The sequence below is a fragment of the Amycolatopsis sp. genome (assembly GCF_036008905.1).
In the GTDB taxonomy this organism is placed as follows: domain Bacteria; phylum Actinomycetota; class Actinomycetes; order Mycobacteriales; family Pseudonocardiaceae; genus Amycolatopsis.
This window is the reverse complement of sequence record NZ_DASYMU010000217.1, coordinates 1-52678: the sequence shown is the minus strand read 5'-3', so window position 1 is coordinate 52678 and position 52678 is coordinate 1. Positions and strand designations below refer to the sequence as shown.

At 67.2% G+C, this 52678-nt stretch carries 50 protein-coding genes; 26 read left to right on the top strand and 24 right to left on the bottom strand.

The features are described 5' to 3' along the window. Positions 1-27: 27 nt before the first annotated feature. Positions 28-972, bottom strand: coding sequence for a ferulic acid esterase (locus VGP60_RS35000; RefSeq protein WP_327552472.1), 945 nt, complete (start codon positions 970-972; stop codon positions 28-30). A gap of 268 nt (positions 973-1240) precedes the next feature. Further along, the gene (locus tag VGP60_RS34995) at positions 1241-1669 is read right to left on the bottom strand and encodes a MarR family transcriptional regulator (protein WP_327552471.1); all 429 of its coding nucleotides are present in this window, start codon (positions 1667-1669) and stop codon (positions 1241-1243) included. A 97-nt stretch (positions 1670-1766) separates the two neighbouring features. Between VGP60_RS34995 and VGP60_RS34990 the strand changes: the two genes are divergently transcribed. From VGP60_RS34990 to VGP60_RS34980, 3 genes are all read left to right on the top strand, one after another. Continuing rightward, on the top strand, positions 1767-2591 hold the full coding sequence (locus tag VGP60_RS34990; RefSeq protein WP_327552470.1) for an SDR family oxidoreductase: 825 nt from the start codon (positions 1767-1769) through the stop codon (positions 2589-2591). A 101-nt stretch (positions 2592-2692) separates the two neighbouring features. Continuing rightward, the gene (locus VGP60_RS34985; protein ID WP_327552469.1) at positions 2693-2875 is read left to right on the top strand and encodes a hypothetical protein; all 183 of its coding nucleotides are present in this window, start codon (positions 2693-2695) and stop codon (positions 2873-2875) included. A 100-nt stretch (positions 2876-2975) separates the two neighbouring features. Further along, the gene (locus tag VGP60_RS34980; protein ID WP_327552468.1) at positions 2976-3545 is read left to right on the top strand and encodes a hypothetical protein; all 570 of its coding nucleotides are present in this window, start codon (positions 2976-2978) and stop codon (positions 3543-3545) included. A gap of 3 nt (positions 3546-3548) precedes the next feature. On the opposite strand, the gene VGP60_RS34975 is transcribed toward VGP60_RS34980, so the two are convergent. Continuing rightward, positions 3549-4595 carry a zinc-binding dehydrogenase gene (locus tag VGP60_RS34975; protein WP_327552467.1) on the bottom strand — a complete coding sequence of 349 codons (1047 nt, stop codon included), beginning with the start codon at positions 4593-4595 and terminating at the stop codon, positions 3549-3551. 145 nt (positions 4596-4740) lie between these two features. On the opposite strand from VGP60_RS34975, the gene VGP60_RS34970 reads away from it, so the two are divergent. Beyond that, positions 4741-5307 (top strand): histidine phosphatase family protein, encoded by a 567-nt coding sequence (locus VGP60_RS34970; protein WP_327552466.1) that lies wholly within the window; start codon positions 4741-4743, stop codon positions 5305-5307. 261 nt (positions 5308-5568) lie between these two features. After that, positions 5569-6411, top strand: a complete 843-nt coding sequence (locus tag VGP60_RS34965; protein ID WP_414640453.1) for a glycoside hydrolase family 16 protein — start codon at positions 5569-5571, stop codon at positions 6409-6411. 38 nt (positions 6412-6449) lie between these two features. Here VGP60_RS34965 and VGP60_RS34960 read toward each other — a convergent pair whose 3' ends face one another. Further along, complete coding sequence (locus VGP60_RS34960; RefSeq protein WP_327552465.1) at positions 6450-7595, bottom strand: ROK family transcriptional regulator; 1146 nt, start codon at positions 7593-7595, stop codon at positions 6450-6452. An 89-nt stretch (positions 7596-7684) separates the two neighbouring features. On the opposite strand from VGP60_RS34960, the gene VGP60_RS34955 reads away from it, so the two are divergent. After that, positions 7685-8950 carry a YbiU family protein gene (locus tag VGP60_RS34955; RefSeq protein ID WP_327552464.1) on the top strand — a complete coding sequence of 422 codons (1266 nt, stop codon included), beginning with the start codon at positions 7685-7687 and terminating at the stop codon, positions 8948-8950. On the opposite strand, the gene VGP60_RS34950 is transcribed toward VGP60_RS34955, so the two are convergent. Beyond that, on the bottom strand, positions 8925-9578 hold the full coding sequence (locus VGP60_RS34950; RefSeq protein ID WP_327552463.1) for an HNH endonuclease family protein: 654 nt from the start codon (positions 9576-9578) through the stop codon (positions 8925-8927). The genes VGP60_RS34955 and VGP60_RS34950 overlap by 26 nt on opposite strands. Positions 9579-9672: 94 nt before the next feature. Then, positions 9673-10263 carry a TetR/AcrR family transcriptional regulator gene (locus VGP60_RS34945; RefSeq protein ID WP_327552462.1) on the bottom strand — a complete coding sequence of 197 codons (591 nt, stop codon included), beginning with the start codon at positions 10261-10263 and terminating at the stop codon, positions 9673-9675. 356 nt (positions 10264-10619) lie between these two features. On the opposite strand from VGP60_RS34945, the gene VGP60_RS34940 reads away from it, so the two are divergent. After that, positions 10620-12677 carry a DUF6351 family protein gene (locus VGP60_RS34940; RefSeq protein ID WP_327552461.1) on the top strand — a complete coding sequence of 686 codons (2058 nt, stop codon included), beginning with the start codon at positions 10620-10622 and terminating at the stop codon, positions 12675-12677. Between the two features lie 36 nt (positions 12678-12713). On the opposite strand, the gene VGP60_RS34935 is transcribed toward VGP60_RS34940, so the two are convergent. Continuing rightward, a complete protein-coding gene (locus tag VGP60_RS34935) occupies positions 12714-14228 on the bottom strand; it encodes an alpha/beta hydrolase domain-containing protein (protein WP_327552460.1) in 1515 nt (504 codons plus the stop codon). Between the two features lie 285 nt (positions 14229-14513). On the opposite strand from VGP60_RS34935, the gene VGP60_RS34930 reads away from it, so the two are divergent. From VGP60_RS34930 to VGP60_RS34915, 4 genes are all read left to right on the top strand, one after another. After that, on the top strand, positions 14514-16034 hold the full coding sequence (locus VGP60_RS34930) for a flavin monoamine oxidase family protein (protein WP_327552459.1): 1521 nt from the start codon (positions 14514-14516) through the stop codon (positions 16032-16034). Between the two features lie 159 nt (positions 16035-16193). Next, positions 16194-18281 (top strand): AMP-binding protein, encoded by a 2088-nt coding sequence (locus tag VGP60_RS34925; RefSeq protein ID WP_327552458.1) that lies wholly within the window; start codon positions 16194-16196, stop codon positions 18279-18281. A gap of 85 nt (positions 18282-18366) precedes the next feature. Beyond that, positions 18367-19128 (top strand): cyclase family protein, encoded by a 762-nt coding sequence (locus tag VGP60_RS34920; RefSeq protein ID WP_327552457.1) that lies wholly within the window; start codon positions 18367-18369, stop codon positions 19126-19128. After that, positions 19125-20741 (top strand): thiamine pyrophosphate-binding protein, encoded by a 1617-nt coding sequence (locus VGP60_RS34915; protein WP_327552456.1) that lies wholly within the window; start codon positions 19125-19127, stop codon positions 20739-20741. Before VGP60_RS34920 ends, VGP60_RS34915 begins: the two co-directional genes overlap by 4 nt. A 154-nt stretch (positions 20742-20895) precedes the next feature. Here the strand turns inward: VGP60_RS34915 and VGP60_RS34910 are convergent, their stop codons facing one another. Next, a complete protein-coding gene (locus VGP60_RS34910; RefSeq protein ID WP_327552455.1) occupies positions 20896-22713 on the bottom strand; it encodes a sigma-54-dependent Fis family transcriptional regulator in 1818 nt (605 codons plus the stop codon). Between the two features lie 133 nt (positions 22714-22846). Between VGP60_RS34910 and VGP60_RS34905 the strand changes: the two genes are divergently transcribed. The 9 genes from VGP60_RS34905 (at position 22847) to groL (ending at position 32208) form a co-directional block, all read left to right on the top strand. After that, complete coding sequence (locus VGP60_RS34905; protein WP_327552454.1) at positions 22847-23092, top strand: hypothetical protein; 246 nt, start codon at positions 22847-22849, stop codon at positions 23090-23092. A 166-nt stretch (positions 23093-23258) separates the two neighbouring features. Next, positions 23259-24911: a methane monooxygenase gene (locus VGP60_RS34900; RefSeq protein ID WP_327552453.1), complete on the top strand. Its 1653-nt coding sequence runs from the start codon at positions 23259-23261 to the stop codon at positions 24909-24911. A 90-nt stretch (positions 24912-25001) separates the two neighbouring features. Continuing rightward, positions 25002-26051 (top strand): 2Fe-2S iron-sulfur cluster binding domain-containing protein, encoded by a 1050-nt coding sequence (locus tag VGP60_RS34895; RefSeq protein WP_327552452.1) that lies wholly within the window; start codon positions 25002-25004, stop codon positions 26049-26051. A 66-nt stretch (positions 26052-26117) separates the two neighbouring features. Then, complete coding sequence (locus tag VGP60_RS34890; RefSeq protein ID WP_327552451.1) at positions 26118-27287, top strand: toluene hydroxylase; 1170 nt, start codon at positions 26118-26120, stop codon at positions 27285-27287. Next, on the top strand, positions 27284-27655 hold the full coding sequence (gene mimD / locus VGP60_RS34885) for a propane 2-monooxygenase effector subunit MimD (RefSeq protein WP_327552450.1): 372 nt from the start codon (positions 27284-27286) through the stop codon (positions 27653-27655). Before VGP60_RS34890 ends, mimD begins: the two co-directional genes overlap by 4 nt. Before the next feature lie 35 nt (positions 27656-27690). Beyond that, on the top strand, positions 27691-28728 hold the full coding sequence (locus VGP60_RS34880; protein WP_327552449.1) for an amidohydrolase family protein: 1038 nt from the start codon (positions 27691-27693) through the stop codon (positions 28726-28728). Next, entirely contained in the window at positions 28725-29456 is a 732-nt protein-coding gene (locus VGP60_RS34875) for an iron-sulfur cluster assembly protein (protein ID WP_327552448.1), read from the top strand. The genes VGP60_RS34880 and VGP60_RS34875 overlap by 4 nt, the downstream gene beginning before the upstream one ends. Then, complete coding sequence (locus VGP60_RS34870; RefSeq protein ID WP_327552447.1) at positions 29453-30478, top strand: NAD(P)-dependent alcohol dehydrogenase; 1026 nt, start codon at positions 29453-29455, stop codon at positions 30476-30478. The genes VGP60_RS34875 and VGP60_RS34870 overlap by 4 nt, the downstream gene beginning before the upstream one ends. Before the next feature lie 38 nt (positions 30479-30516). Beyond that, complete coding sequence (groL, locus tag VGP60_RS34865; RefSeq protein WP_327552446.1) at positions 30517-32208, top strand: chaperonin GroEL; 1692 nt, start codon at positions 30517-30519, stop codon at positions 32206-32208. 54 nt (positions 32209-32262) lie between these two features. On the opposite strand, the gene VGP60_RS34860 is transcribed toward groL, so the two are convergent. Then, the gene (locus VGP60_RS34860; RefSeq protein ID WP_327552445.1) at positions 32263-33471 is read right to left on the bottom strand and encodes a helix-turn-helix transcriptional regulator; all 1209 of its coding nucleotides are present in this window, start codon (positions 33469-33471) and stop codon (positions 32263-32265) included. A gap of 166 nt (positions 33472-33637) precedes the next feature. On the opposite strand from VGP60_RS34860, the gene VGP60_RS34855 reads away from it, so the two are divergent. After that, positions 33638-34483: a helix-turn-helix transcriptional regulator gene (locus tag VGP60_RS34855; protein ID WP_327552444.1), complete on the top strand. Its 846-nt coding sequence runs from the start codon at positions 33638-33640 to the stop codon at positions 34481-34483. A 166-nt stretch (positions 34484-34649) separates the two neighbouring features. Continuing rightward, positions 34650-35792, top strand: coding sequence for a methyltransferase domain-containing protein (locus tag VGP60_RS34850; protein ID WP_327552443.1), 1143 nt, complete (start codon positions 34650-34652; stop codon positions 35790-35792). Between the two features lie 4 nt (positions 35793-35796). On the opposite strand, the gene VGP60_RS34845 is transcribed toward VGP60_RS34850, so the two are convergent. The 3 genes from VGP60_RS34845 to VGP60_RS34835 form a co-directional block, all read right to left on the bottom strand. Continuing rightward, positions 35797-36078 carry a phosphodiester glycosidase family protein gene (locus VGP60_RS34845; RefSeq protein ID WP_327552442.1) on the bottom strand — a complete coding sequence of 94 codons (282 nt, stop codon included), beginning with the start codon at positions 36076-36078 and terminating at the stop codon, positions 35797-35799. Between the two features lie 71 nt (positions 36079-36149). Beyond that, positions 36150-37697: a hypothetical protein gene (locus tag VGP60_RS34840; RefSeq protein WP_327552441.1), complete on the bottom strand. Its 1548-nt coding sequence runs from the start codon at positions 37695-37697 to the stop codon at positions 36150-36152. Further along, positions 37694-38011 carry a type VII secretion target gene (locus VGP60_RS34835; protein WP_327552440.1) on the bottom strand — a complete coding sequence of 106 codons (318 nt, stop codon included), beginning with the start codon at positions 38009-38011 and terminating at the stop codon, positions 37694-37696. The genes VGP60_RS34840 and VGP60_RS34835 overlap by 4 nt, the downstream gene beginning before the upstream one ends. A gap of 254 nt (positions 38012-38265) precedes the next feature. Here VGP60_RS34835 and VGP60_RS34830 point away from each other — a divergent pair, with 254 nt between their 5' ends. After that, positions 38266-38784: a YbaB/EbfC family nucleoid-associated protein gene (locus tag VGP60_RS34830; protein WP_327552439.1), complete on the top strand. Its 519-nt coding sequence runs from the start codon at positions 38266-38268 to the stop codon at positions 38782-38784. 42 nt (positions 38785-38826) lie between these two features. Here VGP60_RS34830 and VGP60_RS34825 read toward each other — a convergent pair whose 3' ends face one another. Then, a complete protein-coding gene (locus tag VGP60_RS34825; protein ID WP_327552438.1) occupies positions 38827-41973 on the bottom strand; it encodes an NACHT domain-containing protein in 3147 nt (1048 codons plus the stop codon). Between the two features lie 155 nt (positions 41974-42128). On the opposite strand from VGP60_RS34825, the gene VGP60_RS34820 reads away from it, so the two are divergent. Next, positions 42129-42347 (top strand): three-helix bundle dimerization domain-containing protein, encoded by a 219-nt coding sequence (locus VGP60_RS34820; protein WP_327552437.1) that lies wholly within the window; start codon positions 42129-42131, stop codon positions 42345-42347. Here VGP60_RS34820 and VGP60_RS34815 read toward each other — a convergent pair. Beyond that, positions 42328-42759: a hypothetical protein gene (locus VGP60_RS34815; protein ID WP_327552436.1), complete on the bottom strand. Its 432-nt coding sequence runs from the start codon at positions 42757-42759 to the stop codon at positions 42328-42330. The genes VGP60_RS34820 and VGP60_RS34815 overlap by 20 nt on opposite strands. Positions 42760-42924: 165 nt before the next feature. Here VGP60_RS34815 and VGP60_RS34810 point away from each other — a divergent pair, with 165 nt between their 5' ends. Beyond that, positions 42925-43782, top strand: a complete 858-nt coding sequence (locus VGP60_RS34810; protein ID WP_327552435.1) for a MerR family transcriptional regulator — start codon at positions 42925-42927, stop codon at positions 43780-43782. Between the two features lie 49 nt (positions 43783-43831). Here VGP60_RS34810 and VGP60_RS34805 read toward each other — a convergent pair whose 3' ends face one another. The 6 genes from VGP60_RS34805 to VGP60_RS34780 form a co-directional block, all read right to left on the bottom strand. Then, positions 43832-44098 (bottom strand): DUF4235 domain-containing protein, encoded by a 267-nt coding sequence (locus tag VGP60_RS34805; RefSeq protein WP_327552434.1) that lies wholly within the window; start codon positions 44096-44098, stop codon positions 43832-43834. Continuing rightward, on the bottom strand, positions 44095-44412 hold the full coding sequence (locus VGP60_RS34800; RefSeq protein ID WP_327552433.1) for a DUF3618 domain-containing protein: 318 nt from the start codon (positions 44410-44412) through the stop codon (positions 44095-44097). The genes VGP60_RS34805 and VGP60_RS34800 overlap by 4 nt, the downstream gene beginning before the upstream one ends. Next, a complete protein-coding gene (locus tag VGP60_RS34795) occupies positions 44409-44822 on the bottom strand; it encodes a phage holin family protein (RefSeq protein ID WP_327552432.1) in 414 nt (137 codons plus the stop codon). The genes VGP60_RS34800 and VGP60_RS34795 overlap by 4 nt, the downstream gene beginning before the upstream one ends. 116 nt (positions 44823-44938) lie before the next feature. Continuing rightward, on the bottom strand, positions 44939-46462 hold the full coding sequence (locus VGP60_RS34790; protein ID WP_327552431.1) for a catalase: 1524 nt from the start codon (positions 46460-46462) through the stop codon (positions 44939-44941). Then, the gene (locus tag VGP60_RS34785) at positions 46459-46941 is read right to left on the bottom strand and encodes a Fur family transcriptional regulator (protein ID WP_327552430.1); all 483 of its coding nucleotides are present in this window, start codon (positions 46939-46941) and stop codon (positions 46459-46461) included. Before VGP60_RS34785 ends, VGP60_RS34790 begins: the two co-directional genes overlap by 4 nt. 160 nt (positions 46942-47101) lie before the next feature. Further along, positions 47102-47461 (bottom strand): VOC family protein, encoded by a 360-nt coding sequence (locus VGP60_RS34780; protein ID WP_327552429.1) that lies wholly within the window; start codon positions 47459-47461, stop codon positions 47102-47104. Between the two features lie 95 nt (positions 47462-47556). Between VGP60_RS34780 and VGP60_RS34775 the strand changes: the two genes are divergently transcribed. Beyond that, positions 47557-48747, top strand: a complete 1191-nt coding sequence (locus tag VGP60_RS34775) for a zinc-dependent alcohol dehydrogenase (RefSeq protein WP_327552428.1) — start codon at positions 47557-47559, stop codon at positions 48745-48747. 70 nt (positions 48748-48817) lie between these two features. Here VGP60_RS34775 and VGP60_RS34770 read toward each other — a convergent pair whose 3' ends face one another. The 4 genes from VGP60_RS34770 to VGP60_RS34755 are packed head-to-tail and all read right to left on the bottom strand — an operon-like array spanning position 48818 to position 52432. Beyond that, on the bottom strand, positions 48818-49297 hold the full coding sequence (locus VGP60_RS34770) for a helix-turn-helix domain-containing protein (RefSeq protein ID WP_327552427.1): 480 nt from the start codon (positions 49295-49297) through the stop codon (positions 48818-48820). Beyond that, the gene (locus tag VGP60_RS34765) at positions 49297-50301 is read right to left on the bottom strand and encodes an NADP-dependent oxidoreductase (protein WP_327552426.1); all 1005 of its coding nucleotides are present in this window, start codon (positions 50299-50301) and stop codon (positions 49297-49299) included. The genes VGP60_RS34770 and VGP60_RS34765 overlap by 1 nt, the downstream gene beginning before the upstream one ends. Continuing rightward, positions 50298-51263 carry an LLM class F420-dependent oxidoreductase gene (locus VGP60_RS34760; RefSeq protein ID WP_327552425.1) on the bottom strand — a complete coding sequence of 322 codons (966 nt, stop codon included), beginning with the start codon at positions 51261-51263 and terminating at the stop codon, positions 50298-50300. The genes VGP60_RS34765 and VGP60_RS34760 overlap by 4 nt, the downstream gene beginning before the upstream one ends. Positions 51264-51277: 14 nt before the next feature. After that, positions 51278-52432 carry an acyl-CoA dehydrogenase family protein gene (locus tag VGP60_RS34755; protein ID WP_327552424.1) on the bottom strand — a complete coding sequence of 385 codons (1155 nt, stop codon included), beginning with the start codon at positions 52430-52432 and terminating at the stop codon, positions 51278-51280. Positions 52433-52678: the final 246 nt, after the last annotated feature.

The window sequence follows — 52678 nt, the reverse complement described above, 5'->3', positions numbered from 1 at the left end:
GACAGATGGCGGCACGCCCTTATGTGCTCAGAGTCGGTGGTGGCGGAAGAAGTCCCAGATCACCGGGGTGGCGTCGATGACACTCGGCGTCGCGGTGTCGTTGTTCGGCTTGGTACTGGGCCAGACGTGCCCCGCGCCTTCGACGCGGTAGTGCCGCACGGTGCTGCCGTGGTCACAGCCGAGCCACTTCTGGACCGTCACGCCTTTCTGGGGCGTGTACGTCACCGGACGCGATTTGCAGCCGTCCAATGTGGACCATCCGGCCAGCCAGTCCGGAATGGACGGAAGTCCCTTGGCGGGGTTGCCCGTGTACGGGATCGTGGTGTCGGCGGTGCCGTGGAAGTCCAGGATCGGGACGTCGCGGGACGGGTGGCACGCGCCGCCCTCGGGGTAGAACGCACCGGAAACCGGGGCGAACGCGGCGAAGCGGCCGGCCATCCGGCAGGCGAGGACACCGACGAACCCGCCGCCGTTCGACTTGCCCGTCGCGAAGATCCGGTCCGGGTCGACACAAAGCTGACGCTGCAACGAAGTCAGCAGGTCGCTGGTGAACAGCACGTCGTCCGCGGCGGCCGAGTACGGCGCGCCCGTCCAGGCCGATTCGCCGTCGGTGCCGATGAGACCCTGGGGATATACCGCGATTGTGTCCACCTCGGAGAAGCCGGACAGCTCCTCCTGGTACTGGCTGGTGCGCTTGTGCCCGTGGAACGACAAGACCAGCGGGTACTTCTTGGCCGGGTTGTAGCGTTCGGGCAGGTGGACGGTGAATTCCCGGGTGATACCACCGGAAACCAGTTCGAGGCCGGTCGTCGTGCCGGGCGTCACCGGTGGGGCCTGCCGGCAGCCGGTGGTGCGGACCGGCTGATCCACCACCCCGGCCGTGGTCGCGGACGCGGTCGTGACGGAGACGGAGCTCAAGCCGACGGCGAGTGCGGCCACCAGCACCCAGCGGGGCAGCGATTTTCCAGGCACGCGATCCTCCTTGATCGAGTAAAAGCTGCCGTGACGATAGCTTCGGAGGACCGGCGGTTCGGATTGAGTTCATTGAGTTCGTGAAAACCCCGCCAACGGCTCACCCGACGGTCGGAGAGCGCGTTTTCAACCCTGTCGGCAGGGGAAATCGCCCGTTCAGGTCAAGTTCGCGACATGGGCGCGCACATCGGCGTCGCGCTGGTGAAGATTGCCCTGTGCAGGTGGCCACCGTGCCTCGGGGGGCGCGGTGGCCACCTGGTCCTCGAAGTCAGTGGGCCGTCGGCTCGGCCGTGGTGGCGTGCCGGACGAGGGTTTCCGAGACGTCCGACGCCGTGCGCTTGTCGGCGGGCTGGAGTTCGGCGGCGAGTTCTTCCAGCCGTGCTGTCACCGCTTGGCGGGACTCGGTGCCGATCCGGGTGCCCTCGGGGGTCAGCGCGATCGCACTGTCCGGCGTCCGGGTGACCAGACCGGCCTGCTCGGCTTGATCGACCAGCGCGGTGAATTCCGGTTCCTCGAGGCTCAGCAGACCGCTCAGCTCGGCCGGTTCGACCGGTCCGGCGACGAGCATGCCGAGGAGTTGGGTCTGTCCTGCGGTGAGGCCGTGTTCCCGGCTGACGTCGGCCAGCACCCGCTGGACGACTTGGGACAACCGCACCAAGGCCGAGGCGAACTCTGTCTCCTCGAGTGTTTCGGTCATGACATCCCTCCTCGATCGACTATACGGCGGTACCGGTACCGCCGGGGGTCAGGGGCTCTGCCTGGCGCACCCAAGATCGCTGCAACAGACTGGCACGATGAACTTTCTGGACGACAGGGCAGTGGTCGTCACCGGCGCGGGCCGCGGCCTGGGTGCCGCGTTCGCCCGGCACGCGGCGGCGGCCGGCGCGGCGGTCGTGGTCAACGACATCGACGGCGAACTGGCCGAGGAGGTGGCTCGCGGCATCCGCGAGTCGGCGGGCAACGCGGTGGCCAGCGCTCATTCGGTCGCGGACGCCGAACAGGCCGACGCGCTGATCGAGCAGTGTGTCGCCGAGTTCGGCGGGATCGACGGCCTGGTCAACAACGCGGGCCTGAACTACAAGTCGGTGCCGTGGGAGGACGATCCCGCTCGCATCCGCGCGCTGATCGAGGTCAACGTGCTCGGCTCGCTGTACTGCGGAGTCGCCGCGGCCAAGGCGATGCGGCGTGGCTCGATCTTGAACATCGCGTCCGGCTCACTGCTCGGGCAGCGCAACGCGGCCGCCTACTCGGCGTCGAAAGGCGCCATCGCTTCGATGACCTTCTCGTGGGCGGTCGATCTCGCGCCGCGCGGCATCCGCGTCAACGCGCTGTGCCCGATCGCGTGGACGCGGATGGTGTGGGACGACCCGAAGGGCACCACCGCCGACCAGACCCCGGAACGGATCGCGCCGGCGGTGACGTACCTGCTCAGCGACCTCGCGGCCGGGGTCACCGGCCAGCTCGTGCGGTTCCACGGCGACCGGCTGCAGATCGTGCGCCAGCCCGCGGTCAAGGAACCGTTGCTGACCAAGGAAAGCTGGGGCGTCGAGGACATCGCCGATGCCTTCGGGAACGAACTCGCCGACGCGCTGGAGCCGCCGCCCTCCGCGCGCTGGTGAGGTTGCTTCCCTGTGCGCCATGTCACCCGTGAGCATCCCCGGGCGCCCACCGGACATCTCTTCCCACAGAAGCGACACGACCGGCATACGGGAGGACGACCATGGGAACCAAGGTCTGGACCAGGTCGGGCCTCGGCGCCGCTGTGGTCGTCACCGGCGCGCCGGCGGCCAAGGCGACGTTCACGCTGCCCTCGGGCCGACCCGGCGCCACCGTGACCGTGGCTTGGCCGAGCGACGTGAACGGGCCGGTCAGGCTGGGCAACGTCGGCGACGGGGTCAGCTGACATCCCGGCCCCGGGCGGTCCGATCGGGACCTGCGATTCGCCCCCGATCGGACCGTGTGCAAGCGTGGGGGGACCGCGACGAGCTGGAGGGCAGAGGGCCGTGACCGCCAAGAACAAGATCGTCTACGGTGCCGTCGTACTGGCGCTCGTCGTCACCGGCGCGGCTGTGACCACCGCGGCGGTGGTCGGGAAGTCCGACCGGGACACCGCCGCGCCCGCCACGGACACGCCCATGATCGGCGACGCCACCCAGACCGGGCCGGGGACGACCCCGTGCGCCGCCGGGCAGTTGCGGATGGACGTCGCCGAAGCCCGGTCGCCGAACGACACCGGCCGGATGTTCCAGATCGACTTCGCCGCGCACCCGGCGGTGAGCTGCACGCTGAGCGGATCGCTCGGCGACATCCGGTTCCTCGACGCCGAGGGACAGACCGTCGCGCTCGCTGTCGGGGCGTCGGCGGGCGCCGCCGAGGAACTCCAGGACGTCACGGTGGCGGGCGACCGCACGGCGGTGGTCTACATCGTGACGCCGAAGGCGAGTGGCGAGCCCAATTCCGTCACCAGTATCGGGTTCAGCCTGCCGGCGTCCCGGGAGCGGGTGAAGCTGGCCTGGCCGTCGCCGGTGGACGGCCCGGTCAACGTCACGCCGATCATGGCGCCGGTGGGCTAGCCCTCAGGCCGGCGTGATGATCACCTTCAACGCCGAGTTGGCCGCCGCGTTCTTGAAGACGTCGTAGGCTTCGTCCATCTGGTCGAAGGTGAACCGGTGGGTGCCCATCTTCTCCGCCGGGATCCGGCCACTGGCCACCATCTTGAGCAGCGTGGGGATCGAAACCGTGTCCACCAGGCCCATCGTGAGCGTCACGTTCTGGATCCACATGTCCTGCATGGGCAGTTCGACCGGCGTGCCGTGCACGCCGATGTTGGCGATCGTGCCCCCTGGCCTGACCAGTGCGGCCGCGGTGCGCAGGGTTTCCGGATAGCCGACGGCCTCGATCGAGACGTCGACGCCGAGCCCGTCGGTGAGCGCGAGGACGTCGGAAACGGTGTCGGCACCGGCTTCCACGACGTCGGTGGCGCCGAACTCGAGTGCCTTCTCGAGGCGGAACTTGTTGGAGTCCACGGCGATGACCTTCGCCGCTCCCCAGAGCCCGGTGGTCAGGATGGCCGCCAGCCCCACCGCGCCCGCGCCGACGACGGCGACGGTGTCACCAGGGCGCACCTTTCCGGCGAGCACACCGACTTCGTAGCCGGTGGGCAGCGAGTCGGCGAGGAAGATCGCCTGCTCGTTGGTGACGCTTTCCGGTACCGCGTAAAGGGAAGTGTCGGCATAGGGCACGCGCACGAACTCGGCCTGGGTGCCGTCGATGAGATGACCGAAGATCCAGCCGATGCCGCCGACGGTCTGGCAGTGCGACGGAATCCCGCGCTGGCAGTACTCACACCGCCCGCATTTCGTGATCGCCGGGACGAGCACCCTGTCCCCGGTCTTGAACCCCTTGATCGCCGAGCCGACTTCGGTGATCGTGCCGACGGCTTCGTGGCCGAGGATGCGGCCGTCGGTCACCGCGGCGACGTCGCCCTGCAGGATGTGCAGGTCCGTGCCGCAGATCGTGGTGGTGTCGACGCGGACGACCACGTCGGTCGGGTCCTGGACCCGGGCGTCGGGAACCTCTTCCCAGCTCTTGTTGGCGGGTCCGTGGTACACCAGTGCCTTCATCGCTACCTCCGACGCTTCGCTGCCCGAAACCCCGACGGTAGCCACGCCGCGCGGACCCGGCGGTCTCGATATGCGACACCCGCCACATAGGGATTTCGCGCCGATGCCGGTAACTTGATCATGCCCCGCACCGGAAAGGTAATTCGTGACCGTTCGGCTGACCCTGATTTCGCACGCGCCGACCCTTGCCACGCACTCGGCCCGTTTCGCCGCCGATGAAGGCTTGAGCCGCTCCGGTCCGTTCGACGTCGCGCCGGGGGTGTTCAAGCGCGTCGACGAAACCTACTGCGGCCCCGAACGCCGGTGCGCCGAGACGGCCGACGCGCTCGGGCTCCCGGCCGTGGTCGACCCCGCCCTGCGGGACCTGGACATCGGCGGCTGGCACGGGCGCACGCTGGACGACGTCGAGCAGGCGGACGCGGACGGCCTCAACGCCTGGTTGACGAACCCGGCCGCGGTGCCCCACGGCGGCGAGTCGCTCGTCGGACTGCTGGACCGGGTCGGTGACTGGCTTTCCTTGCCCCGCACCGAAAACGCGCGGATCGTCGCGATCACGCATCCGTCGATCGTGCGCGCGGTGCTCGTGCGGATCCTGCGCGCGCCGGCGGAGTCGTTCTGGCTGATGGACGTCACGCCGTTGTCGCAGACCAGGCTCACCGGCGCCGGTGGCCGGTGGACGCTACGGGAGACCGGGCACCCGATCACGTCGTGACTCACCGGGCCCGGCCGATCCGCCACCACCTCTTCGTCGACCTCACCTCGTCGATTCAACTTTTCTGTCGCGATTGTGCCCGAACTTCCACGAGGTCTTCCCGAAAGACTCGAAAGTAAACATTGTTTCCTCCCCGGTTTGACAGTGCGGGGTCTCCGGTCGATGGTGAAAAAGCCAACCGGACTAGACCAATACATGTGTATAAATCACCGGACCGGTCGGCAGGCACAGCTCTCCCCGTAACACCTGTGAGAGGTGACAATGAAGTCTCCCAAGCTTTCCGCTCGATGGTCCCGGCTCACCCGGTTGCTCGTCCCGGTGGTCGTGCTGGCGGCCACCGCGATGGTGGTGGCGCCGGCGAGTGGCGCCAATGCCGCCGCGGCCGTGTTCACCGACGACTTCAACGGCGCCGCGGGCAGTGGCGTCGACGGGTCCAAGTGGCAGCTCGAAACCGGCGACAACGTCAACAACCATGAACGGCAGTACTACACCAACGGCACGAACAACGCCGCTCTCGACGGCAACGGCAACCTGGTGATCACCGCGAAGCGGGAGAACCCGGCCGGCTACAACTGCTGGTACGGCCCGTGTGAGTACACCTCGGCGCGGCTCAACACCGCCGGGAAGTTCACCCAGACCTACGGACACTACGAAGCGCGCATGAAGCTGCCGCGCGGACAGGGGATCTGGCCCGCGTTCTGGATGCTGGGCGAGGACATCGGCAGCAACGGCTGGCCCAACTGCGGTGAGCTCGACATCATGGAAAACGTCGGTTTCGAGCCGAACACCGTGCACGGCACCCTCCACGGCCCGGGTTACTCCGGATCCGGGGGCATCGGCGCGGGCTACAACGGCCCGAACTTCTCCGACGACTTCCACACCTACGCCGTGGACTGGTCGCCCAACAAGATCACCTGGTCCGTGGACGGGAACCTCTACCAGACCAGGACCCCCGCGGACCTGAACGGCAACCGCTGGGTCTTCGATCACCCGTTCTTCCTGATCCTGAACCTGGCTGTCGGTGGCTACTGGCCCGGTGACCCGGACGGCAGCACCCAGTTCCCGCAACAGCTCGTGATCGACTACGTGCACGTCACCGCTTGAGATTTGCGTGGAGGGGCGTCCGAATTTCGGGCGCCCCTTTATCGTGCGCCGAGCATCTCGGCCCGCGCTTGGTCTGTCGCGAGGTGTAGCGCGCCTCGTAGCGGCGCGTTCGTCGTGATGCTGCCCGCCTCGATCCTGACCGGGCCGGGGAAAATCCCTTCGACGACCGTTCGCACCGGTGCCAGAAGCGCGGCGTGGCTCCCAATCGGTCCGCCCAACAGGACAAGCTCGGGGTCGACGACCGCGCAGATCGCCGCGATCGCCTGCCCGACGGCGGCACCGATACGGCGCAGCGCCTCGGCGTTCTTCCCGCTGCTCAACAGGTTCGTCAGCGCGTCGACGTCGTTGGACGGCGCGTCGGACCGCCCGAACCCTTGTGCGGTCAGGAATTCGGCCAACGTCGTGGTGGCGCCCGAGTCCATGGTGACCGGCAGGTACCCGATCTCACCGGCGAGCCCGTGCGCGCCGCGGACGAGCTGGTCGCCGAGCAGGAAGCTGACGCCGAGTCCCGCGCCGACGTAGACGTACGCGCAGCTCGCCGCTTCCGTCGCCGAGCCGGATCGCCGCTCGGCGAGCGCCGCGAGGTTGACGTCGTTGTCGATCAGGATCGGCGCTTCGGTGAGGTCGGACAGGATTTCCGCCGGGCGGAGCAGGCCTTCGGGGAACGGTGAGTGCCGCAGCGCGATGATCTCCCGCGTGGCCGGGTGGACCGGATTGGCCACCGACACGCTCACCGCCCGCAGTGGTCCTCGTCCGGTCCCGCACCGGTCCAGCGCCTCGCGGACGGTCCCGCGCACCGCTTCGACCAGTGCTTCGACGTCGCCGGGCGGCCCGGGTGGCTGGTGTTGTTCGTCGAACGGGCGTCCCGCGAGATCCGCCGCGCTCGTGTCCAGCCCGCTCTGGTTCACCTCGAGCGCCAGGACCCAGCCCGCTTTGCCGTCCAGCTCGTAGAAGGTCGCGACGCGTCCGCGTCCGCCGCTCTGGTTTCCGGTGGCTTCGAGCAGGCCCGCGGTTTCCAGGCGCCGCACCGATTCGGAGATCGTCGGCTTGGAGATCCCCGTGCTGGTCGCGAGTTCCGCGCGGGTGACACGGCCGAGCCGGAACACCTCGTCGAGCACCGTGCGGTCGGTGAGGTCCCGCAGCATGGCCAGCCGGGGGAGCGGCCTGCCGGAAAGCTCGGTCACGGGCACCTCTTGTGTTGATCTCGGGGGCGGGGCTATCTTGATCCTAGTCTAGTTAGGACTCCTAACCAAAACGACGAGGCAGGTGCCCGATGACGTTCACCGAACAGGCCCCGGAGAACCTCCCGGAGCTGATCAAGACCACAAAAGACCGGCTCCGAGCACAGATCGGCGACGTCGCCGCGGCACTCGCCGAGGTCGAAGAGACGTTGCGGCCGAAGATCGCCGAGATCGTGGCGCTGCGCGAGCGTGGCGAGGAGGTGTGGCCGGTCGTCGACTTCCGCGATGTCGCCGCGGGCACGGTGCCTCGCGAGACTGCCGACGCGATCCGGCGTCGCGGCTGCGCGGTCGTCAAGGGCACGTTCAGCCGCTCACGGGCGGAAGCCTGGGATCGTCAGCTCGTGTCGTACCTGGAGGACAACAGCTTCGGCGAGACCTACCAGTACCTCGACGACGGGGTCTTCGGTTCACTCGCGGCGGGCAAGCCGTCGATCTTCCCGATCTACTGGTCCAAGCCGCAGATGGAAGCCCGCCAGGACGACAACATGGTCGCGGTCCGCGGGTTCCTCAACGGGTTCTGGAAGCACGAGTCGCAGGGGCGCGTGTGGTTCGATCCCCGTAGCGACACCGCCTATCCCGACCGGGTGCGGCGCCGTGAGCCCGGCACCAGCTCGTCCGGGCTGTCCCCGCACACCGACTCCGGTTCGATCGAACGCTGGCTTTCCCCGGCGTACCAACAGGTTTTCCGGCACGTCTTCGCCGGCGAGCCGAACCGGTACGACCCGTGGGACGGCGCCTACCGCACGGAGGTCAACGAGTTCGCCTCGACCGTGATGTGCTCGGCGTTCCGCACTTTCCAGGGCTGGACCGCGTTGTCGGACATGGCACCGGACCAAGGGGTGCTGCACACCGTGCCCATTCCGGAGGCGATGGCATACCTCTTGCTGCGCGCGCTGCAGGACGACGTCGCCGAAGACGACCTGTGCGGTGCCGCGAACGGCGCTGCCCTCGCTGTCGACGAGAAGTACCACTCGCTGCTGCTCCCGGCGCTCAGCCCGATCCCCGCGGTGGAACCGGGCGACACCGTCTGGTGGCACGGCGATGTCATCCACTCCGTGGGCGCGGTCACCGGGCAACAGGGCTGGGGCAACGTCATGTACATCCCGGCGAGCCCGCGGTGCGAGAAGAACGCGGCCTACGCCAAGGCCTGCGGGCGGGCGTTCACCGAAGGCGTCAGCCCGGGCGACTTCGCCGCCGAGGACTACGAAACCGGCTGGACCGGGCGCGCCACCGCCGCGGATCTCAACGAGACCGGGCGGCGGCAGCTGGGCTTCAGCAAGTCGCCAGCATCTGTGTGAGGGCGTCGCGTTCCTTGCCCGAAATCGTCAGCTTGAAGGTGTGCTTCACCTTCACCCAGCCGGTCGCGTAGTTGCACCACTGTTCTTGGACCGGCAGATAGTCCGGGGGCGGGTCGTCGCCCTTGGAACGGTTGGAATGCGCGGAGACGGCGACGAGCTCGCCGTCGGAGTAGTCGTTGGCGAAGCGCTCGCGCTCCTCCTGCGACCAGCTCGCCGCGCCGGTGCGCCACGCCTCGGCCTCGGGCACCAGGTGGTCGATGTCGAGCTCGCCGGGTTCGGTCACCGTTTTGCCGTCGTAGAGCGACACCCAGGTGCCCGACGTCGGCTTGCAGTCCTTGCCGGACTTGACGTCCTTGCCCTGCTGCTGCAACACGATCTCGCGGGTGTCGCAGCTGTTGCCCTGGCTCTTCCAGCCGTCGCCGAACTTATCCCGCGAGTACCCGGCCATCGAACCCGCTTTGCCGATGGTCAACGCCGCCAGCTTCTGCGAGGCCTCCACGGAACCGCCCGATCCGGTCGCCGGAGCCGGGGTCGTGGAGGCGGCCGTCCCACCAGGCGGCACACAACCGGCGGCGGCGACCAGCACGACCGCGGCGAGCAACACCCTTGCCGACACGCGGATACTCATACCGAAGACGCCCTCATCCGTTTCGTGGCAAGAAGAATTCCGTGATCTTGCCACCTCCGGACACCCCGGGACAAGCGCCCCCCCTAGCGAATTTTCACTCCGCTGGATACAGCCGTCCCATCAGTTCCAGCACCTCGTCGATCATCCGGTGCGCCTTGGCCTTCGAAGACGCGGCGGCAACCTCACGCCCGGCTTCGGTGGAGATCGCCGTCAGCACCATCACCAGCATGTCGCTCAGCGGCCGCGGATACCCTTCCACCAGAACGGAATTCGCCCGCAGCCACTCCCGGCGGCTCTCCCGTGTCGCCAGATCGAACCCCGGCGGCCCGCCGCCCGACAAGAACAACCGAGCCAGCCGCCGCTCCTGCCAGCACCCTTCCAGATACGCCCGCGCCCCGGCGATGAACAACTCCAGCGCGTTGTCCTCGCCCGCGGCCATCGCCGTCTTGAACGCCTTGGCGGACCGATGCTGCTGCCGTTTCTGGTAATCGTTGTACAACGTGAGAAACAGGTCGGACTTCGCCGAAAAATGGTGGTACAGACTGCCGACGCTCGCCCCCGCGAGATCAGCGATGTCCACGATGTTCGCGTCGGCGTACCCCGCCGCGCAAAACACCTCACGCGCCGCGTCGAGCAACCCGACCCGCGTAGCCCGCGCCTTGCTACTACCCGCAACCCCAGTCATGGGGTCCACCCTAACGCTGTGCGGGTCGTGAGTGTTTACGAGTGTTAGAACACCTTTTGCCCCTCACGACCCCGGCTGACCAGCGGAAACCCCGCGTCCGCAACTACCGCCATCTGTCGACAGATGGCGAAGGTCGTTGAACACCCACGGCACGCCATATTTGCCTTGCCCGTCAATAAGAGTTGACCGGGTTTGTGGTTGGCCACGCAGGTCTTGACTCGAGGAGACCGAACGTTGTTCTGGGGTGATCTTCGTGCTATACCGGCAGCTGCCCCGGCTTCGCAACGACGCGATGCCCAGAGCGAGCGGAGTTCTTGGTGGCAAACCGTGCTGTGCGCTCAGTGATCGTCGCTGTCTTGGCGGTTCCTGTTCTTGTCGTCGGCTCGACCCCGGCGACCGCCCATACGATCACTCGGCAGCTGACGATCGAGTCGGTGTCCAATCCCAGACCGGAGCTCGTGAGCGGAGGACAGGTCCTCCTCAAGATCGACCCGCCGGACAGATCCCCGGTCACGGTCACGGTCAACGGCAGGAACGTCACCTCCGAGTTCCACACCCAGCCGGACGGAACCCTCCTGGGCCTGGCGACCAACCTGCGCAACGGGTCCAACGACGTCACGGCCAAGACCCGGGGTGACCGGACCAACCTGCGTGTCACCAACCATCCCGGTACCGGGCCGGTGTTCTCCGGGTCGCAGCAGCGGCCGTTCTACTGTGAGACGACGGCCTTCGGCCTGCCGCCCGCGACGCAGCCGCTGTGCTCCGCGCCGACGCAGGTCAGCTATCAGTACCGGACCACGGCGGGCACCTTCGCCCCGCTCGCGGATCCCGCGACCCGTCCGGCGGATCTGGCCACGGCCAGGGTGAACAACACGCCGGTGCCCTACATCGTCCGCGTCGAGCGCGGGACGATCGACAGGGCGGTCTACGAAACGGCGGCGCTCTTCGACGGGCAGCCGTCGCCGGTCACCGCGAACAAGTCGTGGAACCAGAAGCTCGTCTACACCTTCGGAGGCGGCTGCAACGCCGGTTACCACCAGGGCAATTCCACCGGCGGCGTGCTCAACGACCTCTTCCTGGCCCAGGGCTACGGGGTCGCCTCGTCGACGCTGAACGTCCTCGACAACAACTGCAGCCCGATCATCTCGGCCGAAGCGGCGATGATGGTCAAGGAACACTTCGTCGAGACCTACGGCCCGGTCCGCCACACGATCGGCTGGGGCGGCTCCGGCGGGGCGATCCAGCAGTACGACATCGCCGAGAACCACCCCGGCATCGTCGACGGCATCATCCCCGGCGTCTCCTTCCCCGACCCGTTGACCACCGGCGCCCCGGTCTCGGACTGCCGCCTCCTCAACCGTTACTTCGCGGGCCAGGGCGCGTCCTTCACCGCCGAGCAGAAACAAGCCGTCGCGGGATTCAACACCTACAGCACCTGCGTCTCGTGGGAACAGACCTTCGCCAACCGCGCCACCGCCACCGGCAGCTGCAACGCCGCGATCCCGCTCGCCGCGCGCTGGGACCCGGTCACCAACCCCGGCGGCGTCAAGTGCAACTCGCTCGAGCAGCTGGTCAACCAGCTGGGACGGGACCCGAAGACCGGGTTCGTGCACAGTCCGCTGGACAGCGTCGGCGTCCAATACGGCCTGACGGCGCTGAAGGCCGGGAAGATCACCCCGGCCCAGTTCGCCGATCTCAACGCGAACGTCGGCGGGCTCGACTACACCGGCACCCCGATCCCGCAGCGGACCGCGGCCGATCCCAAGGCGCTGAACTCGGTCTACGCCAACGACCTGATCAACTCGGGCTCGCAAGGGCTGCGCACCACCCCGATCATCGACCAGCGGACCGATCTCGACTTCGCGGGCTTCGGCAGCGACATCCACACCTCGGAATGGTCCTTCGTGATGCGCCAGCGGCTGCTGAAGGCCAATGGCACCGCGGGCAACCAGGTCATCATCGAGAACCACCCGACCGCCGGGGAGCAGGCCGCCGCGAGCGTCTACGAGCTCGACGCCATGGACCGCTGGCTGACGGCGATCGACGCCGACGGCTCGCGGCGCAGTCCGCAGCAGAAGGTACTGGCCAACCGCCCGGGCGACCTCGCGGACGGCTGTTACCTCTCGCCGACGCAACGGATCAAGGAGCCGTTGACCTATCCGTCGGGCGGTCAGTGCGGCGCCGCCTACCCGGTCGCCGCGAACACGCGGATGGCGGCTGGACAGAGCCTGGCGATGGACGTCTTGAAGTGCCGCTTGGAGCCGCTCGACTTCCGCGACTACCCGGTCAGCTTCACCGCCGCCGACCGGCAGCGCCTGCGTTCGGCGTTCCCGGACGGCGTCTGCGACTACGGCAAGCCCGGTGTCGGGCACCGAGACCCGGTCGGCACCTGGCTGAACTACGGAGATCGGTGAGGTAGGGGGCACTTTCGCGAGAAAGTGCCCCCTACCTCAGCGCCGAAGTGAGTCGAGCAGTGTCCTGCCGTCCTCAGGGAGCAGGAAGCGCTGCCCTTCGAGCCGTCGCACGACGTCCTCGAACTGCCGCCGGTAGTCGTTCCTGTCGTAGTACAGCGCCGCGAGCTGCTCGGGCGTGAAGTCCCGATGTGTGCCGTACAGGACGCAGAAGGAGTTCAGCGGGTTGTCGAGGTTCGCCGGTGCGTTGACACCGTCGTTGAGACCGACCGGTACCTCGACGTCCGGTAGCCGGATGCCGCCTTCCACGATCCCGTTCGCGTCCCGGACGAAGGTCGCCGGCGGGCCGGGGTTGACGATCGCCAGCGGTTTCGCCGTCCGTGGCGCGACGCCTTTCCGCACCCACTTGTCGAGAGCGTCGTACGCGGCATGGAAAACGGTCCAGGACCGAACCTCGCTCGGGCCGGGGTTGACGCAGTCGAACGGTTCCCTGGCGCCGAACTCCCGCTCCAGGATCGCGCCCAGCGTCGCCCGGAAATCCTTGGGGTCAGCGGAGTTCGAGTACGCGGGCACATGGGACGCCCCGGCGATGTGCCAGGTACGCAGCGTCGACGAGTCCGGCGCGGTCTTGCTCGGGATGGCCGCACCGCGGTAGACGTCGTTCTCGGTGAGCACGCGGATCGCCTTGGTGCCCACCTCGCCCCGCGGAGGCAGTGAGCTGTCCGCGAGCGCGAACAGGAAGCCGTCGTAGACATGCTTCAGCGGCTGGACGGTGTTGTAGTAGACACCGAGATACCGGCCCGACTGTGACGCCCCGCCCGCGTAGACCTTCGAAATATCGAGCTCCGACAACGGGTTCTGCCTGCCGCTGCCCTTGAGCAGCTGCGCGATCTGGGTGAAGACGTCGAACGACTGCGAGTCGTCCAGCAGGGTTCCGCCGCTGGTGAGGTCGAGCGAGCCATAGCGCTGCGGGCTCCACTGCGTGAGACCCAGGCCCGCCGTCGCGCCGGTGGTCGCGCCGTTGACGCCGACGCGCTGGACCGACGCCCCGATCCAGGTCCAGCCGTTGCGCACGAAGTAGTCCGCGCTGGTGCCCCATTCGGTGTCGATGTCATGCCCGGCGGTCACGTTCTGCCAGTCCACCACCGCGATCCCGGCGGACTTGGCCGGTTTCGCCGGGCGCCGCACGACGATCCGGGTGGTGTAGGGCGTCGAACCCAGCGGGGTGGCCGGCCGGGTCTGCTCGTCGGCGGTGGGGTTCGGGTTGTATCGCGTGGCGGTGCCGGAGATGACGAACTCCTGTTCGACGTAACCGGCATTCTTCAGGTCGTACGGCGTCGAGTAGAAAACGTAGCCGTGAGAAGGGTCTCCTGGCCTCGCGGTGGCGGGGACGGGACCGGTGATCGTCGCCGGACCCGTGCCGGGTGAGGTGGTCGGCGGGCTTCCGGTGGCGAACGCCGGGGGAGCGACGACGAAAGCCGCGGCGGCGGTGAAAACGAGGGCGAGGAGCGGGAGCGGGCGACGCAGTCTTCGTTGAACGCGTTGCAGGGCCATGGTTTCCCTTCCTGGTCAGGCGGTTCGAAAACCGAACGGGATTCTAGTGCCGACAGGCTCCGTCAGGACAGTGAAGTCGGTCGCGTTACGCGTATCGCCTTAGTTGCTTAGCATTACTAACGAGTACGACATCTCCGCGTCACACGCCCGCGCGCCCGGTGCGATCAAACTTTTCCGCGCCACCGGGCGAAAAAGCTGGGAGCTCGCATGACATCTGATGTCACTCGTCGGACCCTCTTGAAATCGATCGGCGTCGCAGGCGGAGCGGGGGTGATGTTCGAGTCCATGCGCGCACTCGGACTCGTCGCCTCTCCCGAAGCCCTCGCCGCCCCCGACTACCACCCACCGCACGCCGGAGACCTCGCCGTCACCGGGCGGCGCGGGAAGAGCGTCGTCATCCTCGGTGCCGGGATCGCCGGCCTCGCCTCCGCCTACGAACTCGCCAAAGCCGGTTACCGGTGCACGATCCTGGAAGCCAAGGACCGGGTCGGCGGCCGCAACTGGACCGTCCGCGGCGGCACGACCCTGACCGACCTCGACGGCCGCACGCAGACCGCGCGGTTCGGCCGTGACCAGTACATGAACGCCGGTCCGGCCCGGCTGCCGCAGTCGCACCTCACGCTCGACTACTGCCGCGAACTCGGCGTGCCGATCGAACCGTTCATCAACCAGAACGCGAACGCCTTGATCTACAACGAAAGGACCGGCGCTCCCGTCCAGCAGGCACGCACGGCGAAGGCGGACGTGTACGGCTACGTCTCCGAACTGCTCGCCAAAGCGCTCGATCAGGGCTCGCTGGACAGCCGGTTGTCCGGTGAGGACAAGGATCGGGTGCTGACCTTCCTGAGCGGTTTCGGAGCGATCGGCAGCAAGGCCGACGGTTATGCGTACACCGGCACCGACCGTCGCGGATACACCGTCGAACCCGGCGCGGCGGGCGAAGCCGGGACGGTACTGGGCCCACCGCCATCACTCACCGACGTCTTCGCCGGTCAGGTCGGCCGGTACGTCAGCTTCGAATTCGGCTACGACCAGGCGATGATGATGTTCCAGCCGGTCGGCGGGATGGACGGGGTGCCGATGGCGCTGTACCGAGCCGTCGGCGCGGACAAGGTGCGGCTCGGCGCCGAAATCACCAAGCTCACCAATTTGCCCGGTGGCGTCGAAGTGGCCTACAAGGACAAATACGGCAAATCGCAGCTCGTCAAGGCGGACTACTGCATCGCGACCCTGCCGCCGCACATCATGGCCAGGATCCCGACCAATCTCGATCCCGCCATCGCTTCGGCGTTGGGTTTCCCGACGGTGACACCGGTCGGGAAGATCGGCCTGGAATACTCCCGCCGCTGGTGGGAGGAAGACGACCGGATCTACGGCGGTATCACCGAAACGGACACCGATCTCGCCCACGTCTGGTATCCGTCTTATGGTTTCCACGGTAAACGTGGCGTGGTCATCGGCTATTACAACACCGGTGGCAGCGCGAACACCTACGGCGCGCTGACGCCGGAGTCCCGTTTGGAGCGTGCGCTGGCGCAGGGCGCGAAAATCCACGGCGAGAAGTACAAACAGGGTCTGCTCAGCTCGTTTTCCGTGGCCTGGCAACGCACTCCGTTCATCGAGGGCGGCTGGGTCGGCTGGCCCTCGCGCACCAGTGGTCAGTACGACCTGTTGAACAAACCGGCGGGCCGGGTTTACTTCGCCGGTGACTGGCTCAGTTATTTCATCGCTTGGCAGGCCGGGGCTTTCGACTCGGCGCGATATGCGGTGACCGGCCTTCACCAGCGGGTTTTGGCCGGCGGATAAGGAACGGACACGGCGTGTGCGCGAGGTGATTACCGGGCGCACACGCCGTGTCCACAATCTGGGCATTCGGAGTATCGGCGTACGCCCGTTTGCTGGTACGGTCGCCCGCACTGAAAGCGTCGACGCGCGCCGAACGCGCGCTGCGGTGAGGCTGAACAGATGCGAGACGATGTTGTCGAAGCGCGCTCGGTACTAGAGCACACACCGGACCGGATTTGGGAGGTAATCGGGACACCTGAGCTGTATCCACGGTTCGTACCGGAAATCAGCTGGTGCGAGGTGATCGAGCAAGCCGAGCGCGGACGTGGCCCCCGCTGTCTGCTCCGGCTTTGCCCCCAGCGTGACGTGCTGATCGAGGAAACCATCCACGCGGTGGTGTACCGGGCAGGCGAACACGTGGTGTGGTGCGGGGAAAGTAACCAGAAGAACTGGGTCTCCCTTGAGTTGCACGCACTCGACGCCAAGCGCACCGAGCTCGTGATCCGGCTGATGATGCCCGCTCCGGGCCCGTTGTACGCCGATCTGGTGGCCCACTCCGCGATCAAGCGCACCCTGCGCGAGGTGTCTCGCCGGATCGACCGCTTTCTGTCGGGCCTGCCGTCACCGGCGTCGGATCGTGCGCGGCACCTCGACGAGGCCAAGTCGACGGCGCTGGGCACGGCCGCCATCCTGGTCCGCGCCGGGGTGCTGTCGCCGGGACGGCCGGACAAGCTGATCCGCCAGTTGTCCTCGGTGGCCAAGTGGGGCGCCACGGTGGCCGGTGGTTACGAGGCCGCGGCCGGTCGGGTACCCGACGCGCTCGCGCTGCACGACGAGCGGACGCTGAGAACCTTCGGCCAGGCAAGGGAACGCAGTAACCGGCTCGCCAACGCCCTTGCCGCCAAAGGTGTTCAGGCCGGTCAGCGGATCGCGCTGATGTGCCGCAACCACGCCGCGATGGTCGAGTCGTTCATCGCCTGCGGCAAGCTCGGCGTCGACGTCGTCCTGATCAACACCGGCCTGCCCGCGGTGGCGGTGGCCCAGGTGATCGGCAAGCACCAGCCGGTGGCGGTGTTCACCGACGACGAGTTCGCCGACACGATCGAGCGGGTGCCGGGCGACTTCCTGCGGCTCAGCACCTGGCCGGAGGCCGAGAACGGCTACCAGACGATCGAGGAACTGATCCAGGGCGCATCCTCGGAGACCCCGAAACCGGCGGACACCCCGGGCCGGATCGTGGTGCTGACCTCCGGCACCACCGGTTCGCCGAAGGGCGCTCGACGTCCGACGCCGAAGGGGTTGGGCACGGCGGCGGCGCTGCTGGGCCGGATCCCGCTGCGGGCGGGTGATCGGATCCTCGTCGCCGCGCCGCTGTTCCACACGTGGGGCCTGGCGGCGATGCAGGTCGGGATGGCGCTGCGGGCTTCGCTTTCGCTGGTCCGGCGGTTCGACGCCGAGGAAACGCTGCGCATGATCGCCGAACACAAGTCGCAGGTGCTGTTCGCGGTGCCGATCATGCTGCAGCGCATGCTCGACCTGCCGGCGCGGGTGCGCGGCCGCTACGACCTGTCGTCGCTGCGGATCGTGGCGAGCAGCGGCTCGGCGTTGTCCGGCTCGTTCGTCACCGAGTTCATGGACGCCTTCGGGGACGTCCTCTACAACACCTATGGCTCGACGGAGGTCTCCTGGGCGAGCATCGCCGACCCGATCGACCTGCGGGCCGCGCCGACCACAGCCGGGCATTGCCCGCCGGGGACGCAGGTCGCGATCCTCGACGAGTCGGGCCAGTTCGTGCCGCCGGGGGTCGACGGGCAGATCTTCGTCGGCAACGAGATGCTCTTCGACGGCTACACCGAAGGCGGCACCCTGCCGAAGTCGGCGGAGCTGATGGGCACCGGCGATGTCGGCTACATGGACGCCGACGGCAGGCTGTTCGTCACCGGCAGGGCTGACGAGATGATCGTTTCGGGCAGCGAGAACGTCTTCCCCCGGCCGGTCGAGGAAGCGCTCATCACAATGCCGGAGGTCTACGACGTGGCCGTCGTAGGCGTGCCCGATGACGAGTTCGGCCAGCGGCTGGCGGCGTACCTCGTGCTGCGGCAGGGCGCGTATCTCGAAGCCGACGAGGTGCGCGAGTACATCCACCAGCGGCTCGCGCGGTTCGCCGTGCCGAGGGACGTGTTCTTCGTGCACGAGCTGCCGCGCAACGCCACCGGCAAGGTCGTCAAACGGCTGCTCAACGACGACACCTGGCCGGTCATGACCTGAGCGCCGCCGATGATCTGGTCCGCGGAGCTGTCCTGTGGTGGGATACCGGGCGACGGCGTTTCCGGTGCGTGGGAATGGGGCTCAGATGTCGGTTCTGCAGGATCTGCTGGGTGCGCTTGGCTCGGGACGGGTCGAGGTCGTCGATCTGACGTCCCCGCTGCATTCGGGGACGCCGATCCTCCAGCTTCCCGAGCCGTTCGCGAACACGATCCCGTTCCGGCTCGAGGAGATCAGCCGCTACGACGACCGCGGCCCAGGCTGGTACTGGAATGACATCCACACCGGGGAGCACACCGGGACCCATTTCGACGCGCCCGTGCACTGGGCCACCGGCCAGGACGGCGAGGACATTTCGCAGGTCAGCCCGTCGAAGCTGATCGCGCCCGCGGTGGTGCTGGACTTCGCTTCGGAGGCCGCGAAGGATCCGGACTTCCTGCTGGAGATCGAGCACGTGCGCGCGTGGCAGGAGCGGCACGGCGCACTTCCCGACGGCGGCTGGCTGCTGTATCGGACGGGATGGGACGCCCGGAGCGAGGACCAGGCGCAGTTCCTCAACGAGGGCCACAGCCCCGGGATCTCGGCCGACTGCGCGAAATGGCTGGCCGAGGAGACCCCGATCCTCGGCATCGGCACGGAGACGGTCGGTACCGACGCCGGTGCCGCGCACTCGTTCGAGCCCGCGTTTCCTTGCCACTCCTACTTTCTCGGCGCCGGCAAGTACGGCCTGACGCAGTTGCGGAACCTCGTGTCGCTGCCGCCGGCCGGTTCGGTGGTGGTGGCGTCGCCGTTGCCGATCGTCGGCGGTTCGGGCAGTCCGGCGCGAGTGCTGGCACTGGTCGAACGGTGACGGTCGCCGAGTCGGTCGGGCGGGCGCTGGCCGGGCTCGGCGCGGATCACGTCTTCGGCGTGGTCGGCAGTGGGAACTTCCACGTCACCAACGCCCTCGTCGCCGGGGGAGCGCGGTACGTCGCGGCCCGGCACGAGGGCGGCGCGGCGACGATGGCGGACGCGTACGCCCGCACGAGCGGCAAGCTCGGCGTGCTGTCCGTGCACCAGGGCTGCGGGTTGACGAACGCGATGACCGGGATCGCCGAGGCCGCGAAGAGCCGCACGCCGATGGTTGTGCTCGCTGCGGAAGCCACGTCGCGGAGCTCGAACTTCCATGTCGACCAGGACGCGCTGGCGGTGTCGGTCGGTGCTGTTTCGGAGCGGGTGACTTCCGCCGCATCGGCGCTCGACGACGTCGTGCGCGCGGTCCGGCGGGCCATGCACGAGCGGCGGACTGTGGTGCTCAACCTGCCCTTGGACGTCCAAGCTCAGCCCGCGTCGCCAGGAGCGGTGACGCCGTTGCCGTCGTTCAAGCCGCCCGCGCCGGACTCCGCCGGAGTCGCGGCGCTGGCTGAGGCTTTGGGGCGGGCGCGTCGGCCGGTGTTCGTCGCGGGCCGGGGAGCGCGGCACGCGGGCCCCGCGCTGGAGCGGCTGGCCGAACGGTGTGGCGCGCTGCTGGCGACGTCGGCGGTCGCCAACGGGTTGTTCGCGGGAAACCCTTGGTCGCTCGGCATTTCCGGTGGGTTCGCCAGTCCGCTGACGGCCGAGCTCATCACCGGCGCGGATCTCGTGATCGGCTGGGGCTGCGCGCTGAACATGTGGACCATGCGGCACGGCGCGCTGATCGGACCGGCCGCGACCGTCGTCCAAGTCGACCTCGACGCCGAGGCGCTGGGCGCGCACCGGAAGATCGATCTGGGCGTGGTCGGTGATGTCGGTGCGGTGGCGGCGGCTTTGGACGTCGACGAATCGCCGGGATATCGGTCACCCGAGCTGGCGGCGCGGATCGCGGAGTCGAGCCGGTGGCGTGATGTGTCCTTTGTGGAGGAGTCCGAAAAGGACAGGATCGATCCGAGGACGCTTTCGGTGCGGCTGGACGATCTTCTGCCTGCGGAACGGGTCATCGGGGTCGACTCGGGGAACTTCATGGGGTACCCGAGCGCGTATCTGTCGGTGCCCGATGAGTACGGATTCTGCTTCACTCAGGCGTTCCAGTCGATCGGGCTCGGGTTGGCGACCACTATCGGCGCGGCGTTGGCCCGGCCGGACCGGTTGCCGGTGGCCGCGCTCGGTGACGGTGGCGGCTTGATGAGCGTCGCGGAGCTCGAAACCGTGACGCGGCTGGGGTTGCCGATGGTCGTGGTGGTGTACAACGACAGCGGGTACGGCGCCGAGTTCCACCACTTCGGGCCCGGCGGGCATCCGCTGGACACCGTGCGGTTCCCGGACACCGACCTGGCCGCCATCGGGCGCGGCTTCGGCTTCACCGGCCTGACCGTGCGCGGCCCCGCTGACCTCGGTGGCCTCACCACCTGGCTCGACGGCCCCCGCGACACCCCACTCCTGATCGACGCCAAAGTCACCACCCGCCACCCCTCCTGGTGGCTGGAAGACGCCTTCCGCGGCCACTAACCCCCGTTTCCCGGCGGGGCGCGGATGTCTCGCGCGCAAGACACCGCCACCTGTCGACAGATGGCGACCGAAGGTTCGCGAGATGTCGACAGAACGTGATCTCTTAGTTCCTGAGATATCGCCATCTGTCGACAGGTGGCGATCGAGGGGAGGGTCAGCGGTCGGGGGTGACGATGGAGTATTCGTGGATCTTCCGGTAGATCGTCGCCCGCGAGATGCCGAGCAGCTGCGCGGCGCGCGCCTTGTTCCCGTCGGCGTCCTCGAGGCTTCGCACGATCGCGTCGCGTTCCATCGTCTCGATCCGGTTGAGCGGACGCCGCGCGATCGTCTGGTACTCCGCCGGGAGGTCGCTCGGCCGGATCGCCCCGGCCCGCCGCTGCTGGGCGGCCTTCTTCATCACCTGGTACAGCTGCGCGGTGTTCCCCGGCCAGTTCGCCCGCGTCAGCAGATGCATCGCCGCGGGCGAGCACGAAACCTGCGCGCGCAGGCAGTGCTTGCTGAGGAAGAGCGGCACCAGTTCCTTGAGGTCCTCGATGTGCCGGCGTAGCGGCGGGACCGCGACCGTACGCGGGAAGAACGCCAGCAGATCGCCCAGGGCGGGGTTGGTCTCGGCGTCCTGCGTCATCGTGACCGTCACCCACGGCGGCCTGCCGCTGTCGCGCGCCTGCTGCAGGATCGGCGTCAGCCTGGCGACGGCGTCGCCGTCGAGCAGGTCGACGTGCCGGATCACCAGCGTGTCGACGGGGTCCTCGACCAGATCGCGCCGGGCGTCGGTCTCCCATGCGGAGTCGGCGACGTCGAGCGTGTGCATCCGCCCGGTCGGGTTCCGGCGCTGATGGACGCCCTTGACCAGGGTGAACTTCCCGGCGCCCCGCTCACCGGCCAGCGCCAGCCACTCGCCGCGCGTGTAGCTCGTGTCGGCTTCGTGGCTGCATCGGAGCCACATCGGCGCGGAACCGACCACTCCGGGCAGGATCATCGGCAACATCGGCATCGACACACCGCTGCTGTCGTCGTCGTTCTCGATGAGCTTCACCGACAGCACCCCGCCGGCGACGCTGCCCTCACGTTGTCCCGGCACCCGGCGGCAGTGCACCCGCACCTTGCCGCCGCTCGACAGCGAGACGGTCGTGGTCTTCCGCCTGCCTTCGGCCAGTGCCTGGGTGGCGTGCGCGAGCAGCACCGACTGGTCCGCCGGATCGAGCAGCTGACGTCCGCAGTCGTTCATCATCACGATGTCGTCGTTGAACGCCATGACGATCCCGGTGGTGCGGCGGCAAGCCTGCAGGTACGCCTGGAACAGGATCAGCTCGCGCACGTCGCTGTGGGTCAGCAGCGCCTGGCGGACCTGCTCGGCCGTCGTCCTCGCCAGCGCGATCAGCAGCCCGCCCGCGTCCTTGCGCCAGCACGTCAGGTCGACCGCGCCGATCACGCGTCCGGAGATCGGGTGGTGGATCGGCACCCCCGCGCAGGCGAGGTTCTCGAGGTGCTCGGCGTAGTGCTCGTGCCCGAACACATGCGTCGGTCGGCCGTCCTCCAGTGCCGTGCCGATCCCGTTCGTGCCGACGAACTTCTCGCCGTAGCTGAACCCGGGCACCAGTTCGACGCCTTCGAGATGCCGGTGCAGATCGGTGTCGCCGGTGCGCTGGCTGAGGACGACCCCGCTCTGGTCGGTGAGGATGAGGCTGATCGGCTGCCCGTCGAGCTGGTCCCCGAGCCGCTCGAGCACCAGCTCCGCGCCGTGGATCAGGGGACTGTCGAGGTTCTGGTCGCCAAGGTAGGGCAGGTCGATCCGGTCGGCGGGGACCTGGAACTGCCGTGACCGCCACCAGGACGCGAGGATCGCTTCCCGCACCTGGTCGGGTTCCACGGTTTCCCGGGTGAGGAACCGGATCCGGGTGTTCGCGAGCCCCTCGTCGTCGGGCGGGAGGACAGCCCTTCGCGGGGGAGCATGGGGCGCACTGTTGACCACGGAGCCCTCCTACCGCCGCCCACGTCATTGTGTCGCGTTCATAGGTCGCGTACCTCACCATAAACCAGGGCAGGCGGCTTTCGCGTCTCACTTTGAGACGCGTGGACGTCGGCGGCGGCGGTCTCATGGACTGATGAACCACGATGGACCGGCCGAGGAAACCTACAATCCGTGGACGATCGTGAACGCGGTGTTCCACCACCTCGTCGACCAAGGGCTGCATCCGACGTTCAGCGACGCCGGCGACCCCGGGGTGCCTGCCGCGGAGATGCTCCGCGCCTTCGGCATCACTCCGGCGGCCGAGGGCGACGCGCGGATCCGCCACGAGGTCACCGAGCAGCTGGCGGCGTTGCGAGCGGCGATGCTAGACGACAAATGATCTTTCCCGAAGCCCTGTCTCGAATTGAGACTCGCGTTCGGCGCGGCCCGCCTTGTAATCGGAAAGGCAGGACTTGATGCCCCATGACCAGGCCGTTGAACCGGATAGGCGGCCAGGGCGGGCGACGCGGTCTCCGTTGGTCAGGGCGACGGGTAAGGAGTGATTGATGAGCCGCCAGAGCGTGGCGAAAGCCCACCAGAAGATCCAGGAGCTGTCGTGGGAACCGGTGTACCACCAGCCGGTGTCGCACTACGGAACCGACTACACCTTCAAGAAAGCCAAGAAGAAGGACCCGCTCAAGCAGGTCCTCCGATCGTACTTCCCGATGCAGGAAGAGAAGGACCACCGCGTGTACGGCGCCGAGGACGGCGCGATCCGCGGGAATATGTTCCGCCAGGTACAGGAACGGTGGCTGGAGTGGCAGAAGTTGTTCCTGTCCATCATCCCGCTGCCGGAGATCTCCGCGGCCCGTGCGATGCCGCTGCTGTTCCGCACGGTCCCCAACCCGGAACTCCACAATGGCCAGGCCATCCAGATGATCGACGAGGTCAGGCACTCGACGATCCAGCAGAACCTCAAGCGCCTGTACATGAACAACTACATCGACCCCGCCGGCTTCAACTCGAGCCTGCGCAACTTCCAGAACGACTACTGCGGCACCATCGGCCGCCAGTTCGCCGAAGGGTTCATCACCGGTGACGCGATCACCGCGGCGAGCATCTACCTGACGATCGTGGCCGAAACGGCGTTCACCAACACGCTGTTCGTCGCGATGCCCGCCGAAGCCGCCGCCAACGGTGACTACCTGCTGCCGACGGTGTTCCACTCGGTCCAGTCCGACGAGTCGCGCCACATCAGCAACGGGTACGCGACGCTGCTCATGGCGCTGTCCGACGAGAGCAACCATCAGCTGCTCGAACGCGACCTGAGGTACGCGTGGTGGAACAACCACCGCGTGGTGGACGCCGCCATCGGCACGTTCATCGAGTACGGCACGAAAGACCGCCGTAAGGACCGGGAAAGCTACGCCGAAATGTGGCGCCGGTGGATCTACGACGACTACTACCGCAGCTACCTCGTCCCCTTGGAGAAGTACGGGCTGGTCATCCCGCACGACCTCATCGAGGAGGCCTGGACGCAGATCTGGGACAAGGGCTACGTCCACGAGGTCGCGCAGTTCTTCGCCACCGGGTGGCTCGCCAACTACTGGCGGATCGACCCGATGACCGACGAGGACTTCGAGTGGTTCGAGTTCAAGTACCCGGGCTGGTACGACAAGTACGGCAAGTGGTGGGAGAACTACTCGCGCCTGTCGGTGCCGAACGGGCACAACCCGATCGCGCTCGAAGACGTCGACTACGTGTACCCGCACCGCTGCTGGACGTGCATGGTGCCGTGCCTGGTCCGCGAGGACATGGTGACCGACAAGGTCGACGGCCAGTGGCGCACGTACTGCCACGAAGCCTGCCGCTGGACCGACGCCGAGGCGTTCCGCCCGACCTATCAGGGACGGAACACGCCGAACATGGGCCAGCTGATCGGCAAGCGTGAGTGGGAGACGCTGTACCACGGCTGGAACTGGGCCGACGTGGTGTCGGACATGGGTTACGTCCGCGACGACGGCAAAACCCTGGTGGCGCAACCACATCTGGATCTCGACCCGAAGAAGATGTGGACGCTCGACCATCTGCGCCGGTGCCCGCCGCTGCAGAGCCCGAACGTGCTGCTCAACGAGATGACCGACGACGAGCGTGCGGCGTTCCAGGCCGATTACAACCGCCAGGGCCCGGCCGGCCGCCCGGCACGGGCGGAAGCCTGATCGCCTCCCGGCGGCCAAGCTCAGGAGGGGCGCGCTCGCCCGCCGCCCCTCCTGAGTGGGCCGCACCGTTCGACTCGAGGGCAGGCAGCGATGGGAGAAAAGCACCAGGTCCGTTTCGAGCCGGTCGGGATCGAGATCGAGGTCGACGAGGACCAGACGATCCTGCGCGCCGCGGCGGAGCAGGGAATCATGCTCATGCATGGCTGCAAGGAGGGACAGTGCGCGTCGTGCAAGTCCTTCATCCTCGACGGCGACGACGTGGATCACGACCGCTATTCGACTTTCGCACTGCCCGACTACGAGAAGGAGGAAGGCTTCACGCTGTTGTGCCGGGCGCACGCCTATGAGGACCTGACGATCGAGCTGCTCAACTACGACGAGGAAATGATTCGGTCCGGCCTGCCGATCCAGCAGGCCGTCGCCGAGGTCGTGTCCAAAGAGGACGTCACGCACGACCTGCGGCGGCTCGTGATCAAACTGGTGGAACCCACGTCATTGAAGTTCTTTCCCGGGCAGTACATGGATTTCGCGATCCCAGGAAAGGACGACACCCGGTCGTTCTCGATGGCCAACATCCCCGGCAAGGCCGAGGGCGGGCTGCTCGAGTTCGTCATCAAGATCTACCCGGACGGGTTGTTCTCGGGTTTTCTGGACACCGAGGTCTCGGTAGGCGACAGGCTCGACATCACCGGGCCGTTCGGCGTCTTCACCCTGCGGGACGCGCCCGACAAGGAGCTGATCTACGTCGGCGGCGGGGCCGGGATGGCACCGATCCTGTCGCTGCTCCGCTCGATGGCCGATCGTGGCATCGAGCGGAAGGCGACCTACTACTACGGCGCGCGCACCCGCAAAGACCTGTGCTTCGAAAAGGAACTGCGCGACCTGGAACAGAAGATCCCGGGTTTCCGCTTCGTACCGGCGTTGTCCGAACCCGCCGAGGGTGACGACTGGGACGGCGAGGTCGGCCTGATCACCGATGTGCTGCGGCGACAGGAAAGCGACCTCAGCCGGACCGACGCCTACGTGTGCGGGCCGCCGCCGATGGTCGAGGCGGCACTGGAGTTACTGCCCGCGCTGGGTGTCCCGGACAAGCGCATCTTCTACGACAAGTTCACCACGACCGGCGACCCGGACGACTGACCCGGACGACTGACCCGGACGACTGAAGACAAGGCAAGGACCACGAGGACAAAGGAAAGAAAGCCGATGACAACCACGTCAGAACGCAGCGTGCCGAAGCCTGTCTTCACCGACGCGGAGGCCGGCGCCCAGGTGTTCCCGGATTCGAACGCGCGCCGATTCAACTATTTCATCCCGAAGAAGCGTAAGCAAAGCCACTACGAAGACGTCACCGTCGAAGTCCAGCCCGATCCGCGGCATTACCTGAGCCAGGGCTGGCTGTACGGGTTCGCCGACGGCAAAGGCGGCTACCCGCTGGAGTGGACGGTGCTCAAGGCCTGGGGTTCGGACCGGCCAGTGCCCGAACGGTTCCCCGGCTCGGGCGGGAAGGGCTACGACTGGCCTGCTCTCGGCTGGCACGAGTTCCGCGACCCCAACGAGGAATGGGAGCTCACCCTTTATCGCTACAACGCGAACGTCGTGCGTCAGCTGAACCAGAACGTCGACGCTGCCCGCCAGTCGAAGGCGTTCGAGCAGTGGAACCCGAACTGGGTGCAGTTCGTGGCGCAGCACGTGGGTGCCTGGATGCATGTGGACCACGGTCTCGGGTTGTACCTGTTCGCCAATGCCAACCGCCGGGCGCCGACCAACATGCACAACAACGCGATCTCGGTGAACAGCATGCACCGCATCAGGTCCGCGCAGGACCTGGCGCTGTACAACCTCACGCTCAGCGAGGAGATCGAAGGGTTCGACGGCTCGGCGCACCTCAAGACGTGGAACGAAGACCCGGCCTGGCAAGGGGTGCGGGACACCGCCGAACAGCTCACCGAGACCTGGGACTGGTGCGAGGCGATTTTCGCCGCGAACATCGTCTTCGAGCCCCTCGTCGGAGAGTTGTTCCGAAGCAATCTCGTGCAGCAGGCGGCCCCGGCCAACGGCGACTTCGTCACACCGACGGTGGTCGGTGCGGAGGAGTTCGACTATTCCGCGCGTGACCTGCGCTACACCCGCGCGATGTTCGAGTTGCTGGTCAACGACCGCGAATTCGCCGACCACAACACCAAGATCCTGCAGCAGTGGCTGAGCACCTGGGTGCCCCGCTGCATCACCGCGGCGCGGACGATGCAGCCCCTGTGGTCTCAGCCCGATGTCAAGCCACACCGCTTCGAAGATGGTCTCGACCGCGCGAAGAGCCGCTTCAGCGGCATCCTGTCCGACCTGGGTCTGCAAGCACCGAAGGAGCTGGGCCAGTGACCACCTTCAAGACGTCGGAAAGCCCGTACAAGTCCAACCACACCGCGTCCAACATGTGCGGCTTCACCCTGATGAACAACCAGGTCGGCGCGATCGTCGCCGAGGTGATGGGCACGAAGGACAACGTCACCATCATGCCGTTGCCGTCGATGATCCGCGTCGACGCCAAGGGGCGCATGGACGTGATCTACGCCGAGATCGACGAGGCCGCCGGTGAGGAAGAGGGCTGGTTCAACTCGGCCGAGTTCGAGGAGAACATGTCCACCCACTACGGCCGGATGGTCCACCTCGACGACCGCACCATCATGTTCGCCAACCCCGAGGACGCGGCCGAGTACCTCGACTTCGACCTCGTAGCCCGCTCCTAGCGGAGAAGCACTCGATTCAGCCGGGAGGAGTCACCGTGTACGAGAAGGACGGCGAAAAGTACTTCGTGGTCGACGGTCACACCCATTTCTGGGACGCGAGTCCGGAGAACTGGGTAGCCGGGCAGGAGGAATACGCGAAGGGCTGGATCGAGTGCTTCCATGCTTACCAAGGGCTCGGCCCGCCCGAGACGCACTGGCCGATCGAGCAGTTCCAGAAGTACGACGAAGACCTGATGATGAAGGACCTGTTCGACGTCGGCCACGTCGACATGGCGATCTTCCAGCCGACGAGCCTGAAGCAGTGGTACAAGGAAGGTTTCAACACCACCGAAGCCAACGGCGCCATGGCCGAACGGCACCCCGGCCGGTTCATCGTGAACACGAACTGGGACCCGCGTGAGGGCGACGACGGGCTCAAGGCGCTGGAGGAACGGGTAAACCGGTGGGGCTGCAAGGGTGCCAAGTTGTACACGGCCGAGTGGCGCGGTGACTCCCGTGGCTGGAGCCTGAAGTCCCCGGAGGCGTCGCGGTACCTGGAGAAGTGCCAGGAACTGGGCGTCAAGAACATCCACATCCACAAAGGACCGACGATCTGGCCGCTGGACAAGGACGCTTTCGACGTCTCGGACGTCGACTACGCCGCGACCAACTTCCAGGAGCTCAACTTCATCGTCGAGCATGTCGGCCTGCCGCGGATCGAGGACTTCTGCTTCATGGCCACGCAGGAGCGCAACGTCTACGCCGGCCTGTCGGTGGTCATCGGCGGCCTGATGCACGCCAGGCCGCGGTTCTTCGCGAAGGTCATGGGAGAGTTGATGTTCTGGCTCGGCGAGGACAAACTGCTCTTCGGCGCGGACTACGCGATCTGGGAACCGCGCTGGCAGGTCGAAGGATTCGTCGACTGGAACATGCCCGACGGCGAGGAGTTCTCCGACTACGGCAAGCTCAGTGTCGAAGCCAAGAAGAAGATCCTCGGGCTCAACGCCGCGAGGTTGTACGACATCGAAGTCCCGGCCGATTTGAGCCTCGACGCGCCGAAGACCGTCGAGCCCGTCGGCGTTCCGTCGCCGTGACAGCCGGAACCGCGTACACCGACCAGACCGCCGCGCTCACCGTGGCGGTCTGGTCGGCGCTGGCGACCGTCCGGGATCCCGAACTGGACGCGCCGCTGACCGAGCTCGGCTTCGTCGAGCACCACACTGTCAGCGCCGGCGGAGAGGCCGTCGTCGGGCTGCGGCTGCCGACGTACTTCTGTGCGCCCAACTTCGCGTTCCTGATGGTGGCCGACGCGTATGACGCCGTCAGCGCGGTGCCGGGCGTGGAGAAGACCGTGGTGCGGCTGCGGGACCACTTCGCCGCCGATGTGATCAACAACGGAGTCGCGGCCAGAGCGGGTTTCGTCGCTTCGTTCGAGGGTGAGGCCGTCGACGAACTCGACAACCTGCGTGCCGATTTCGTGCGCAAGGCCGTACTCGCCGGGACCGACCGGGTGTGCCGGGCGATGGTGTCGAGCGGCACGGATTCTTCTTCGCTGGCAACACTTTCGCTCGGTGATGCTCCCGAAGGGCCGGACCGGGAACGGCTTCGCGCGCGACGACGGGAGCTCGGCCTGCCCAGCGGTGACGGCGACGCGCTGGTCGTCGATCCGCTGACAGGCGCTCGTATCGAAGCGGACCGGCTGCACAAACACCTCGGGGTCGCCAGGATCACGCGGGTGAGCCAGGAAGCCAATTCGGGGGTCTGCCGCGGCATGCTGCGCGCGCGGTACCCCCATTCCGTGGAACAGGAGGACACACCATGAAGGCGGTCCGGCTGCACACTTACCACAAGCAGCCCGTCATCGAAGACGTTCCGGAGCCCACGGCCAAGGGACCGTTCGACGTGGTGGTGAAGATCGGCGGCGCCGGGGTGTGCCGCACCGATCTGCACGTCATCGAGGAGCAGTGGGCGGAGAAGTCCGGCGTCACCCTGCCCTACACGATCGGCCACGAAAACGCGGGCTGGGTGCACGAAATCGGCTCCGCGGTGTCCAATGTGGCCGTCGGCGACACGGTGATCCTGCACCCGACACCGACCTGCGGGCTGTGCCACGCGTGCCGGGCGGGCAACGACATGCACTGCACGAACGGGTCGTTCCCCGGGATTGACAGCGACGGCGGCATGGCGGAATACCTGCTCACCTCCGCGCGCGCCTGCATCAAACTGGACTCGAAGACCCGGCCGGAGGATGTCGCCGCGCTGGCCGACGCGGGCATCACGGCGTACCACGCCGTCCGCAAGGCCGTGCCGCTGTTGCCGCCGGGCACGGTGACCGTGGTCAACGGCGCCGGCGGGCTCGGCCACATCGGCATCCAGTCGCTGAAGGCGTTGACAGCCACGAGGATCGTGGTCGTGGACCGCAACGCCGAGGCGCTCGAACTGGCGTCGAAGCTGGGCGCGGACGACACCGTGCTGGCCGACGGCAAACAGGTCGACGCGGTGCTGGACCTCACCGACGGGAACGGCGCCGAAGTGGTGCTCGACTTCGTCGCCGAACAAGGCGCGCAACAGGACGCTTTCGCCATGACCCGGCGGAACGGTTCGCATTTCGTGATCGGCTACGGCAGCAACATCGACATCCCGACGATCGACATCATCTCCACCGAACGCAACGTGATCGGCAACCTCGTCGGGACCTACAACGACCTCGTCGAGCTCATGGTGCTGGCACAGGCCGGTCAGGTCACCTTGCACACCAAGAAGTATCCGCTCGACGCGGCACTCGACGCGTTGGCCGATCTCGACGCGGGCCGGGTCCGGGGTCGCGCCATTCTCACTCCCTGACCACCCGGTCCGGGCGAACTAGACGAGGAGCACGCACCATGGCCAAGGAACTGCGCTTCGGCTCGGAAGCCCGCGACCTGTTGCTGTCGGGGGTGGACAAGCTCGCCGAAGCGGTGAAATCCACGCTGGGTCCCAAGGGGCGCAACGTGATCATCGAGAAGATCACCGGTTCACCGGTCGTCACCAACGACGGCGTGACGATCGCGCGCGAGGTGCACCTGAAGAACCAGTTCGAGAACATGGGCGCGCAGCTGGTGAAGGAAGCGGCGATCAAGACCAACGACGTGGTCGGCGACGGCACCACCACCGCGACGGTCCTCGCGCAGGCCATCATCGCCGAGGGGATGAAGGCGATCAGCAGCGGTGGGAACCCGGTGCTGGTCAAACGCGGGATCGATCAGGCCGTCGGCAGGCTCGTCGAATATCTGGAGAAGGTGGCGCACCCGGTCGCGACCGAGCAGGACTACGCCCGGGTCGCCGCCATCTCCGCGAACGACGACGGTGATGTCGGCGCCGTCATCGCGAAGGCGTTGTACACCGTCGGTGACACCGGTGTGGTGACCATCGAGGAGAGCCCGCGGATCGGCATGGCCGTCGACTTCGTGGAAGGCTTCGAGTTCGACAACGGTTACCTTTCGCCTTACCTGGTCACCGATCCCGGCCGCCTCGAGGCCATTGTGGACGATCCCTACATTCTGATGTGCAGCGAGAAAGTGACCAGTGTCCAGCAGTTGATGCCAGTGCTGGACAAGGTGATGCGCAACCCGCGGCCGCTCGTGCTGATCGCCGAAACCGTCGAGGGCACGGCGTTGAGCATGTTGGTGCACAACCACGTCAATGGCACGTTCCAGGCGGTCGCGATCCGTGCCCCCGGTTTCGGTGACCGCAGGCTGCACAAGCTCGAGGACCTCGCGGCGGTCGTCGGCGGTTCGGTGCTGTCACGGGTCTCCGGCTTCTCGATGGAGAACATGACCCTGGAACACATGGGCCGTGCGCGGCAGGTGCGGGTCACCGAGAACAAGACCACCATCGTCGGTGGCGCGGGCACGGGTTCGGACATCGACTTCCGCGTGAACCAGCTGCGCGCCGAACTCGAACGCGCGCAGTACGGCATCGACGAGGACGTCCTGACCGAACGGATCGGTGCGTTGACCGGCAAGGTGGCCGTGATCCGGGTCGGCGCGGCCACCCCCGCCGAGCTGAAGGAGTTGCAGCACCGAGTGGAGGACGCGCTCTCGGCGACGCGGGCGGCGATCGCGGAAGGCGTCGTGGCCGGTGGCGGGGCCGCGCTGCTGCACGCGGAGAAGGTGCTGACGGGACTCGACCTGAAGGGCGACTACGCGATCGGGGCGGACATCGTGCGGCGGGCGTTGAGCGCGCCCGCCTACCTGATCGCCAGCAACGCGGGTTACTCGGCGCCCGAGGTGGTCGCCGACACCCGCCAGCTCAGCGACGACGAAGGGTTCGACGCGCTGGAAGGGCGCTTCGGGAACATGATGGACATGGGCATCATCGACCCCCTGCGGGTGTGCCGCTCCGCGCTGCAGAACGGCGCTTCGGTCGCCGGGCTGCTGCTGACGACGAACTCGCTGATCGCCGAGGAACAGACCCCGTGGGGCGGCAGCGCGGCCCTGATGACCGAGTTCGGCCCCCTGGACGAAGGCCTGCACCAGCCGTCGCCCGATGCGTCCACCCCCCAGTCCCTGGGGATGGGCCCCTCCGTGGGCTGACGTCGCCGGTCGCGAAGGGGTCCTTGAGGGACTCAGAGTCCCTCAAGGACCCCTTCACAGCGTCGGCGGGAACGCTCGTCGTACCAGTTCCTCGTAGGCTTCTCGCAGGTCTTTCGCTTCAGGCAACTCGCGGTGCTCGACAGCCTTGACGACCTCGGCGGCTCGCCAGTGATTCGAGGGGACCACGCGGCCGGAACTGATGGCGCGTCCGGTCGCATCGCAGGCTTCGTCCATCCGGTCGCTGACAATCAGCGCCAAGGCAAGGTCAAGATTCGCAGCCGCCACCCGGCGCGGCCACTTCGCGACGTCCTTGCTGGGAGACAGCCTTGCGAGTATCTCTCGGGCAAAACCTTCCGCGGCTGGATCACCGGCCCATGCCAAGGTGGTAGCCATGTAGGCCACCGCCTTGGTGGGGTCGTAGTGATAGTGATGCTCCGGCCGATCGGGGATTCGCAGCGGAGACACAAGTTCTTCGACACGATCGAGGACGCCGTACACTTCGCGCCGGTTACCTATGCGCGCGAGCGCACGCCCCTCCTGCGCCACGGCCTGGATGGCAATTGAGCTGCCAACCGGTGCAAAGGCCTGTGCCCGCCGAGAAAAGTCGAGTGCGCTGGGGTAGTCGCCGTCGGTCAGCAGTCGCCACGCCTCGGTTTCATAGCCCCACGCCCGTATTTCGTCATGCTCGGCGTGCAGCGCCAAACTATCGGCCGTCCGCAGTTGCGCTCGGGCGGCACTTGGCTGCTTCAGATCGATGTGGACTGTCGCTGCCAAGAGGGAGAGCCAGCCGCCGACAACCAGCAGCCGCCGATGCTCGGCCAATGTCTTCCGGCCGTCCATCAGCCTGGCCACGTACGACAGGTATCCCCGAATACGCCCGGAAAGCTCAGCGGGTGCGCTCGTGGTGTACGCCACCGCGAGTTCATCGACGATATTTTCGAGCTGAGACAACGTCTCGTTGCCAACGTCGCTTGCGGCAACCCGACGTGCCAGCTCCCATGCGGCTTCTTCGCCGGTATCGATGGCGCCAGCGGTTCGTGATGCTGTCTCGTCAGGTTGTTCGTGGAGTAGCTGATCGAGCTGTGTTCTGTCCACCTTGAGCAGATGAGCAAGCTTCGGGCGCTTGTACGGTAAAGGGTCGCTCTTGCCGGCCTCCCAGCGCTGAATGGTGCTGACGTCGAGGTCGAGCGCATATGCAAGGTCTTCCTGCGTGTAGCCAGCCGCCTTCCGGGCCCGCGCGAGGCGCGTTCGCTTGCCGGTCATCTCACCCCTCCCTGCTGAGCGTGACTGCCGTGTTGCCGCAGGTCAAGCGTACCAATGCGGGAAATGTGAACGTTAGGTGCCTGGTTGATGACGTGGTGTCACCAGGCAGGGTCCGGCAGGGTCCAGGTATGCACATGACAACGCAGGACTTGGCGAGGACCGCATCGTGCTGAAGGAAAAAGGAACCCTGCCCACCCTGCGCAGCCGTGAACTCGGTGACGGTTTGCGTGCTGCGATGCGTGAGGCTGGGATGGGGGTGCGGGAGCTGGCGCGGCGACTCGATTGGACGCATCCATATCTTTCGCATTTGTTGAGTGGAAACCGCGCTGTCAGCGAGTTGGATCTGATCAGCATTGTGGTGGCTTGCCATGTCAAGCGCGAGGAACGGGACAGGTTGTTCGGGCTCCAGGGCAATCTTGGAACCCAAGGCTGGTTGCAGCAGTACGGTCCTGGTGTGGTTGAGCAGCGCACTCTTGTCGACAACGTGCGCAAGGCGACGAGTCTCGCGGAGGTTCAGCTGGCCGTGGTTCCCAGGCTGTTGCAGACCGAGAACTATGCGCGGGCGATCCTTGGTCATGCCTCGGAACGTGAGGTTCGGGCTCGGCTTGCCCGGCAGAGCATCTTCAACCGGTCGACGCAGCCGAAGATGACGTTCTTCGTTCATGAGATCGCACTGCGGGTAGTGGCTGGTGACGCGGCGGTGACGTCGGAACAGTTGCATGACTTGCTGCGGATGTCGGTGCGGCCCAGCGTGGAGCTGCGCATTATTCCGAGTGCGGCGGGGGCGCTGGCGGCGTCGTTCACGGTGATGGAGTTCGCCGACTTCACCCCGATCGTCTGCTTGGAAGGCGAGGTCTCCACGGTCTTTCTGGAGCAGCCGTATCAGGTCGCCTTCTACCAGCGCATCCTCTCGGTCGTGGCGGGCAGCGCGCTCGACCGGAGAGCATCGCACGAACTGACTACCAGTTTGGCGGTTGAGTTGTCAGCCGTCCCGGACGGGCTGCCACGATAGAGAGTCTCGACCATCGCCGCAGTGGCGAGAGCGTCTCGACACCATGTCGTGGTAGCACGGAACGCGGCAGGGTCACGGCACCGACGGTCGTGGCCCTGCCGCGCTTGAAGACACGAGGCGCACCGCTGACCGACCAGCTCGCAGACCTGCTCACACGGGGGAGCCAGTGACCACACTCGACACGGATTGGACGGTTTACGCGTGTCGGCTCGCTGACGACCTGCAGGACGCCGGTGACCTTCGCTCACCGGAGTGGCACCGCGCGGTGTCGGCGGTGCCACGCCATCTCCTTGTCCCGGCCGCGTTCGAGCAGGACCCCAGTGGCGGCTGGTCTCGGTTCGAGACCGCGAACGACTTGGAGCGCGTCTACTCGCCGGAAACATTGGTCACCGCTCTTGGGGGCACCGCAGGGCGTCAGAGCCCGATCTCGTCGAGTACGAAACCCGATTTGATGATTCGCATGCTGGAGATCCTGGACGTGCGAGACGGACACCGCGTCCTCGAGATCGGCACCGGAACTGGTTACAACGCGGGGCTGCTGGCTCATCGGCTGGGGGATGCACAGGTCTTCTCCGTCGATGTGGGCGGAAACCTCGTCACGCTGGCTCGTGACCGTCTCGCCGTGGCCGGGTTCCACCCGACACTTGTTGCCTCCGACGGTGTTCACGGTCTGGCGGAGTTCGCGCCCTATGACCGCATCATCGCCACGTGCTCGGTCCCGGCCGTGCCATGGGAATGGGCCGGCCAGCTCGCCGATGGCGGGACGATTCTGGTCGACCTCAAACGCGCGATCAGTGCTGGCAACCTGGTGCACCTCCGCCGTAACGGAGACCGGCTGGAAGGCCATTTCACCGCGCGCTGGGCCGCGTTCATGGCCATGCGCACAGCAACTGAGCCCGCCGCCGCGGCTCACGCCAAGCGAGCGGACGGTGGCACCAGCCGAAGCACGGATACCCCTGGCAAGCCGTGGAGCGACGCTCCCATGGCTTGGTTCCTCGCGCAGCTGCGGTTACCGCCGGACATGACCTTCGGATACGACCTCGATCCGGACACCATGCAGCCCACCACTACGACCTTGGCGACTTCCGACGGTTCGTGGGCACGAGTCGACCTCGTCGACAATGTCGTCACCGAAGCCGGTGAAACCGCGATCTGGTCATCGGTCGAATGGGCACATCGGCAGTGGATCGACGCCGGCCGGCCGACTTGGGAGCGACTTGGGCTCACAGTCACGCCTGACGGGAAACATCGACTGTGGCTTGATCAGCCGGACAGCGAGATCCGTTGGCAACTCCCAGTCGGCCCGTAGCGGGTCAGCCTCGGGAGAAGACGCCGATTCCGTTGGCGACGGGGCGTTCGGTGCCGTCCGAGGGCAGGTTCTTGATCGTAGCCGCGGGTTGTCCGGGTTCGCGGACGGCGATGGTCGACGAGCCGCCGCCGTCGACATTGACCGCGATCGCCGCGCCCATCGAGCGCAGCAGGTCCGCGAGTTCCGCGACGGTCATCCCGGCACTGCCGGCCAATCGGCCGTCCACAGTCACCAGGTACGCCGTCCGGCCGTCGGCGCCGGCTCCAGCGGCGGTGCGCGGCGCCAAGGTCGTGGCGTCCGGTCTCTGAAGGTCACTATGAGGGACGTGGGCGCCCTCATGGTGACCTTCAGAGCTTGCTACTGCGGCTGTTCCGAGGCGGCGCCCGCCCGGGCGGTTTTTTCGATGTCGAGCATCTGGCGTGCCGCGTCCTGCGCCGCCTTGACCGGCCAGGACCACATTTCCTTGATCCCGTCGGAATCCGCGATCCAGGTCTTGAGTGAGTTGAACGCGTCGGGATGGTTGTTCTTCAGCCAGGTTTCGTTCATCTTGTAGGTGTTGTAGGCGTCCGGCATCTTGTCCTTGAGCCAGGTTTCGTGGGCCTTCGTCCACGGGGTGGTGGGCGGTGCCGCGGCGTCGTCGCGAGGTGGCGGTGTTGCCGCATCATCTCGTGGGGGAGGCGTGGCGGCGTCGTCCCTTGGGGGAGGCGTGGCTGCGTCGTCGCGGGGAGGCGGTGTTGCCGTGTCGTCCCGGGGTGGGGGAGTAGCGGCGTCGTCACGCGGCGGCGGGGTCGACTGATGTGTTTGCGCCGTTTGGAAACTGTCGTTCGAGTTCACGCTCGACGCGTCGTCGTCGCGAGGTGGTGGCGTGGCTGCGTCGTCCCTTGGGGGAGGCGTTGCCGCGTCGTCGCGGGGAGGCGGCGTGGCGGCATCGTCCCGGGGAGGAGGAGTCGCGGCGTCGCGCGGCGGCGGGGTGGCTGCGTCGCGTGGGGGCGGGGCGGGGGCGTCTGTGCGGGGCGGCATGGGCGTCATCTCGATGCGCGGCGGGTTGCCGCCACCACCGCGTCCGGGTGGCGGGGGTGCGCGGAACGGGCCGCCGGCGCCCGGACGCGCACCACGGTTCAGACCGGCGACGATGTCGTTCATCCGTATACTGGAGCGGGAGGCCTGCGCGACGATCGCCGTCGACTTCGACGCCATCGACGCCGCCGTCAGACTCGCCTGGGTGACGATGACGGGCACCGCGGCGACAATCGAGGCGCCGAAGGTGAAGGCGGCCGTGGCCAGTGCGATCAGCATCGTGGAGATGATGTCGCCGAGCACGGTGGTGATCAGGTCGCGGAACAGCGCCCGCGCGGCGGAGATGATCGCCATGTTGGTGTGGATGAGGTAGCCGACGATTTCGGTCGCGTGGGCCTTGCTCTCGAAGTCCGCGGCGAGCTCTTGCATCAGCTTGCTGAACGCTTCGGCCGCGGCACCGGTCCACGCGGTGATCTCGCCCTTGAGTGACTCAAGCTGTTCCTGGCCCACCTGCCGGATCGCTTCGGCGATGGCGTGGACTTCCTGACCCAGCAACTGGATCTGGTCCGGGTCGCCCATCAGCATGTCGAGCGGTTCGCGCAGGAAGCTGACGTGCTCGATCAGCCAGCCGAGCCCGGCCGAGATCAGGCTGCCCAGCGGGTTGATCACCATCTTGACCGTGTCGACTGCCGCGGCGAAGACGCCGAGGCCGATCGCGACGCCGAGCGCCGCCTTGTCCTTGTCGTCCGCGGTCTGGATGTCCGTGCAGCTCTTGATCAGGAACGTGTACGAGTCGAGAAAGCCCGAGCCGGAGAACTTGTTGCTGTCGGTGATGACGATGCCCGCGCCGAAATCGGGTTTGGCGTTCGGGTCGTAAGTGCTGGTCACGGGTTCAGCGCCGTGATCGTCTTGGTGTGGTCGCCTTCAGTCTCACGGTAGACCTTCGCCGCTTCCCGGACCTTCGCGGCGGCGCTCGTCGCGCCTTCGGCACCGGAGTGCAGTTTGCTCTTGAGGTCGGCCATCGCGATCCGGGTCGGAATCGCCAGTACCTGCCCGATGAGCACGCCGAACGCGTTCAGGTTGAAACCGCTGGCGGCGTCGAGCCGCTCGGATGCTTTCACCACCCGTTGCGCACGCTCGTCGAGTCCGGTCGAATAGCTCTCGAGCACTTCGGGTTGAACGGTGAAACCTGCCGCGGCCATCAGCGGTATTCCTCCGGATCGATGAAGAATGGTGGGGAAAAGGGGGTACGCCGACCATCGTAGTGACTCCGCCAGTGCTTCGAAGTGAACAGTGATCGACTTCGGAATGTCGAACCTACCGCAGGTGCAGGCCTAGAAAAGTATCGCTTGTTCACCTGTCTTCCATGGCGTGTCCATCGTCGGAAAACCAGATGTGAACGGCAATGCGGAAGACTGGGCGACCGCCGATAGACACCCTCGACGAGGAGCAGTTCTTGGAGATTGACAGCTGGTTGGACAATTTCCAGTCGCGAATGCGGGATGTGCAGGAGAAGGCCGCAAAACTGACCGAAGGCCTCGCCGCTTCTTCGGCCACGAAATCGTCTCCTGACAGCGCGGTGACCGTTACCGTTGGTGCGAATGGAGCATTGCTGAAACTGGAATTCGGACGTCGGGTAGGAGAACACGCACCACCGCAGCTGGCCGCGCTGATCATGCGGACCGTGCGGGAAGCACAGCGGGGTGCGTCGGAGAAGGTCGGCGAGGCGCTGCAGGAGTTCGGCGACGACGGCGCGATCCTGGCTCAGTACAAGAACTTCCAGCCCCCGCCGCCAGAGGAGCCGCCGGCCGGGTCGCCGCAGAACCGCCCGGCGCCGAGCGCGTTCGACCAGCCGCCCGCGCCGGATCCCGTGACCCCGCCCACACCTCCCGCTGCCGCGCCGCCGTCACCGCCCCCGGTGTCCCGGCGCCCTCGCGGCAACCAGGACGATGGTGATGACCTGGCGCCGTGGTGAACGGAGAATAGCCACCCTCCCGGTATTTTCCCGCTCTGAGCGTTATTTCGCGTCGGCGGGCGGGGCGTCTTCGGCGCAGTGCAGCACGAGGTCGGCGTCCGGGAGGGCTTCGTGGGCCGCGTCGGCGTCCGCGCGGGGCACCTGGAACAGCTCGATCCGCAGGGCGCCGAGCGGGCGAAGCCGCACCAGGTCACCGACCGGGCCGACGCTGTCGAGCGCGAGGTGCCGCAACGCGGGCAGCCTGCCGAGCTCACGCACCTCGTCGACGCCGGGAATGCCCTGGGCGGCAACGGATTCCAGGGCCGCCCAGCGTTCGACACCCCGCAGGTTTCGCTGGTCCGGCCGCATCTCGAGCACCAGCGAAGTCAGCGGCAGGTCCGCGGGAAGCGGATGGAGGCCGTCGGTGAGCCGGGGATGGCGGATCGACAGCTTCCGCAGGCGTGCCCCGGCGAGCGAATCCAGCGCGGGCACCGGGCCGCCGCCGTAGCCGCCGATGTGCAGCCGGAGCTCGGTGACGTCGAGCTCGGCGAGGGTCGAGAGGTCTTCGAGGACGCTGGTATAGCCGGACACCTGCAGCGACCGCAGGTTCCGGCAGCGCGCGATACCACGCAGGCCGCGCACGACCTCGTTGGACTTGATTTCCAGATGCCGCAACGCGGGCAGGTCCGCGAGTGGGAACAGCCCGGCGGCCGGATCGTCGAGCGCGATGTTGCCGATCAGCTGGACCGAGGTCAGCTTGCGCAGATGGCGCAGGCGTACCAGGACGTCCCACCGGTGGACCTCGAGGACGAGGTCGCCGAAGTCCACATTGGACAACAACGTGCTCGCGTAGTCTTCGGCGTACTCGTTCTGCCGCCAGGCCCGCAGAAGTTCGTCGATGACCGCGCCGCGGTGCGTGCCGCTGAACGCCTGGATCTTCTCCCACGCCTCCTCACCGCCGATCATGGCCAGGGTGCGGATGACGCAGGCCGCGATCATCGACCGGTCGCCGCCGGTCTCCTCGGCGTACTTGCCGACCTCGATCGGTCCCGGCAGCAGGTCGATCACGAAGGAACCGGCCTTGGCCAGCATTTCCGCCTGCTCGAGCCCCGCCGGCGGGATGAGCCGCCGTACCGCGGCCATGACGTCGGTCCGGACGTGCTCGGGGTCGATGACGTCGACGTAGCCGAGTGACGCGGCCGCGAGCAACTCCAGCCGGTCCGCGACTTCGCGATCCCGCCGGGTGGCGCGTTTGCTCGCCCGCTCCAGCAGCCGCACCAGCAGTTCGCCGGCCTCCCGGGCACGGGCCTGCGCGGCCGCCATGAAGATGACCTCGTTGAGCGAGTCGTCGTGGGCGTGGTCGATCAGGTAGCCGAGTTCGCCGGCCTTGACGAACTCGCCCGCGGCGAGGAAATCCCGGAACGTGCGGTGGACGAACTGGATCTTGCCGTCGACGGTGTTCTCCCGCAGCAGCCCGGTGCGCTCCAGCATGTGGCGGAGCACCATCGCCGGTTCCACGCCCTGCGAGCGGAGGCCGGACATGGCCCTGGCAAAGCGTTTCTCGGCTTCGTCGTGACCCACCAGCAGCTCGGAGTTGCGGACCATCGGCGCGGCGAACCGCTCCAGCAGGATGATCTTCTCCTTGGCCGACATCTGCAGCTCGTCCTCGATCTGCACCCCGCGGCGGACGTCCCATTCGCCGAGCAGGAGGTCGAGTGCCTTGTCGAGCAGGTCCTTGCGGCTCTGCGGCAGGTACATGTTCTCCTTGCGGTACAACGCGCAGAGCAGCGAGCACAGCAGGGGACTCGACACCAGGGTGCGGACGTCCGGCCGCACGGACAGGGCCTGGGTCAGGCGGCGCTCGCAGTTCACGAGCCATTCCTGCTGCCCCGGCTCGGCTTCCAGCGCCCGCGCGGCGGTGAACCAGTGCCCGATCAGGTTGCGCAACCCGTGGCCGCTCAACGGAAGCAGCTCGTAGCGGGGGAGGCCGTCACCGGTGTCGGGATGATCGGGTGCGAGCCAGTTCGGGTCCACCGCGGAAGACCGGGTGCTCACCACATAACGTGCGTGCGGGTAGCCGCGCATGAGCCCGGCCAGCCACACCCGCACCTGTTCGCGCCGCTCCAGCAGGACTTCGTCGACGCCGTCCACGAGCAGCATCGCGCGTCCTGAGCGCAGCAACCCGCTCACCCAGCCGTCCGGTTTCTCCCCGGCCAGCGGTGGCGCGGTGACCCGGACGAGGTCCTCCGGCTCGGGCAGCCCTCGATCGGTGAACTGGCGCAACGGCACGAAAAACGGGACGGCGTCCTGCCACGGATCGTCGTCGCGCTGTTCCAGCGAGGAAGCCGCGGCGGTGTGGGCGAGCCAGTGCAGGAACGTCGTTTTCCCGGCCCCAGCGCCGCCGAGGAGAAGGACTTTGCGGGCCGACGCGATGGCGTGGCCGCCGTCGGTGCCGGCGCCGGTGAGATCGGTGTCGGTTTCGGAGCGCTGCCGCCGGGCGATCGAAGGTACCGAATAGAAATCGGCGAACCGGTGGCGGGTGGGCGCCCGGCCGACACTGACCTGGAACAGTTCGAAGGTGGCGTGGTCATCGGCCACATAGGAGAGGTAGTTGCGCTCAAAGGTGTTCGCGTGGCGGCGTTCCCGGTGTTCCGGCTGCCGGATGAGCACGTCGACGTCGTCCTTGATCCGGCTGACCTGGCTGGCTATCTCCGCCTGCACGGCGTGCCGCACCTCGGCGACGGCGCGTGCTCGCAGGGCGATCCGGCGGCAGGCTTCCTCCAGCAGCCGTCGATACGCTTCGACGCCGTCGGCGCTGAGGGCGGCGGACTTCAGCGAGGCTCGGCCCGCGGTGCGCACCTTGGCGCGCAGCCGATCGGCGTCGGTGAGGACGGCGGGTTCGTCCCGGGCGAGCCTGCCGACTTCGGCGGCGCGCAGTGCTTCCGCGACGGCGAACTGCGCCGCGTCCCATTCTCCGTCCTGCAGCGAAGAGAATTCGACGCGCCGCAACTCCGCGAGGTCCTCTTCGGCGGCGGCCAGCAGTCTGGAGGGTTCGCCAAGGGCTTGACGGCGATGCCGCACGGTGAGCCTGTCCGCGCCCTTCTCGACGGCCCATTGGTGCAGGGCCGAGAATGTCGCGCCGAGCACGCCGACGAGCGCGGACAACAACGGATCGACCAACTCGAACTCCCAGGCAGCGTGAACTTTCACCGTACCGAAAACCGCTCGCGGGTCAGGGGTTCCCGGCCGGTTCCGGCCGTTCGGCACGGCCGCGCCGGGGAAGTTTCCCTTCCGTACAGTTCGATTCCATCCGGAGTTCACCGATCGCGGGCACTGGGGCAATGAATCTCTCGGAAGGATTTCCCATGACCACCATGGACACCCTGCACGGAGAACAACTCGCCCAGCAGTTGCGGGCCCTCGAAACGCGACTGGTGCGCGACCACGAAGAACTGCCGGCGGAAACGGTTCACGACTGTATCGAGCGGGAACGGGCGCGTTTCTCGCATGCCCGGATTCTCAGTTACATCCCGGTATTGGTGGAACGTGCTGTTCGTCCGAAACTCAAGCGCGCCCGGACTTGAGATAGGCCGTGAGCCGGATACGCAGGCCCCGGATGTCGGCGAGTTCGAGGGTGAACACGCTGGCCGGGATGTAGCCCGCGTTGCCGTTGCGCCGCCCGGCCGGTCCGCTGAGGTAGACGAAGCCGTCGTCGTCGTCCCGGCGTGGAATGGACCAGCCGTCGGTCTCGTCGGGGCCGGCCGTGCGGCGCGACCGCGCGTGCCAGTACGCGTGTGTCTTCATCACCTCGGCGAGCGCGGCGACGAACCCCTTGAGTTCGTCCTCGGGCAGGCCGAGCCCGTATCCGTGCCAAACCCTGGGCAGCCCGCGGGCCGCGGTGTGGTCCTCCACCAGCGGCGCGCCGCTGAAGATCGCGACGTCCTCGGACACTTCGACCGTCCACCGCCGCATTGCCTGATTGCGAAGAATGATCATTGCTGGCGCTTCTTCCTCCGGGGTCAGCGCCCAGCAAAGCACGGAACCCCGCTTTCCGATCAGCGAACCCCGTTAACCAGCGGTTCACGAACTGGTTCAGAGCCAAGCGCTACCCAATCGACGCGCTCCGGTGTAGGCGGACAAGATGTGAGATCGTGGGGCGTTATGGATGATCCCGACCCCGGCGTGTGGACACCGGGCCGGGTGGCCGCTCTGCTGGGCGTGTCCCCGATCACTCTCCGCAGCTGGGACTCCCGCTACGGCCTCGGGCCGTCGACCCGCGCGGAGGGACGTCAGCGGCGGTACTCCGACGCGGATGTCGGCCGCTTGCAGCGGATGCGACGGCTGATCGACCGCGGCGTCCGCGCGCGGGAAGCCGCTCATCTCGTGCTGACGGGCGGAGCCAGCGCACTCTCCGTGTCCGACGGCGTCCGCGAACTCGGCGCCGCGGCGGAGGCTGTCCGCTTCGGCTCGATGGCCGCGCTGCTCGATGATCTGCTCACCGCGAAGGGACCGGCCCGGGCTTGGCACGACGTCGTCGCCCCGGTGCTGCGTGCCATGGAGGTGCGCTGGATGCGGGGCGACCAGTGCTACGCGTCGGAATGGGCGCTGACCAGCGAGGTCTCGGCCGCGATCGAGCGGTACGTGCTGCCGTTGCGGCAGGCGGTGTCGGGACGGCCCGTGCTGCTGGTCTGCTCCCCTGGCGAGCGGCATTCGCTGCCGCTGGAGGTCCTGCGTGCCGCACTCGCCGAGGACGGGATCCCGGTGGTGTTCCTCGGCGAGATGGTGCCACCGGAGACGACGGTGGGCCTGGTCGGGAAGCTCGACCCGGCCGCGGTGGTGCTGTGGTCGATGACCGCGGACACCGCGGACCACGAACTCGCCGGCCAGCTCGCCGAATCCCGGCTGTGCCTGGCGGGCGCCGGCTGGACGCGTGACCACGAGCTGCCGTGGGCCGACGACCTGGAAGGCGCGCTCGCGCTGCTTTCCGACCTGACTTCCGCGGGCCCCCGCGTGCTGTGAACGGACCTTTCCTCGCGCCTCACGCAAGGAAAGGTCCGTTCACAGCGCTTCAGTCGTCGACCGGCCAGTCGCCGGTGGCCTTGCGATAGCCGACGGCGGCCGCGCGGTCCGTGGCGGCCTTCACCGCGCCGAACACCGCGCCCTGCGCCGCGGCGGCGATCAGGATCTGTTGCCAGGTGTAGTCGCGGTCGGTCGGTTCGGGTGCTTCTTCGTCCCCGCTGACCCGCTTCCAGATCTGCTTGAAAACGAGGCTCGCGAGCAGCCCGCCGAGTGCGCTGATACCGAAGCTCAAGGGCTTGTAGAGAACTTTGTTCATGAGTCTCTCCTCCGCAGGATCAGCCGGAGCAAGATGATGAGCCCGAGAATTCCGGCGAACGTCGGCAGCGGATTACTGCGGACCGCGTCGGCGCACTTCCGGAAACGCTCCGCGGCAGGGTCGGAAAGCTTGCCGGCGACCGTAGCCGTCGCCTGATCGAGCTTTTCGTCGACGCTTTCGCTCACCCGCGTTTTGACGTCGAGCTTCTTTCCCAGAGCGTCCAGGGTTTCGGCGAGTTCCTCACGGGTCACGTCCCGGTCGATCCGCGCTTCTTCGGCGTCCTTGGGAAATCCGGGGCTCTGTTTGTCGGTCATGTGTGCGCTCCGTGCTTGGCGACTTCGATGTCCTGCTTGACGCCGCTGATGGCTTCTTCGGGAAGCGGGGGGACGGCGCGCTTGACCTGTTTGCCGCCCAGCATCGCCGACAGCCCGCCGGCCAGCAGCAGGACGACACCGATGATCACCGCGGCCAGCCAGCCCGGTACGGCCAGCGACAGCGCCAGAACGGCGGCGGCGACCAGCGTCGCGGCGCCGAACAGGGCCAGCAGCCCGGCCGCGCCCAGCATGCCGGCACCCACGCCCATGCGCTTTCCCTTGCGCTGCAGCTCGAAGGCCGCCAGCCGCATCTCGTCACGCACGAGCCGTTTGACTTCGTCGGTCAGGTCCGAAACCAGTTCGCCCACCGAGCGCTCCTGGGCCGGAGTTTTGTTCACCTCTTCGATCACGAAACACCTCCGAGTCGGTAATCGCCGGGTACCCACCATCGGAGGTGCCCAATCCTGAAAACGGCCCGGCATACCTGTTCGGGTATGCCGGGCCGCTTCGCTCGGAAACCTGGGAATTACGCCTTGTCTTGCATACTCGTCCGCGCCGGGTTGGCCTGTTTCGCGGCCTTCGGATCCTTCTCGTCCTGCTTGGCGCGGACCCCGGATTCGATTTTGTCGCCGAGGTTCTTGTCCACGTTGCGCCAGTATTCGAAGGCACGCTGCAGAACCGGCTCGGTGACGGCGTTGAGGAGATGGCCGACGATGTTGTCGACCAGCCGTCCGCGCTCGTCGTCGTCGAGGACCTCGCGGACCATCACGCCCGCCTGCGTCCAGTCGTCGTCCTCTTCGCGCTTGGTGTACGCGGTGCGCACCATCTCACCGTCGGTGTGCCAGCCCGCCGGTTTCCCGTACTGCTGGACGTCGGCTACCGGTCCGCCCTTGGAGTTCGGCGCGTAGACCGGGTCCGACACGTTCTGTACCCGCATCGCCCCGTCCTTGCTGTAGCTGTGCACGGGCGACTTCGGCGCGTTGACCGGGATCTGCTTGTAGTTCGCGCCGATGCGGTAGCGGTGGGCGTCGGGATAGGAGAACAGCCGTCCCAGCAACATCTTGTCCGGGCTCGGCCCGATCCCGGGGACGAGGTTGCTCGGCTCGAACGCGGCCTGCTCGATCTCCGTGTGGTAGTCGGTCGGGTTGCGGTCGAGGGTCATCGTGCCGACGTCGATCAGCGGGTAGTCGCCGTGCGGCCACACCTTCGTCAGATCGAAGGGGTTGATGCGGTAGGTCTTCGCGTCCTCGAACGGCATGATCTGCATCTTCAGCGTCCAGCTGGGATGGTCGCCGCGCTCGATCGCTTCGAACAGGTCGCGGGTGTGGTAGTCGGTGTCGGCCGACGCCATCTGGTCGCCCTCGTCCTGGGTGAAGAACTGCATGCCCTGGTCGGTCTTGAAGTGGTACTTGACCCAGAACCGCTCGCCATGGGCGTTGACCCACATGTAGGTGTGCGAGCTGTAGCCGTTCATGTGCCGCCAGGTGCGCGGGATCCCGCGGTCGCCCATCAGCCAGGTCACCTGGTGCGCGGACTCCGGCGACAGCGACCAGAAGTCCCATTGCATGTCGTGGTCGCGCAGGTTGTTGTCGGCACGGCGTTTCTGCGAGCGGATGAAATGCTGGAATTTCAGCGGGTCGCGGATGAAGAAGACCGGGGTGTTGTTCCCGACCATGTCGTAGTTGCCTTCGGTGGTGTAGAACTTGATCGCGAATCCGCGCGGGTCGCGCCAGGTGTCCGGGCTCCCGCGCTCACCGGCCACGGTGGAGAAGCGGATCAGCAGATCGGTTTTGACGCCCGGCTGGAACACCGCGGCCTTGGTGTACGCGCTGACGTCGCCGGTCACCTCGAAACGGCCGAAAGCGCCACCGCCCTTGGCATGCGGCTGCCGCTCGGGCACGCGTTCGCGGTTGAACTGTGCCATCTGCTCGATGAGATAGTTATCCTGCAGCAGGATCGGCCCGTCGGGTCCGATGGTCAGCGAATGCTCGTCGCTCTCCACCGGGATGCCGGCGTCAGTGGTCGTCGGCTTGGGCTGTGTCTGGGTCACTGCTTTGCCTCCTTGTGGTGGTGGGCTTCGAGTCCGGGTCGTTCGTCGAGCACGCAGTCGGGACACAGGCCCCAGAAGACCACTTCGGCCTCCTCGACGGCGAAGCCCTGATCGTCGGACGGTGTGAGACAGGGCTCTGCCCCGATCACGCAGTCGACGTCCTCGGCGCGCCCGCAGCGGCGGCACACGAGGTGGTGATGGTTGTCGCCCACGCGGCGCTCGAACCGGGCCGGATGCCCCGCAGGCTCGATTCGCCGCAGCAGACCGGCTTCCGTACACGCGCTCAAGACGTCGTACACGGCTTGGGTGGATACCGTGCCCAGCTGCTCGCGCACCCCGGCGCCGATCGCGTCCACAGTGGAATGTGGATGATCGGTGAGCCAGGCGAGCACCGCCCGGCGGGGGTTGGTCACCCGCAACCCGGCCTGGCGCAACGCCTTCAGCGCTGCGCCGTCCGCGTCGACGGTGGTGGAAGCCATAGCCCTAACACCGTCCCCCACTATCTGGAATGAGTCAACCGTTCTTACCCGGTCGGGTTTTTACCGCCGGGGCGGGCAAGAAATGATCGGTAACCTTCGCCACGGTTCCGTCATGTACGACCGAGTACCGCGGAGCGGGGCCGGCTAAACCTTGATCGGCTCAGCGCCGCGGCAGCACACAGAACTCGTTGCCCTCGGGGTCGGCGAGGACCACGAAGGGCACGGCCGGGTCGTCGGTGACCACCTTCGCGCCGAGTGACACCAGCCGGTCGATCTCGGCGTACTGGTCGATCTCGGCCGGCGCGATGTCCAGGTGCACGCGGTTCTTGACGACCTTGTCCTCGGCGACGGGCTGGAAGAGCAGGGGAGCGGCGCCGTCGAGCTGGAGTTCGACATAGCCGACGCCGTGCGCGTCGTCCCAGCGTTCGAATTCGCCGGAGCCGAGCGCTTCGCCCCAGAACGCGGCGAGCGCTTCGGCGTCGTGACAGTCGAAGGTGACGGCGATGATCCGGGTGCGCATGACCGCACTGTGGCACAGACGTCCGGCCGCTCGCAGGTTTCAGGCCCGTCCCGCCGGGAACTCAGGCGTGAACGACAACGCCGAAGGGACCAATTATGAAGGCTGTCACCTGGCACGGCAAGCGTGACGTGCGAGTGGACACGGTCGAGGACCCGAAACTGCGGGAGCCGACCGACGCGATCATCCGCGTCACCTCGACCGGCATCTGTGGCTCGGATCTCCACCTCTACGAAGTGCTCGGCGCGTTCATGGACGAAGGCGACATCCTCGGCCACGAACCGATGGGGATCGTGGAGGAGGTCGGCACCGGGGTGACCAACCTCAAGCCGGGGGACCGGGTCGTGGTGCCGTTCAACATCTCGTGCGGCCACTGCTTTATGTGTGACCGCGGCCTGCAGTCCCAGTGCGAGACCACGCAGGTCAAGGAGCGTGGCAAGGGTGCGGCGCTGCTCGGCTACACCAAGTTGTACGGCCAGGTGCCCGGCGGGCAGGCTGAGTTCCTGCGCGTGCCGCAAGCGCACTACGGCCCGATCAAGGTGCCCGACGGCCCGCCGGACGAGCGGTTCGTCTACCTGTCCGACGTCGTGCCCACAGCGTGGCAAGCCGTCGAGTACGCCAACATCCCCGAGGGCGGCTCGGTGGTCGTGTTCGGGCTCGGGCCGATCGGCCAGATGTCGGCCCGGATCGCGAAACACCGGGGCGCGGGAAAGGTGATCGGCGTCGACCTCGTCCCCGAGCGGCTCGCGCTGGCGGCGACCTACGGCGTGACGGTGCTCGACACCCGGGAACACCGGGACATCGCCGACGCCATCCACCAGGTCACCGACGGCCGCGGCGCGGACTCCGTGATCGACGCGGTCGGCATGGAGGCGCACGGCGCCCCGCTCAGCAAACTCACCCAGGACCTGGTGAACCTGCTGCCGCAGGCGGTGGCCGCGAAACTGACCGAGAAGGCGGGCGTCGACAGGCTCAGTGTGCTCTACGCCGCGATCGACAGTGTCCGGCGCGGCGGGACGATCTCGCTGAGCGGCGTCTACGGTGGCATGGTCGACCCGCTGCCGATGATGGACCTGTTCGACAAGCAAATTCAGCTGCGCATGGGGCAGGCCAACGTCCGGCACTGGATCGACGACATCATGCCGCTCATTTCCGACCCCAAGGATCCGCTCGGTGTCGAGGGCTTCGCCACCCACAAGCTGCCGCTCAAGGAAGCTCCGCACGCCTACGAGATGTTCCAGCAGAAGCAGGACGGCGCGATCAAGATCCTGCTGCAGCCCGGCCTCTGATGTGAGCTGAAGGGGACTTTTGCTCCCTTTCGAGTTGGGGAGTTGAAAGTCCCCTTCAGCGTCTTTGCGGTCAGGAGGTGGCGGCCTGGCGGAAACCGGGGCCTGGTTCCGGGGTCACGTTGTCGACGGTGATCTCGTGGCCACAGTGCCCGCAGGCGAGGTGCGGATCGTCGTCGATCTGCCCGCAGTCGTTGTGCCGCAACAGGATCGGCGGACCTTCGGGACCGGCGAGATAGGTGTCGCCCCAGCGCATCAGCGCCACGATCGCGGGGAAGAGGTCACGCCCGGCCTGCGTCAGCCGGTACTCGTGCCGGTCCGGATCGCTCGCGTACTTCACCCTGTCGAGTAGTCCGGCGTCGACGAGTGTCCGCAGCCGTGAGGAAAGGGTCGGCCGCGGAATGGCGAGGTTGCGCGCGAATTCCCCGTAGCGCTGCACCCCGAAGAAGGTCTCACGCAGGATGAGCAACGTCCAGCGCTCGCCGACCAGCGCGAGCGCGCGGCCGACCGACTCCGCCTCGAAGCGGTGGGTGAGATCGTGATCGGAGAACATCAGAGCGCGAGGATGAGTTTGCCGGTGTTCTCGCCGGTGAACAGCTTGTTGAGCGTCTCGGGGAACGCCTCGATCCCGCCTTCGACGACGTGTTCGCGCGACTGCAGCTGACCGGATTCCAGCCAGGCGGCCAGTTCCGCGACGGCCTCGTGATAGCGCGATGCGTAGTCGAAGACGACGAACCCGGTCATCGACGCCCGTGAAACCAGCAGGTTCATGTAGTTGGCCGGGCCGTGCCCCGGACCGGTCGAATTGTACTGCGACACCGCACCGCTGATGACGATCCGGGCGCCACGGGCCAAGCGAGCCAGGACGCCTTCGAGGATTTCACCGCCGACGTTGTCGAAGAACACGTCGACGCCTTTCGGTGCCAGCTCACGCAGTTCGGCGCGCAGGTCGCCGTTCTTGTAGTCGATGGCGGCGTCGAAACCGAGTTCTTCCACCAGCAGACGGCATTTCTCGGCGCCACCGGCGATCCCGATCACCTTGCAGCCCTTGATCTTCGCGATCTGGCCGACGATGGTGCCGACCGAACCGGCGGCCGCGGAGACGACCACGGTCTGGCCCGCTTCCGGGCGGCCGATGTCGAGCAGGCCGAAGTAGGCGGTGATCCCGCTGATGCCGAGCGTGCCGAGCTGCACCGGCGCGGGCGCCAGCGAGAGGTCGAGTTTGGTGACGCCCTTACCGTCGGAGACGGCGTAACGTTGCGCGCCGAAAACGCCGGAAACCGTGTCACCGGCGTGGAAATCCGGGTGGCGGGAGTCGAGGACCGTGCCGGTCCCGGCGGCGCGCATCACCTCGCCGATCTCGACCGGCGGGACGTACGAGCGGCCCGCGTTCATCCAGGAACGCATGGCCGGGTCGAGTGAGAGATAGTCGACCTGGACGCGGAACTGGCCGTCTTCGGCTTCCGGTGTGGGTTCGTGGGTCTGCTCCCAGTCGGACGGCTTCGGGATGCCGACCGGCCGCGCCGCGAGCCGGTACTGGGTGTTGTTCAGCGTCATGAGTGCGTTCCTTTGTGGAGAGGGGACAGTGCGGCGAGGACGTTTCGTCCGGCCGGGTCTTCGGCGGTTGCGGGGACGATACCCACTTGATCGGCTCCGGCGCGGTGGTAGGCCGCGATCCGGTCGGTGAGCTGTGCTTTCGAGCCGAGCGCGCAGACGGCGTCGAGCAGGTCGATGGGCATGGCTTTGGCGAGTTCGGCCCGCTTGGCGCCCGCTCTTGCTTGCCGCACAAGGGTTCCGTAGCCGAGCTCGGTGAACATCTCGCCGTAGCCCGGCGGGACGAGGTAGACGGCGAGCTGCGCGGCCAGTTGCGCGATCGCCGCGTCGCCGGGGTCGAGCGCGGCCGTGACCCAGACCGCGATGCGTGGTCTCGGGCGTCCGGCTCTCTGCGCATGAACGTCGACGACGGCACGGGTGTGGGCAACTTGGTCCGGCGTGACGAGGTTGAGCACGACCTCGTCGGCTTCTTCCGCGGCCACCCGGGTCATCGCCGGGCCGAACGCGGCGACAGAGATCGTCGTCGACGGCATCGGGCTCCGCAACCGGAAACCGTGTGCCCGCACGTGTTTCCCGTCGAAGTCCGCTCGCTGTCCACTGAGGACACCGCGCAGCGCGCGAACGTACTCCCGCATTCTCGGCGCGGGGGACTCCCACGGCCGATCGTGCCAGACGCAGACGATCGGCGGGCTGGACGCGCCGAGCGCGAGGTCGACCGGGCGGCCGATGAGACTCGCGACCGACGATAGACCCAGTGCCAGCGCGACCGGGCTGCGCACCCCGGCGGCCAGTGGACCGATGCGCAACCGGATGTTTTGCGTCTTGGTGCCGATAGCCGTGGCGAGCGCGAAGGCGTCGTAGGTCGCCATTTCGCCGACCCAGAGGGTGCGGAACCCGTTGCGGTCGGCTTCGACGCCGATGTCGACAGCTTCGGTGTCCGGGCGGTCGAGCCAGAACGGTGTCACCACACCGATTTTGGTCACAGTTGCCCGGTCCGGGCCGGCTGGCCGAGCAGGAGCCGTCCGGTCAGTTCGAAGGAGGCGAGGTTGACCTGGAAATGCGCGGTCGCGGTGTGGGCGTCGCGGAATCGGCGTTGCAGTGGCGAAGTGTCGTAGATGGCCGCTCCGCCGCCCAGGTCGTACATCGCCGTGGCGACGTCGGCGGCCGTGCGCGCGGCGTGAGTGGCGGCGAGTCGCAAGCCCAGGCGGAGGTCTTGGCTCACTGGTTCGTCTTCTTGCGCTGCTTGCCAGGCGTCCTCAATGGACTGGAACAGGAACAGCCGTGCCGCGCGCAACGCGGCTTCCGACTGGGCGACGACCTCGTGCGTCCGGGCTCGTTCGGCCAGCGTGCGGCTCGATCCGAATGGTGTCCGGCCCGACGCGAGTTCGAGGAGATCGTCGATCGCGCCCCGGGCGTTGCCGACCGCGGCGACGGCGATGGACAGTGCGAAGAACCCGAAGAGCGGGAACCGGTACAGCGGCTCGGCGTTCTCCGGCGGACCATCCACAACGGACATCACGCGCTGCTCGGGCACGAACACCTCGTTGGCGACGGCGTCGTGACTGCCGGTGCCGCGCAGGCCGCCGGTGTGCCAGGTGTCGAGGATTTCCAGCTCCGCCTTGGGCATCGCGGCGACGCGAAGCACCGGGGGAGCGCCCTCGGTCTCCAGCATGAAGCCCGCGAACAGCCAGTCGGCGTGCGTGATGCCGCTGCAGAACGACCACTGGCCCGACACGACGACCCCGCCGTCGACCGGACGTCCCTTGCCGCGCGGCGCCCACACCCCCGCCGCCACCGTCTGCGGGTCGCCGAAGACCTCTTCGGCGCCTTTGCGGGGCAGGTAGGCGCCGAGCAGGCTGCTGGTGGTCGCGATCGACACGCACCATCCGGCCGACGCGTCACCGCGCGCGACGGTCTCCGCGGTAGTGAGGATCGTCGCGGGGGAGGCCTGCGGTCCGCCGATCTCCCGGGCGACGCCGCTGCGGAACAGACCGGAGTCCCGCAGCTTGGTGAGTACTTCGGGGGCCAGTGAGCGCTGGGCTTCGGTGGTCCGGGCGTGGGTCTTGGCCAGCTCGGAACTCTCGACGGCGGCCTGACGGAGTGGTTCTTCGGTCAGGGGCACGGCGTCGGTCATCGGAATCTCCCGGAGTGGTTCACTGACGTTACCGGTTCAGTATCTTTACCGACTCGGTGGTTGTCAAGTTAGTGCGCAACCACTTTGGGTGGGTGGTCTTGGGTCGGGTTTCCGGCGCGCCGGATGGATATTTTCGCTCCACGGGGTGCTTTGGGGAGATGTGCGGCAGCGAAAACACCCACCCGGATCGAAACCCCGCTCACCTCGCCGAGGCCGGGACTTGTTGTTGCGTAGCGTCTGTAACTC

Excerpts from the sequence above, each read along its gene's own strand:
- VGP60_RS34965 (WP_414640453.1), top strand. The coding sequence starts at position 5,569 with ATGAAGTCTCCCAAGCTTTCCGCTCGATGGTCCCGGCTCACCCGGTTG.
- VGP60_RS34770 (WP_327552427.1), bottom strand. The coding sequence starts at position 49,297 with ATGTTCTCCGATCACGATCTCACCCACCGCTTCGAGGCGGAGTCGGTC.
- VGP60_RS34900 (WP_327552453.1), top strand. The coding sequence starts at position 23,259 with ATGAGCCGCCAGAGCGTGGCGAAAGCCCACCAGAAGATCCAGGAGCTG.
- VGP60_RS34945 (WP_327552462.1), bottom strand. The coding sequence starts at position 10,263 with ATGACTGGGGTTGCGGGTAGTAGCAAGGCGCGGGCTACGCGGGTCGGG.
- VGP60_RS34820 (WP_327552437.1), top strand. The coding sequence starts at position 42,129 with ATGACCACCATGGACACCCTGCACGGAGAACAACTCGCCCAGCAGTTG.
- VGP60_RS34930 (WP_327552459.1), top strand. The coding sequence starts at position 14,514 with ATGCGCGCACTCGGACTCGTCGCCTCTCCCGAAGCCCTCGCCGCCCCC.
- VGP60_RS34815 (WP_327552436.1), bottom strand. The coding sequence starts at position 42,759 with ATGATCATTCTTCGCAATCAGGCAATGCGGCGGTGGACGGTCGAAGTG.
- VGP60_RS34785 (WP_327552430.1), bottom strand. The coding sequence starts at position 46,941 with ATGGCTTCCACCACCGTCGACGCGGACGGCGCAGCGCTGAAGGCGTTG.
- VGP60_RS34925 (WP_327552458.1), top strand. The coding sequence starts at position 16,194 with ATGCGAGACGATGTTGTCGAAGCGCGCTCGGTACTAGAGCACACACCG.
- VGP60_RS34800 (WP_327552433.1), bottom strand. The coding sequence starts at position 44,412 with ATGACCGACAAACAGAGCCCCGGATTTCCCAAGGACGCCGAAGAAGCG.
- VGP60_RS34755 (WP_327552424.1), bottom strand. The coding sequence starts at position 52,432 with ATGACCGACGCCGTGCCCCTGACCGAAGAACCACTCCGTCAGGCCGCC.
- VGP60_RS34905 (WP_327552454.1), top strand. The coding sequence starts at position 22,847 with ATGAACCACGATGGACCGGCCGAGGAAACCTACAATCCGTGGACGATC.
- VGP60_RS34810 (WP_327552435.1), top strand. The coding sequence starts at position 42,925 with ATGGATGATCCCGACCCCGGCGTGTGGACACCGGGCCGGGTGGCCGCT.
- VGP60_RS34805 (WP_327552434.1), bottom strand. The coding sequence starts at position 44,098 with ATGAACAAAGTTCTCTACAAGCCCTTGAGCTTCGGTATCAGCGCACTC.
- VGP60_RS34985 (WP_327552469.1), top strand. The coding sequence starts at position 2,693 with ATGGGAACCAAGGTCTGGACCAGGTCGGGCCTCGGCGCCGCTGTGGTC.
- groL (WP_327552446.1), top strand. The coding sequence starts at position 30,517 with ATGGCCAAGGAACTGCGCTTCGGCTCGGAAGCCCGCGACCTGTTGCTG.
- VGP60_RS34975 (WP_327552467.1), bottom strand. The coding sequence starts at position 4,595 with ATGAAGGCACTGGTGTACCACGGACCCGCCAACAAGAGCTGGGAAGAG.
- VGP60_RS34990 (WP_327552470.1), top strand. The coding sequence starts at position 1,767 with ATGAACTTTCTGGACGACAGGGCAGTGGTCGTCACCGGCGCGGGCCGC.
- VGP60_RS34860 (WP_327552445.1), bottom strand. The coding sequence starts at position 33,471 with ATGACCGGCAAGCGAACGCGCCTCGCGCGGGCCCGGAAGGCGGCTGGC.
- VGP60_RS34955 (WP_327552464.1), top strand. The coding sequence starts at position 7,685 with ATGACGTTCACCGAACAGGCCCCGGAGAACCTCCCGGAGCTGATCAAG.
- VGP60_RS34995 (WP_327552471.1), bottom strand. The coding sequence starts at position 1,669 with ATGACCGAAACACTCGAGGAGACAGAGTTCGCCTCGGCCTTGGTGCGG.
- VGP60_RS34895 (WP_327552452.1), top strand. The coding sequence starts at position 25,002 with ATGGGAGAAAAGCACCAGGTCCGTTTCGAGCCGGTCGGGATCGAGATC.
- VGP60_RS34835 (WP_327552440.1), bottom strand. The coding sequence starts at position 38,011 with ATGGCCGCGGCAGGTTTCACCGTTCAACCCGAAGTGCTCGAGAGCTAT.
- VGP60_RS34780 (WP_327552429.1), bottom strand. The coding sequence starts at position 47,461 with ATGCGCACCCGGATCATCGCCGTCACCTTCGACTGTCACGACGCCGAA.
- VGP60_RS34920 (WP_327552457.1), top strand. The coding sequence starts at position 18,367 with ATGTCGGTTCTGCAGGATCTGCTGGGTGCGCTTGGCTCGGGACGGGTC.
- VGP60_RS34870 (WP_327552447.1), top strand. The coding sequence starts at position 29,453 with ATGAAGGCGGTCCGGCTGCACACTTACCACAAGCAGCCCGTCATCGAA.
- VGP60_RS34765 (WP_327552426.1), bottom strand. The coding sequence starts at position 50,301 with ATGACGCTGAACAACACCCAGTACCGGCTCGCGGCGCGGCCGGTCGGC.
- VGP60_RS34775 (WP_327552428.1), top strand. The coding sequence starts at position 47,557 with ATGAAGGCTGTCACCTGGCACGGCAAGCGTGACGTGCGAGTGGACACG.
- VGP60_RS34890 (WP_327552451.1), top strand. The coding sequence starts at position 26,118 with ATGACAACCACGTCAGAACGCAGCGTGCCGAAGCCTGTCTTCACCGAC.
- VGP60_RS34935 (WP_327552460.1), bottom strand. The coding sequence starts at position 14,228 with ATGGCCCTGCAACGCGTTCAACGAAGACTGCGTCGCCCGCTCCCGCTC.
- VGP60_RS34950 (WP_327552463.1), bottom strand. The coding sequence starts at position 9,578 with ATGAGTATCCGCGTGTCGGCAAGGGTGTTGCTCGCCGCGGTCGTGCTG.